Source organism: Streptomyces sp. NPDC001153 (assembly GCF_053598315.1).
Map to the genome: position 1 here is coordinate 115,344 of NZ_JBSFJZ010000012.1, position 56,247 is coordinate 171,590.

A 56,247-nucleotide genomic window follows, 5' to 3' on the forward strand; every position below is an offset into this window, starting at 1 on the left:
TCGTGGTCCAGGCCGGTCACGGCCGTACGGAACTCGCCGAGACCGCGTTCAAGCAGGCGCAGGAGCTGGCCTTCTTCCCGGTGTGGTCCTACGCCCACCCGAAGGCCGTCGAGCTGGCCGAGCGCCTCGCCGACTACGCCCCGGGCGATCTGAACAAGGTCTTCTTCACCACCGGCGGCGGCGAGGCCGTGGAAACCGCCTGGAAGCTCGCCAAGCAGTACTTCAAGCTGACCGGCAAGCCCACCAAGTACAAGGTCATCTCGCGTGCGGTCGCCTATCACGGCACCCCGCAGGGCGCCCTGTCCATCACGGGTCTGCCCGGTCTGAAGGCGCCGTTCGAGCCGCTCGTCCCGGGCGCGCACAAGGTGCCGAACACCAACATCTACCGCGCCCCGATCTTCGGCGACGACCCGGAGGCCTTCGGCCGCTGGGCCGCCGACCAGATCGAGCAGCAGATCCTCTTCGAGGGCCCGGACACCGTCGCCGCGGTCTTCCTGGAGCCGGTGCAGAACGCCGGCGGCTGCTTCCCGCCGCCGCCCGGGTACTTCCAGCGCGTGCGCGAGATCTGCGACAAGTACGACGTGCTGCTCGTGTCGGACGAGGTCATCTGCGCCTTCGGCCGCCTCGGCACGATGTTCGCCTGTGACAAGTTCGGCTACGTCCCGGACATGATCACCTGCGCCAAGGGCATGACCTCGGGATACTCCCCGATCGGCGCCTGCATCATCTCCGACAAGCTCGCCGAGCCGTTCTACAAGGGCGACAACACCTTCCTGCACGGCTACACCTTCGGCGGCCACCCGGTGTCCGCCGCGGTGGGTCTGGCCAACCTCGACCTGTTCGAGCGCGAGGGCCTGAACCAGCACGTGCTGGACAACGAGGGCGCCTTCCTGCAGACCCTGCAGAAGCTGCACGACCTGCCGATCGTCGGCGACGTCCGCGGCAACGGCTTCTTCTACGGCATCGAGCTGGTGAAGGACAAGAACACCAAGGAGTCCTTCAACGAGGAGGAGACCGAGCGCGTCCTGTACGGCTTCCTCTCCAAGGCGCTGTTCGACAACGGCCTGTACTGCCGTGCCGACGACCGCGGCGACCCGGTCGTCCAGCTCGCCCCGCCGCTGATCTCCAACCAGGAGACCTTCGACGAGATCGAGCAGATCCTGCGCGCGACGCTGACGGAGGCATGGACCAGGCTCTGAGCCTGATTCGTCCGATCAGCTGATGTGTACCGGCCCCGGTGCCGCCCGTTCGAGTGAGAACGGCGGCCCGGGGCCGTGTGCTGTCCGGCCTCCCGGTGACCGCTGCCTAGCGTTCCAGTGACCGATCGGCCCAGCCTTCGTTCCCCCGGACGAGGGAACAGGCACGGGAAAACGGATCAGAACGAGGTGTGCACCCATGGAGGCCGAGGCCCCGCCGGACAACGACGTGCTCTGGGCACGCTCCCTGCACTTCAGGCACCCCGACGGCTCCCCCGGGCTCGCCGGGGTCTCGCTCGGCGTGCGCGAGGGCGAGATCCTCGCCGTCACCGGACCGCGCGGCAGCGGCAAGACGACCCTGCTGCGCTGTCTGTCCGGCCTGGTACCGGTGCGCAGCGGCGAGGTGTGGTTCAACAGCGCGCCCCTGCACACCCTGGGCCCGATGCGCCGGGAGCGGGTGCGCCGGGACCGCTTCGGCTGGATCGACACGGCCCCGGTCCTGGTTCCCGAGCTGAACGCCTGGGAGAACGCCGCGCTGCCCCTGATGCTGCGCGGCGCCAGCCGCCGCAGGGCCAAGGTCGCGGCGCTGGAGTGGCTGGAACGGCTCGACGTCGGCGACCGGGCCCGCACCCGCCCGCACGAACTCCAGCAGGCCGAGCGCCAGCGCGTGGCCATCGCCCGGGCGCTGGCCCCGGCCCCCACGGTCCTCTTCGCCGACGAGCCCACGGCTCCGCTGCACCGCGCCGACCGCACCCACGTGCTGCGCACCCTGACCACGGCCGCCCGCTCGCACGGCATCACCGTGGTCCTCGCCACGCACGACGCCGACACCGCCGCCCTCGCCGACCGCACCGTCGCCCTGCTGGACGGCCGGCGCGTCAGCACCGTGCACCTGCCCGACGCCCCCGAGACGGAAGGCCGCGCCGCGTGGTCGCTCTCCGTCTGACCCGGGCGGCCCGGCCCGCCGTCCAGCTGCGCCGCCTGCTGGTGGCCGCGGCCTCGGCGGGCACCGGCTTCCTCCTGCTGTCCTGCTTCGGTTACGCCCTGAACCACCCCGAGGCCGCGGACGCCGCCGTGCTGCGGCTGGCCTGGTGCGCGGTGCCGCTCGCGGCGACGGTGTACTTCGCGAGCGCCGTCGCCCGCACCGACCCCGGCGCCCGGCCGCGCACGGGCCTGTCCGCCGTGGGCCTCGGTCCGGCGCGTCTGATGGCGATCTCCGCGCTGACCACGGCCCTGTCCTGCACGCTGGGCTCGCTGCTGGCCCTGCTGGTCTTCCTCCACCTGCGCGGCGACCTCACGGGCGTGCCCTTCCACGGCGCGGCGGCGGACTTCCTGGCGGCGGGTCAGCACCTGCCCGTCCCGGCGACCCTCACCCTGCTGGGCGTGGTCCCGGCCCTCGCCTCGGCCACGGTGGCCCTGGCCCTGCGCCCGACGGACCCCCGCCCCGCCACCCCGCTCCTGCGCAGGTACGGCCGCTTCGGGGCGTACGGCTCCTCGGCGGCGCGGGAGACGTTCGGGGCGTACGGGAGGTTCGGGGCGCGGTTGCGGCCGGGGGCCGGCGATCCTCGCGGCAGGCACGCACGGGACAGTCACGCAGGGGATGAGCACGGGCAGGACGAGCAGGGTCGGGTCGAGCACGTACAGGACGAGTACGGGCAGGACAAGCACGACCAAGGCGAGAACGGACAGGGGGACGACGGCGCGCAGCCCGGTCGCCGGCCCGCGGGGGCACGCGACGACGGCGCGCAGCCCCATCCGCGTCCCGCGGGCGGTCGTACCGACGGGGCGGCTCCCGCCCCCGGTCAAGGCGGCACCCTCACGAAACCGGACGGCGAGACCGATCCCGAGCCCCCGATGCCGGAGGGCGACCTGGCCGACGTCGTCCCCGGCCCCCGGAACGCCGCCCCCATCGGCCTGCCCTGGGGCATCGCCCTCCTGGCCACCGGCCTGGCGGTCCAGTCCTACGCCGACCGCGCGAACGCCGCCGTACTCCTCGGCTGGCTGCTCACCGCGACCGGCCTGGTGCTGGCCGCCCCCGGCCTCACCCACCTGTGCGGCCGTCTTCTGCAGTCCACCCGCCCGGGCGCCCTGCGTCTCCTGGCCGGCCGGGTCCTCATGGCGGAGGCCATCCGCATCGGCCGCCCCCTGGGCGTCGTCTGCGCGGTCGCGTCCGCCGGCTACGCCATGACCACGCTGTACGCCGGCTCGGCACCGGCGTTCGGGCCCCTGACCACCCTCGGCGCGCTGCTCGTCACCGGCTGCACGGTTGCCACCCTCCTCACCGCGGCCGTGGAGACCCGCCAGTGCCGGGCCGACACGACCGCCGCGCTGCTGCGCCTCGGCGCCCCGGCCTCGATGCTGCGCACGGCCGCCGTCCTGCGCGCGGCGGTCCTGATGGCGCTGTTCGGCCCGCTGACCCTGCTCGTCGCCACCCTGGCGGCCCTCCCCGTGAACCGCTGAAAGCGCACCGCCGAAAAAAGATCTCCGGCGACCGATGAGTTCTCCCGGGGCCCCCGGTCTGTCCCACCGAACACGCCGACCCCAGTACGGACCACCAGGGAGAACCTCATGTACCAGCAGATGATCTTCGTGAACCTGCCCGTGAACGACCTCGACGCCTCGAAGAAGTTCTTCACGGAGCTCGGCTACACGATCAACCCGCAGTTCAGCGACGAGAAGGCCGCGTCCGTGGTGATCAGCGACACCATCGTCGCGATGCTGCTCACCAAGCCGTTCTACGCCACGTTCACCGAGAAGGAGATCGCCGACGCCACGAAGACCAGCGAGGTGCTGGTCGCGCTGAGCGCCGAGAGCCGCGAGAAGGTGGACGAACTCGTGGACAGGGCCCTCGCGTCGGGCGCCACCCCGAGCGGCCGGACCCAGGACCTCGGCTTCATGTACGGCCGCGCCTTCGACGACCTCGACGGCCACACCTGGGAGGTCATCTGGATGGACCCGGCGGCGGTTCAGGGCTGACACTCCGACCAAACATCGCGGCAGTTAATAAGCAGGTAAAGCCAACGCCCCCTGGCGGCATATGCATTGACACTGCTTACGGAGCGCTTATAGACCTGTGAGCCTCTTGGGGGTGTTGGGGCGTCAGTTCGTCCGTCACCCCAACACCCCCTCAGCCCCCCGCAGTTGTGCACTCTGTAAAGGACAAACGTGTCCATAACTCGCCGCAGCGCACGCCGTTCCGTGCGCATCCTGGGTGTTTCCGCCGCCTCTGCCGCCGTGGTGCTGGGCCTGTCCAGCTCCGCGTCCGCATGCGTCATCGGTGACTTCAAGGCCGAAGCCAAGTGCGACGGCGACAAGGGGGTCATCGTCGTCACCGACAACGACTCCTTCGGCACCCCGGCCCACGTCAGCGTGTTCCTCAAGGACAGCAGTGGCGTCGAGACGAAGGTGGGCGACAAGGAGGTCAAGGGCTCGGCCGCCGGCACCGCGGTCACCTTCGCGGAGGACTGGAAGCCGAGCGCGACCTACCGCGTCCACATCAAGGCGGCCAACATCCTCGACGAGGACATCACGCCCGACCTCAGCACCCCGTCCACCGCCTGCAAGACCGGCAGCCCGACGCCGACGGGCTCCCCGACGCCGAAGCCGTCGCCGTCGCCGTCCACCCCGGCCGGGTCGGCGACCCCGACCCCGTCGGCCTCCTCGTCCGGCTCCGCCCCGGCGGGCACGGCGAGCAACGCGCCGTCCCCGGCGGCCGGCAGCTCGAACCTCGCCGAGACCGGTGCGAACTCCAACACCCCGCTGATCGCCGGTATCGCCGGCGCGCTGGTCGTCGTCGGCGGTGGCGCGGTCTGGCTCGGCATGCGCCGTCGCGGGGCGCGCGGCGACAGCTGACGCCTCCCCCGTCGGTACCGATACACCACCTCCGCGGCCCGTCCCCCTATCCCCAGGGGACGGGCCGCGGTCGTACGCAGGCGCCCGCGCTCAGCCGAAGGTGGCCCGCGCCAGCCAGAAGTCGAGCGTGCCCCGATCGCCCAGGACCTCAAGGCCGGGGCTGTCCAGCGGCAGTCGGCGGTAGAAGGCGAGCAGCACCGAGGTGAGCGGGCCGCGCAGCGCGACCGTGGCCTTCTCGTGGCCGCGCCGCCAGCTGACGCCGTCCGGGCCGAACTCCAGCAGCCACTCGGCGTTCAGTGCCGGGTCGGCGTCGGTGGCGTGCAGATGGACGGAGCGGGCCGGGCCGTCCAGGCGCAGAGCCTCCTCATGGCCGCGGACCTGCTGGAGGAAGACGGCGAAGTCCAGCCACTCGTCCATCGTGTCGACGGCGATCTCCGGCGCGAGTTCGTAGTCGAGCCCGGCGGCGAGGGTCGCGTCGGCGCGGTGGACAGTGATCTCGTGGGTCATCCGGCGCGCCCAGAACCCGGAGACGGCCCTCCCCGGGATGAAGCTCCACACCGCGGTGTCCGGGCCGGCCTCGCGCAACGCCGCGACGACCAGCTCACCGGCCTCCGCCAGCCACTTGTCGAGCGCCGCCGCGTCGCCCCGCTCCTCGGGCCCGGAACCGAGCGGCACCTGGTCGCGGGGGACACGTTCCTGCGCCCTGGTGCGCACGATCGTCTCGACCCACCGCAGGGCGCCGCCCATATGGCGTACGAGGTCCTCCAAGGACCAGTCGGGGCAGGTCGGCACGGTCGCGGACAGATCGGCGCCGGAGGCCACCACGGCCCTCAACTGCTCGACCTGCCGGGCGATTTCATCACAGTAGCGGTCATGCGCGAGCAAGGTCATGCCGCTCAGCCTAGAGGCACGGCGATCAATCGAGCACGACGATTTCGGCCGCGTCGAACTCCACGCCCACCGCGTCCCCGGCCTCGGGTGCCTCCCGCAGCGCGCACGCCGCCTCAAGGAGCGGCCCGTCCGCGGGCTGGAGGCGGACGGCCACATGGGTGCCCTTGAAGGTGCGCGCCGTCACCGTGCAGGGCAGACCGGCGTCGGCCGGCACGAGCCGTACCCCGGCCGGCCGGACCAGCAGCGTGCGGCTGCCCTGCGGGGAGCCGTCGGGGACCGGCAGCTTGCCCCAGGGGCTGTCGGCGGCCGTACCGGCGACGGTCGCCGGTACCACGTTGTCGAAGCCGAGGAAGCGGGCCACGAAGGCGTCGGCGGGCCGCTGCCACACCTGGAGCGGCGTGCCGGACTGCGCGATCCGCCCGTCCCGCATCACCACCACCCGGTCGGCCAGCGCGAACGCCTCGCCCTGGTCGTGGGTCACGGCGAGCACGGTGGTGCCCAACCGGCCGAACAGCTCCCGGAGTTCGGCCACCAGGCGTTCGCGCAGCGAGCGGTCGAGCTGACCGAGCGGCTCGTCCAGCATGAGCAGCCGGGGCCGGGGCGCGAGCGCCCTGGCGAGGGCCACGCGCTGCTGCTCGCCGCCGGACAGGGAGGCCACGGCCCGCCGGGCGGCCCCGGGCAGCCCGACCAGGTCCAGCAACCGCCCGACCTCGGTGTCCCGTCGGCCCTTGGCGACGCCGTGCATGCGCAGCCCGAACGCCACGTTCGCGCCGACGTCCCGCTGCGGGAAGAGCTGGTGGTCCTGGAACATCAGGCCGACGCCCCGCTTGTGAGCGGGCACGCCCGACTGGTCCCGGCCGTCGAGCAGGACCCGGCCGTCGGACAGGGGCTGGAGTCCGGCGACCGCCCGCAGCAGGGTCGACTTCCCGCTGCCGCTGGGGCCCAGCACACACACCACCTCGTGCTCGGCGACGTCGAGACCGACCGCGTCGAGCACGGCCCGCCCGCCGAAGCGCACGGTCGCGGCATCGAGGCTCAGCAGCATCGAGAACTCCCCGGTCCGGTCAGCAGCATCAGAACTCCCCCGTCCGGTCGGTGCGCAGCCGCTCCAGGATGAGCAGCGCGGCGGCGCACACCACCATCAGAATGGTCGAAAGGGCCATCGCCTGGCCGTAGTTGAGGTCTCCGGGGCGGCTGAGCAGCCGGGCCACGGCGACCGGAAGCGTCGGGTTGTCGGGACGGGCGATGAACACGGTCGCCCCGAACTCGCCGAGCGAGACGGCGAACGCGAACCCAGCCGCGACCAGCAGCGCCCGCCGCACCATCGGCAGATCGACCTCCCGCCACACCCGCCAGGGCGAGGCCCCGAGCACGGCGGCGGCCTCCCGGAGGCGTGCGTCCACCGCGCGCAGCACGGGCAGCATGGTCCGTACGACGAAGGGTGCGCCGACCAGCGCCTGGGCGAGCGGGACGAGGATCCAGGACTGTCTGAGGTCCAGCGGCGGCTTGTCGAGGGCGATCAGGAACCCGAAGCCGACGGTCACGGCGGAGACGCCCAGCGGCAGCATCAGCAGCGCGTCGAAACCCCGGACCAGCCGTCCGGCGTCCCGGCGGGCCAGCGCGGCGGCGGCGAGACCTCCGATCACGACGGCGATGGCGGTGGCGGCGACGGCGTACTGCAGCGAGGTCCACACCGCGTGCACGGGCGCCACCAGGAACGTACCGCCGTCGGCGTTGGTCAGGGCCCGGTAGTAGCCGAAGCCCGGGGCGTCCAGGGAGCGGCGGACGAGGACGGCGAGGGGCAGGACGAGCAGCAGGGCGACGGTGACGAGGACGCCGGCGAGCAGGGCCCACTGCCCGGTGCCGCGCGGGCGGCGGGCGGTCGCCCCGGGGTCGACCAGCCGCAGCGCGGTCTCCCGGCGCCGTACCGTCCAGGCGTGCACGGCGAGGATCGCGCCGACGGCGGCGAACTGGACGAGGGTGAGGACGGCGGCCGTGGAGAGGTCGAAGACCTCGGAGGTCTGCCGGTAGATCTCCACTTCGAGGGTGGAGAAGGTGGGGCCGCCGAGGATCTGGACGACACCGAACGAGGTGAAGGTGAACAGGAACACCATCAGCACGGCGGCGGCCACGGCGGGCGCGAGGGCCGGGAGGGTGACCTTCCGCCAGGCACCGAACGGAGACGCGCCCAGCATGCGGGCGGCCTCCTCCTGCCGGGGGTCGAGCTGGGACCACAGCCCGCCCACCGTCCGTACGACGACCGCGTAGTTGAAGAAGACGTGGGCCAGCAGGATCGCCCACACCGTGGTGTCCAGCCGTACGCCCCACAGCTCGTCCAGCAGCCCGCCATGCCCGACCAGGGCGAGGAACGCGCTGCCGGCGACGACGGTCGGCAGCACGAACGGGACGGTGACGACGGCCCGCAGGACCTGCTTGCCGGGGAAGTCGAGACGGGCGAAGACGTACGCGGCGGGCAGCGCGAGCAGCAGGGTGAGCGCGGTGGAGGCGAGTGCCTGCCAGGTGGTGAACCACAGCACGTGCCGGATGTCCGGCTGCGTGACCACGTCCGCGATCCGCCCCAGCTGCCAGGCGCCGTCGACCTTCAGCCCGCGCGCGACGATCGCGGCCACGGGCCAGGCGAAGAACAGCGCGAAGAACGCGACGGGCAGGGCCATCAGCCCGAGCCGCGCCGCGCTCCCCGTACGGGCCTTCCGGTCCGCTACTTCAGTACGAGCGAGGTCCACGACTTGACCCACTGGTCACGGTTGGCGGCGATCTTGCCGGGGGCCATGGTCTCGGGGTGCTCGGCGGCCTTGCCGTACTCGGTGAACTCGGCGGGCACCTTCGCCCCGTCGACCACCGGGTAGACGTACATGTTCAGCGGCATGTCCTCCTGGAACTCCTTGGAGACCAGGAAGTCGATGAAGGCCTTGGCACCCTTGGGGTTCCGGGCGTTGCCGAGCAGCCCGGCGAACTCGATCTGCCGGAAGCAGGTGCCGTACGACACTCCGGTCGGGGCGGTGCTGGGCCGCTTCTTGGCGTAGATGACCTCGGCGGGCGGGGAGGAGGCGTACGACACGACGAGCGGCCGGTCCCCGCCGGCCTTCCTGCCCTCCGACGAACCGGAGAACTCCTGGTAGTAGGCCTGCTCCCAGCCGTCGACGACCTTGACGCCGTTGGCCTTGAGCTTCTTCCAGTAGTCCTGCCAGCCGTTGTCCCCGAACTGGGCGGCGCTGCCCAGCAGGAAGCCGAGGCCGGGCGAGGAGGTGGCGGCGTTCTCGGTGACGAGGAGGTTCCTGTACGCGGGCTTGGCGAGGTCGGCGAAGGTCTGCGGCGGAGTCAGACGGTGGTCGGCGAAGTACTCCTTGTCGTAGTTGACGCAGATGTCGCCGTAGTCGACCGGTGTGACCCGGTGCTTTTCCTTGTCGAGCTGGTAGGCGGCACCGGTCTTGTCGAGGCCCTTGGCGGTGTACGGCTGGAAGAGGCCGTTGTCGAGGGCGCGGGACAGCAGGGTGTTGTCGACGCCGAAGAAGACGTCGCCCTGCGGGTTGTCCTTGGTGAGGATCGCCTTGTTGACGGCCTGCCCGGCGTCGCCGTCCTTGAGGACGTGGACCTTGTACCCGGTCTTCTTCTCGAAGTCCTGGAGCACGTTCTTGGACACGGCCCACGAGTCGTGGCTGACGAGCGTCACGTTCCTGGAGTCCGCCGACGACTTGGCGTCGCCGCCGGAACCGCACGCGGACAGCGCGATCAGGCCGAGCCCGACCGCCACGGCCACGAAGGTCTTGTTCTGCACTGGATGTCCTCCTGGGGTTGGCCAGGAAGAGACGCGGCCCCGCCCGGGCCTTTCGGGGAAAGGACCCGGGCAGGGCGCAACAGCTTGAGTGATGACCGAACTCCCTACCCAGAATGACCTGGGCGAGGTTCAGAGGGTCTGCGGCCCTGTCCGCCGCACTCTCAGCGCTGTGGCGCTCCCCTGTCGGAATATGAAGGTGTCTGGATAGGAAGATATGTGGACCGGCCCAGATTACCGCTCGGTGGCCGCGAGCTGACCACAGGCTCCGTCGATCTCCTGGCCACGGGTGTCCCGGATGGTGACGGGCACACCGTGCGCGGCGATGGCCTCGACGAAGGCCTTCTCGTCCTCGGGCCGCGAGGCGGTCCACTTGGAGCCCGGCGTCGGGTTGAGCGGGATGAGATTGACGTGCACGGGCTTGCCCTTGAGCAGCCGGCCGAGCCGGTCCCCCCGCCACGCCTGGTCATTGATGTCGCGGATGAGCGCGTACTCGATGGACAGCCGGCGCCCGCTCTTCTCGACGTACTCGAACCCGGCGTCGAGCACCTCGCGCACCTTCCAGCGGGTGTTGACGGGGACGAGGGTGTCACGCAGCTCGTCGTCGGGGGCGTGCAGGGAGATCGCGAGCCGGCACTTGAAGCCCTCGTCGGCGAACCGGTGGATGGCCGGCACGAGCCCGACGGTGGACACGGTGATGCCCCGCTGGGACAGCCCCAGCCCGTCCGGAGCCGGATCGGTCAGCGCCCGAATGGCACCCACGACCCGTTTGTAGTTGGCGAGCGGCTCGCCCATGCCCATGAAGACGATGTTGGAGAGCCGGGCAGGCCCGCCGGGCACCTCACCGTCCCGCAGCGCCCGCATCCCGTCCACGATCTGGTGGACGATCTCGGCAGTGGACAGATTCCGGTCGAGCCCCGCCTGCCCGGTCGCACAGAACGGGCAGTTCATCCCGCACCCCGCCTGCGAGCTGATGCACATGGTGACCCGGTCCGGGTACCGCATCAGCACCGACTCCACGAGCGTCCCGTCGAACAGCCGCCACAGCGTCTTACGGGTGGTTCCCTGGTCGGTCGACAGATGCCGCACGACGGTCATCAGCTCGGGGAACAGTGCGTCCTGGAGCTTGGCCCGCGATCCGGCGGGGATGTCGGTCCACTCCTCCGGGTCGTGCGCGTACCGCGCGAAGTAGTGCTGCGAGAGCTGCTTGGCACGGAACGGCTTCTCACCGATCTCGGCCACCGCGTCCTTGCGCTCGGCGGGTGTGAGGTCGGCAAGATGCCGCGGCGGCTTCTGAGCACCGCGCGGGGCGACGAAAGTGAGTTCTCCGGGCTTAGGCATGGCTGTACCAGTGTCGCAGATCCACATGGGTGACCTGGGGGCCGTGGGCCGCTACGAGTGTCGGTAGTAGTCGTAGCTGGTTGTAGCTGGTCGTGACTGATCGGCATCGGACGCCCCTGACGAAGGCCCCGAGGGCCGGGAGCTCATCCCGTGCGGCATGGCCGTGATCTCGGCCGGCGCTACGGCGTTCGGCACGCCGTCGGACCACTGGCTGAGCGAGCATTGTGGTCATGCGTCTTGACGAACTGAACCCTGGCGAGCGCCAGTTGTGGAACCGCTTCGCGCAGGGGGGCGCCGTCGACGTCCGCCGCGGGGCGTCATCGGAGGAGCCGACCGTAAGGGCCGAGGTCATCGCAGCGCTCCTGCTCGGCGCCGGCGACGAGTCTGCTCCAGGGGACCGCCCGGCGCTGCGTCTGACCGGGGCCCGCATCACAGGCCTCTTGGATGTGCGCTTTGCGGAGGTCCTGATGCCGGTCGTCCTGGCAGACTGCAGCTTCGACGCGGTGCCACTGTTGCACGGAGCCAGGATCCACGAGGTGGTCCTCACCGGATGTGCGCTGCCGGGGCTCGATGCCGGTATGGCCCAGATCGACGGCAGGCTGGTGCTGTCACGGTGCCGCCTGAACGGCCCGCTGCTGCTCACCCGGGCCCAGATCCACGGTGATGTCGACCTGAGACAGACAGTGATCAAGGCGCCGGACACCGAGGCGATATCCGCCGTCCATCTGCGCGCCGGTGGCGACATGCTGTGCAGGAACCTGGACGTCGAGGGCGGGTTCCGCATGTCCGGCGCCTCCGTCTCCGGTGAGTTCGACCTCGAGGGCGCCACCCTCAGCAACCCGGGGGGTCACGCCCTGGATGCCTACCACGTCCAGGTCACCGAGGACTTCACCTTCCATCCAGGCTTCACCGCCGAGGGACGGATCATCCTCTCCGGCGCCACAGTCGGCGCGGCGATCGGCTTTTGCGGGGCCCGGCTGTGCAACTCGGGCGATATCGCCCTGGAGGCCGTCGACGTCAGCGTGAACCGCAACTTCGACCTCGGTGAGGGGCTCAGCGTGGAAGGCGGCATCAAACTCGACGGCAGCCGCATCGGTACCCGGCTCAGCTTCCGCGACGCCATCGTTGCAAATCCGGGGGGGGCACCGCCGTGTCCCTGCGCCTGGCCCAGGCCCGGGAATCCGACCTGCGCACTCGGCAGCCGATCGACGGCACTGTTGACGCGAGCAGCGCCCACCTGGGCACCTTGTACGACGCCCCGGACTCCTGGCCTGCTGATCTCCGACTCGCCGAGACCGTCTACGACAGCCTCGCCACCCCGCTCACAGCCCCCGAGCGCCTTGACTGGCTCCGACGCGGCACTGACGGGTATGTCCCGCAGCCGTATGAGCAACTCGCAACTTCATACCGCCGCCTGGGCCACGAGGACGAAGCACGCACGGTCCTCCTTGCCAAACAACGCCACCGCCGCGCCGCCCTTCCGCTCCACCGCCGCCTGTGGGGCCACATCCAGGACGCGACTGTCGGCTACGGCTACCGGCCCCTCCGCGCGGCCCTGTGGCTCCTGGCGCTGCTTGCCATCGGCACCCTCTTCTTCACGCAGCGCCCGCCGGTACCGCTCGAAGCGGGCAAGACCCCACCGTTCAACGCCCTCTTCTACACGGTGGACGTGCTGCTCCCGATCGCCAGCTTCGGTCAGGAAGCCGCCTTCGCGGCCCGCGGCACCGGTCAATGGCTGGCCTACGGTCTGACCGCCGCCGGCTGGATCCTCGCCACCACCGTCGCTGCCGGAATCTCTCGGGCGATCAGCCGCCAGTGACCCTCCAGATGACGACTCGCACGCGCACCGGGCTACCCAGGTCCAGGAAGGCCGTGGATCGCGTGCTTCCGCCAAGGCCATGTGAGCCTGACGGCCCAGAGACGGCCCGGTGATCCACACCAGGCCCCCTGTCCGCGCCGAAAGCGCCGAGGACGGCTCAGCCGGGCGTGGCTGAGCCGCTCCTCGTCCGATGTGCCGATCAGATGCAGGGGACGTTGGCGAAACCCGGGTAATAGAAGCGCCCGGCCGGACCAGCGCTGTGGATGCAGAGGTCGAAGCCGGGACTCTGGGGCTTCGGGTTCTCGGTGGCGGCGGTCGCGGTCGGAGCGACGAAGAGGGCCGCTCCAAGGATCATTACCGCCACCGCCGATTTCTTGCCCGGCATGCGCCTCCGGGATGTCTTCATTGCCGCCCTCCTTCGGGCCGAGACGGGAGCGCCGCGCGGTTCACAGGGCGACAGTTCGGCGCTCACTGTTCCGGCTATCGTCATATGCCGCAGACATATCGTCAACACCCTGAATCGGGGCATTTCGGTGAGGGGGGTCGTCACTCCTGTGAGAGCTCCGGCGGGCTGTGAAGTTCTGCTGACGAACGGTCGGGTTTCCTGGTCGGACCTTGTCGCGCCCCTCGGCCTGGCGTTACCCACATGAACCATGAACCTTTTCGGCCGCAACTCCTCCCACCGGCGCGCGCAGCCCTCCGCCGCCGCTCCCGTGGCGACCGCCGCGCCGGTGGCCCGTGCCACCGCCGTTCTGCCCGCCCCCGAGCTCGCGGGCCTCACCGGCGAGTGGCTGATCGATCCCGCGCACAGCAGGATCGGGTTCTCCGTGCGGCATGCGATGGTGACGACGGTGCGGGGCGCCTTCACCGAGTACGAGAGCCGCCTCCACTTCGACGGCCGCGACCCGGCCCGCTCCCGGGCCGACATCGTGCTGTACACGGCCAGCGTCGACACGGGTGTCGAGCAGCGCGACGCGCACCTGATCGGCCGGCAGTTCCTGGACGCCGGGGCGCATCCGCGGATGACCTTCACCAGCACGGCCGTGCGGCTCGTGGGCGAGGACGTCTACCGGATGACCGGCGATCTCACGATCAAGGACACCACCCGCCCCGTCGACCTGGAACTCACCTACATCGGTCATGTCGTCGACGCGTTCGGTGACGAGCGGGTCGGCTTCGACGGCACCACCACCATCAACCGCTCCGACTGGGGGCTGGCCTACGACGCCCGGCTGGCCCAGGGCGGGGCCATGGTGAGCGAGAAGGTCCGCCTCCAGTTCGACATCGCCGCCATCCGGGCCACCTGAGGACCGTCCGGTTAGGCGGCGGTGTGCTCCAGCCGCTCCTTGAGCAGCCGCTCGTTCTCCGGCAGCTCCCTGCGGACCTGGGGGCGTACGACGAGGGGGATCAGCACCCTGCCGAGGCCATGGCCCTCGAAGTCCAGGTCCATGGTCACACGGGTACGGCCGTCGGGGAGCGGGGTGACCTCGCCGTGGACCCTTCCCCGGACCGGACCGTCGGTGCCCTGCATGCTCCATGAGCGCGGCGGCTCGAACTCGGTGACCCGCATGGTCAGCGGGACGTCGCGGCGGCCGACGTGGCGGGTGATCCGGATCCGGGACCCGAGTCCGAAGGGGCTGTCGTCGAGCTGCTCGACCGACACCGCGCTCTTCTGCCACTCCGGCAGGTGGGACGGGTCGCTGAGATACGCCCAGACCTCGCCGGAAGACCGGTCGACGTCGATCTCTTCATGGAAGGCGGACATGAAGCCCTCCTTTTCCGGATAGGGGGCTTATATCCAGCATCGTCCCACCCCGAGGGCCGTACGACCAATGCCGAAGGCCCCCGTCCTCGGACAGGACGGGGGCCCGGAAGCCGTACACGCACACCACCGGCGCCGCGGGAAGCAAGCCCTGCGACACAGACCTCACGCGGAGCCGACGAACACCACCAGCAGCAACCACACCACCGGCGCCGTAGGGAGCAAGGAGTCGAGGCGGTCCATGATGCCCCCGTGGCCGGGGAGCAAGGTGCCCATGTCCTTGATGCCCAGGTCGCGCTTGATCATGGATTCGCCGAGGTCGCCCAGCGTGGCGCTGGCCGCCACCGCGAGGCCCAGCAGCAGGCCCTGCCACCAGGTGCCGTCGTCGATCAGGAACTGCATGCACAGCGCGCCGGCGACCATCGCGAACAGCACCGCGCCCGCCAGGCCCTCGCGGGTCTTGCCGGGGCTGATGCGCGGGGCCAGCTTGTGCCTGCCGAACCGCCAGCCGACCGCGTAGGCGCCGGTGTCGCTGACGACCGTCAGGAGCAGGAAGGTGAGGACCCGCCACGGGCCGTCGGACGCGGTGAGCATCATCGCTACGAACGTGGCCAGGAACGGCACGTAGAACGCCGCGAAGACGCCCGCCGTGACGTCCTTGAGATAGCCCTCCGGCGACTCCGTCATGCGCCAGACCAGCACCGCCAGCGCGGTCAACGCCATCGCGACCCACGCGCCCTCGGCGCCGCGCACGTACCCCGCGACCACCATCGCCGCACCGCCGACCGCCAGCGGCACCAGCGGCGCCTTGATCTCCTTGCGCTCCCGCAGCCTGCTGGTCAGCTCCCACAGGCCGACGACGACGGCGACCGCGATCACGCCGACGAAGACGGCCTTCTTGATGAACAGGGAGGCGACGATCACCACACCGAGCCCGACCCCGACGCCTATGGCCGCGCTCAGGTCACGGCCCGCGCTCTTCTTCTGCGGCGCTGGCGCCGGCTGGTGGGCGTCGGGCATGGGCTCCGGATTCTGGTTCTCGGCCGGCAGGGTGCGGACCTGCGGGTGCTCGGGGCGGAACTCGTCCTGGAATTCCTGGAACAAGGGGCCGCCCCGCCGGCCGGTCCCCCGGACACCGTCCCGGCCCGAGCCGTACGCGGGTTCGTCGGGCACGATGGGCATGGGGCGAGTCTGGTGCGCCTCAGGCGCATCGTACGCGGGACCCGCCGGTACGGCCCCCGGGACGGGCTGGGCAGGCCCGCCCTCGGCGGGCCCCCAGTACCCGGCCTGGCCCACCGATGGCGGCGCCCCCCAGGAAGAGTCGCTCATCAGACTTCGAGCAGCTCCGCTTCCTTGTGCTTCAGGAGCTCGTCCACCTGGGCAACGTACTTCGCCGTGGTGTCGTCGAGGTCCTTCTCCGCACGGCGGCCCTCGTCCTCGCCGATCTCGCCGTCCTTGATCAGCTTGTCGATGGCGTCCTTGGCCTTGCGGCGCACGGAGCGGATCGAGATCTTCGCGTCCTCGCCCTTGCCCTTGGCGACCTTGATGTACTCGCGGCGGCGCTCCTCGGTCAGCTCGGGGAACACCACCCGGATGATGTTGCCGTCGTTGCTGGGGTTGACGCCCAGGTCGGAGTCGCGGATCGCCTGCTCGATGTTGCGCAGCGCGCTCTTGTCGAACGGGGTCACGACCGCCATGCGCGGCTCCGGCACGGAGAACGAGGCCAGCTGGTTGATCGGCGTCGGGGCGCCGTAGTAGTCGGCCACGATCTTGTTGAACATCGCCGGGTGCGCACGGCCGGTGCGGATCGCGGCGAAGTCCTCCTTGGCGACCACGACGGCCTTCTCCATCTTCTCCTCGGCCTCGAGGAGGGTCTCTTCGATCACCACTTGCTCCTGCGTGTCTTGAGTAAGGCCCGGCTGCGGTTCCTCTGGCGGGCGGCGGCCGGCTGCGTCGCGTCTTCTTCCTGCACGGTTCCCGACCGGCAGGACATTGTCCATCCCCCGGCCAGGGTCAGGCCCCCTTACGGACCGCGCGCCACCGGCCGGGTTGATGCCGGGTCAGTCCCGGCTGCCCTGGTCACCCACCAGCGTGCCGATCTTCTCACCCTTGACGGCACGGGCGATATTGCCTTCCGCGAGGAGTTCGAAGACGAGGATCGGGAGCTTGTTGTCGCGGCACAGCGTGATGGCGGTGGCGTCGGCGACCTTGAGGTCGCGGGTGATGACCTCGCCGTAGCCGAGGGCGTCGAACTTGACGGCGTCCGGGTTGGTCTTGGGGTCGGAGTCGTAGACCCCGTCCACACCGTTCTTGCCCATGAGCAGCGCCTCGGCGTCGATCTCCAGGGCGCGCTGGGCGGCGGTGGTGTCGGTGGAGAAGTACGGCATGCCCATACCGGCGCCGAAGATGACCACGCGGCCCTTCTCCAGGTGGCGCACGGCGCGCAGCGGGATGTACGGCTCGGCGACCTGGCCCATGGTGATGGCGGTCTGCACCCGGCTGTCGATGCCCTCCTTCTCCAGGAAGTCCTGGAGGGCGAGGCAGTTCATCACGGTGCCGAGCATGCCCATGTAGTCGGAGCGGGCGCGGTCCATGCCGCGCTGCTGGAGTTCGGCGCCGCGGAAAAAGTTGCCGCCGCCGATGACGACCGCGATCTGCGCGCCGTCACGGACGACGGCCGCGATCTCCCGGGCGATCTTGTGCACCACGTCCGGGTCCACGCCCAGGCCCCCGCCACCGGAGAACGCCTCTCCGGACAGCTTCAGCAGAAACCGGCCGCGTACTTTGCCGTCGTCGCTCTTCTGGGCCTTGGTGGTCATCGGGATCCCGCCTCTTTCACGTGTTGCACATACGAAGAAGGCCATTGCCGGTGGGGTCGCTTTTCGCTCCCATGCGCGGCAATGGCCTCCTCGTCAGATCTGCTGCCGTCCGCCCCACGCCGGGGTGTGGCGGTGTGCGCGGACGACTGCTGTCGACCCTATCGAGAATTTCCCGCGGGTCGCGCGTCGATCGCGGAACGGGCTCAGATGCCGACCTTGATGCGCGAGAAGCGCTTCAGGGTGACACCGGCCTCGTCCAGCACCTTCTGGACCGACTTCTTGTTGTCGAGGGCGTACGGCTGGCCGAGCAGCGTGGCGTCCTTGAAGAAGCCGTTGAGGCGACCCTCGACGATCTTGGCGATCGCGGCCTCGGGCTTGCCCTCGGCGCGGGTGGTCTCCTCGGCGATGCGGCGCTCGGACTCGACGACGTCGGCCGGCACCTCCTCCTTGGAGAGGTACTTCGGCGCGAAGGCGGCGATGTGCTGGGCGACGCCCTTGGCGACCTCGGCGTTCGGCTTGTCGAGCTCGACCAGGACACCGATCTGCGGGGGCAGGTCGGGCATGGTGCGGTGCATGTAGGCGAGCACGAAGCCGTCGGAGAACTGCGCGAAGCGGTCCAGGACGATCTTCTCGCCGAGGTTGGCGTTGGCCTCGTCCACGAACGCCTGGACGGTCTTGCCGGGCTCGATCTCGGAGGCGAGCAGCGCCTCGAGGTCGGCCGGGGAGGTCGCGGCGACGTGCTCGGCGATCTTCTTGGCGACGGCCTGGAACTTCTCGCCCTTGGCGACGAAGTCGGTCTCGCACTTCAGCTCGACCAGGACGCCGGAGGAGTTGTCGTCGGCGATGATGGAGACCACGGCGCCGTTCTCGGCGGAGCGGCCCTCGCGCTTGGCGACGCCCTTCTGGCCCTTGATGCGCAGCGCCTCGACGGCCTTGTCGACGTTGCCCTCGGCCTCGTCCAGCGCCTTCTTGCAGTCCATCATGCCGGCGCCGGTGAGCTCACGGAGCTTCTTGACGTCGGCGGCGGTGTAGTTCGCCATGAGTCTGTGAGTCTTTCTCGAAGTCTGGAGATCTTGAGATCCGCACGGTTGCTCTCCACATGTAGCCGTGGAGCGCGTACGTCGTGCCGACCTACGGGTGAACAGCGGGGGTGGACTTCACCGCGCCGAAGGCGCTGTCCGGTGCAGTACCGCCCCCGCTGTCGAACGCTGACGGACCGGCGTCAGGCCTGCTCGCCCTCGGCGGCCTTCTCCTCGGCCGGAGCGGCCTCGGCGGGCGCGGCCTCGGCGGGCGCGGCCTCGGCAGCCGGAGCCTCGGCGGCCGGAGCCTCGTCCTTCTTCTCACCCTCGAGCAGGTCGCGCTCCCACTCGGCGAGCGGCTCGCCGGCGGCCTTCTCGCCCTTCTCGCCGGTGGCGACGCCGGAGCGGGCGATGAGGCCCTCGGCGACGGCGTCGGCGATCACACGGGTGAGCAGGGTGACGGAGCGGATCGCGTCGTCGTTGCCCGGGATCTTGTAGTCGACCTCGTCGGGGTCGCAGTTGGTGTCGAGGATCGCGACGACCGGGATGTTCAGCTTCCGGGCCTCACCGACGGCGATGTGCTCCTTCTTGGTGTCCACGATCCAGACGGCGCTGGGCACCTTCTGCATCTCGCGGATACCACCGAGGGTCTTCTCCAGCTTGGCCTTCTCGCGCGAGAGCACGAGAAGCTCCTTCTTGGTCAGACCGGACGCGGCGACGTCCTCGAAGTCGATCTGCTCGAGCTCCTTCAGGCGCTGCAGACGCTTGTAGACGGTCGAGAAGTTGGTGAGCATGCCGCCCAGCCAGCGCTGGTTGACGTAGGGCATGCCGACGCGGGTGGCCTGCTCGGCGATGGCCTCCTGCGCCTGCTTCTTGGTGCCGACGAACATGACCGTGCCGCCGTGGGCGACGGTCTCCTTGACGAACTCGTAGGCGCGGTCGATGTACGACAGCGACTGGAGCAGGTCGATGATGTAGATGCCGTTGCGCTCGGTGAAGATGAAGCGCTTCATCTTCGGGTTCCAGCGACGGGTCTGGTGACCGAAGTGGACGCCGCTCTCCAGCAGCTCCCGCATCGTGACGACGGCCATGGCCGTATCTCCTTGAGTTTCTCGGTTGTGCCGCGGGGGCCGGACGGCTCCCGCGCCTGACGCCCGCGACGCGCCTTGCCGCGAAGGACCGAGAGGCGCTGACACCGACCGCTTGACGGCCTGGTGTCGGGGCGTGCGAAGTCGACCCGGTGACCCGGATCGCCAGAAGAAGTGTACGGGACCGCCGGGGCACCGGGTGACGCCGCTGTCCACAACCGGTGAGTTGTCCACAGTGTCCGGCCGTGATCGGCGGGGTGCGGGACGGTTGCCGCATGCGAGAAGCGATGCGACATGTCCTGCTGGCGGTGGGTCTGCTCCTCGGCCTGGCGCCGGCCGCCCTGGCGCCCTGCCGTTCCTGGGCGGACACTCCACCCTCGGCCCCCGCACCACCTCCTCCGGCCCCGGTCCCGGCCGTCGCGCGCACCTGGCCGGTGGGCGTCCGGCCCCCGGTGTTACGGGGCTGGGAGCCACCGGCGACGGTGTACGGCCCCGGTCACCGCGGCGTCGACCTGGGGGCGCCGGCGGGCTCCCCGGTACGGGCGGTCGCACCCGGCCGGGTGTCCTTCGCGGGCCGGGTGGCCGGGCGCGGGGTCGTCTCCGTCGACCTGACGGGCACAGATCTTCGTACGACGTATGAGCCGGTGACCGCGTTGGTGCGAAAGGGGGACGAGGTGAGGGCGGGAGAGGCGGTGGGCACGGTGGAGGCGACGGGCTCCCACTGCGCCGCCACATGCGTCCACTGGGGCCTGCTCCGCGGAAAGACCTACCTGGACCCGCTGTCGTTGCTGCCGCCGTGGCTTCTGCACAGGGGGCCGCCGAGACTGCTGCCGGTGCTGGGGGTACCGCTGCCGTCGTAGCTGCCTGGCGGCACCCGCCCGGCGGCAGACGGCGTCAGCCCCTCACACCCCGGAGCGCCATGGCGACCGCGGCGTCCGTCACCACCGCGGGATCCTCCGCGGCACCGAGCTCGATCCGCCGCACCGCCGCGTCCACCACCCCCTGCAGCAGCATCGCCGCCAGCCGGGGCTGCTCGTGCCCCATCTCCTCGAGCGCCTCTGCGATCATCGCGACGAGCCCGCCGTGCGCCGCCCGGATCTTCTCCCGCGCCCCGGCGTCCAGCTCACTCGCGGAGATGGCGACGACCGCCCGGTGCCGCCGGTCCCCGACCAGTGCCAGCTGCTGCCGCACATACGCCTCGACCTTGCCCTCGGCGGACGCGGCCCGCTCCATCGCGGCCGCCACCTCCGCCGCCCACAGCGGAAAGTCGACCTCGCACAGCTCCTCGACCACCGCGGCCCGCGACCGGAAGTACTCGTACACGGACGACCGCGCCAGCCCGGTCCGCTCGGCCAGCGCGGGGAACGTCAGCGCTTCCGTCCCGCCCTCGGACAGCAACGACCGGGCCGCGTCCAGCAGGGCGGCTCGCTGCATCGACCGGTGCTCGGCCACGGAGGCCGCTCGAATCCTTGGCACGTCAACCACTTTACGGACGCCCCCACCCGAACGGGAGCCGCTCGCCCTCATGGCGCCGGCCGCACCACCCGAACCACCGATACGGTCACCCGGCCCCGCGCGCTCAGCGCCCGAAGCTCGCCAGCTTGGCCCGCAGCTGCAGCACCGACTTGGTGTGGATCTGGCTGACCCTGCTCTCGGTGACCCCGAGGACGTTGCCGATCTCGGCGAGGGTGAGCCCTTCGTAGTAGTACAGCGTGACCACGGTCTTCTCCCGCTCGGGCAGCGTGTTGATCGCCCGTGCCAGGAAGCGGCGCAGCTCCCGGTCCTCGGCGACCTCCACGGGGTTGTCCGCGGCGGTGTCCTCCAGCGTGTCCATGAGGCTGAGCCGGTCCCCGCCCTCGCTGCCGACGTGCAGCAGCTCCTCCAGCGCGACCACGTTGGCCAGCGACAACTGGCTGAACACGGCGTGGAGTTCGTCGACCTCCATGCCCAGCTCGGTGGCGACCTCGCCCTCGGACGGGGTGCGCCGCAGCCGCGCCTCCAGGGTGGCGTAGGCCCGCTCCACGTTCCGTGCCTTCTGCCGCACCGACCTCGGGATCCAGTCCAGCGCCCGCAGCTCGTCGATCATCGCGCCCCGGATCCGGGTGATCGCGTACGTCTCGAACTTGATCTCCCGGTCGATGTCGAACTTCTCGATGGCGTCGATCAGCCCGAAGACGCCGGAGGAGACGAAGTCGGCCTGCTCGACGTTGGGCGGCAGGCCGACGCTCACCCGGCCCGCGACGTATTTCACGAGCGGCGAGTAGTGCAGGATCAGCTGTTCCCGCAGCCGGTCGTCCCCCGTCGCCTTGTACGACCGCCACAGCTCGTCGAGCGTCGAGGGAGCGGGCGGCCGCACGCTGCCACCGTCGCGGGCGGCTGGGGGGATCGCCGCCCGGTCTGACCCGGAGGTGTGCTGGGGCATTCGTCGCCTTGTGCCGTTCTGCCGTGAAGTGCTGTGAAGTGCTCTGAGTGGGACGGGGTGGGGATCGGTGGGGGGAAGTGGGCTACCTGGGTGAGCTGTCGGTCTGGTGTCGAGTTGGCGCGATCTGTGTCGGCGCCTTCGTGAGCGTAGCGTGACTGAGGTGTCGCGGTGTGCGAACAGTGCGGCTCCACCCGTGCGCGGGGCGCTCCCGCCGGTCTCGCGCGCGGGTTTCCCGGCTCGCTCTGCGTGACCGGCGGGGGCGTCAACTCCTGGAAACCTCAAGGGCGTCGGAGGTTCCCCCGGACGGCCGAACACGTTCGGTCAACACGGACCGTGACCGGTGCGGACCGACATCACCGCCTGGCGTGTCAACTTCCAGCCAACGCCATGTCGTTCGACGTATCCAAGTGCTCGGAGTTCGTACAGTTTCGCGATCGCCTCGTCCCCGGTGGTCGGCACACCGAGCGCGATCTCCTCGACGGTGGCCGCGCGGTTGCCGGGCAGGGCGGCGAGAACGGCCCGGGAGGCGGGTTCCAGCAGGTCACGCGGGAGCACGGGACCCCTGCGGGGTGGGGCGAGCTCACCCATGTCACCCACGAGTTCGATGACTTCCGCGGCGTCGGTGACCAGGGCGGCCTCTCCGCGCAGCAGTTCGTGGACGCCGGCGGAGAGTGCGCTGGTGACGGGGCCGGGGACCCCCATGGTGAACCGCCCGAGGCGCCCCGCCGCCCGCGCCGTGGCCAGCGAGCCGCTGCGGCAGGCGGCCTCCACGACGACGGTGCCCCTGGTCAGCGCGGCGATGACGCGGTTGCGGAGGATGAACCGGCTGGGCGTCGGATGGTCGCCCGGGGGCAACTCGCCCACGACCAGTCCCTGTTCCGCGATCCGGCTGATCAGGGCGGCGTGGCCGCGGGGGTACGGCCGGTCGACGCCGCAGGCCAGGACGGCGACGGTGGCTCCGCGAGCGGCGAGGGCGCCTCGGTGGGCGGCGCCGTCGATGCCGTACGCGCCGCCCGAGACCACCACCCAGCCCCGCTCGGCGAGGCCTCCGGCGAGCGTGGCGGCGACATGGGTGCCGTACTCGGTGCAGGCCCGCGCGCCCACCACGGCGACGGACCTGAGCGTCCAGAGCCGCAGGCTGGGCCGCCCGCGCACCCACAGCCCGATCGGCCGGGCATCCTCCAGGTCATCGAGCTGCCCGGGCCACTCGGCGTCCCCGGGCACCACGAACCGCGCCCCCGCCTCCCCGGCCACGGCGAGATCCCGCTCGGGCCGGGCCCGCCGGGCCCGAGCCACCAGCCCGGCCCACCGCAGCTCACTCACCCCCGGCAGAGCCGGCATCCCCTCCTTCAGCCGCCGCACCACCTCCCCCGCCCCGAACTTCCGGACCCACCGCCCGCCGACCTCGTCCCCCGGTTCGATCACCCGACAGAGAAAGACCCGCCCGAGCAGTTCGTCTGCGGGGTCCTCGGCGGTGTTCATGTCAGCGCCCCGATGGCCATCGGCACCCCTCGCGGCACTCCGGTGCGCAGTTGCAGGGCCAGGGCCACGTCGGTGGCGTCCGGGCGGTCGTGGCCGACCAGGTCGGCGACCGTCCAGGCGACGCGCAGGACCCGGTCGATGCCCCGGGCCGTGAGCACACCTCGCTCGAGGTTGCGCTCGGCCTCGTCCATCGCGCCGGCGACGGGGTGGTAGCGACTGCGCAGTTCACGGCCGGGGACCTCGCTGTTGGTGCGCCAGGGGGTTCCGGCCAGGCGGGCCGCCGCGCGCTCACGGGCCTGGCGTACCCGCCCGGCCACGGCCGCCGTGGACTCGCCCCGGGCGCCGGGTTCGGTGAGCTGGGCCCGGGTGACCGGATCGACCTCGACACGCAGGTCCACCCGGTCCAGCAGCGGACCGGAGAGCCGGGACTGGTAACGGCGGATCGCCGACGGCGGGCACTCGCACAGGGAGTCGCGTTGCGAGAAGCGTCCGCAGGGGCAGGGGTTGGCCGCCAGCACCATGAGGAAGCGGGCCGGGAAGCGGACGACGCCCGCGCTGCGTGCGATCACGACGTGGCCCGACTCCAGCGGCTGTCGCAGGGCGTCCAGGGTCTGGCCGTGGAACTCGGGCGCCTCGTCCAGGAACAGCACACCGCGATGGGCGAGGGAGACCGCTCCCGGGCGTGCGATGCCGAGGCCTCCGCCGACCAGCGACTGCATCGTGGCCGAGTGGTGCGGGGCGCAGTAGGGCGCCACGTCGATGAGCGGCTTGCCCGGTGGCAGCAGCCCGGCCACCGAGTGCACCGCCGTGACCTCCAGTGATTCCTCCCTGGTCAGCCGGGGAAGGACGGCGGGCAGCCGCTCGGCGAGCATGGTCTTGCCCGCCCCGGGCGGCCCCTCGAGGAAGAGGTGGTGTCCACCGGCGGCGGCCACCTCCGCGGCCGTACGGGCCGAGGTCTGGCCCACGACGTCCGCCAGGTCGTGATCGTGTTCGTGCTGTGCGGCGCCGGCACTGTGCATGCCGGTGGCCGCACCCGCGCCCGGCACGCGCAGACCGGCCAGGAGGGGGTCGGGGCGGCCTTGCTCGTCGGGTTCCTCCTCGGGGACGGGCTCCTCGGTGAGGACCGCGACGAGCTGGCGCAGGCTGCGGACGCCGAGCACGGAGACGCCGGGGACCAGCGAGGCCTCGGCGGCGGCGCACTCGGGTACGACCACCTGCTCGTAGCCTGCGTCGGCGGCGGCGAGGACGGCCGGGAGAATGCCGCGGACCGGCCGGACCCGGCCGTCCAGGCCCAGCTCCCCGATCATGACGATGTCCGCGAGGACACGCGGATCGATCCGCTCGGCGGCGCCGAGCACCGCGCAGGCTACGGCCAGGTCGAAGCCCGAGCCGGCTTTGGGCACCGATGCCGGGCTGAGTCCGACGGTGAGCTTCTTCTGCGGCCACTCGCCGCCCGAGTTCACCACCGCCGCCCTGACCCGGTCCCTGCTCTCCGTCAGGCTCTTGTCCGGGAGGCCGACCAGGGTGAAGGCGGCGACGCCGGGTTCCAGATCGGCCTGGACCTCGACGACCACGCCCTCGACGCCGACCAGGGCCACGGAGCAGGTGCGGGCGAACCCCATTCAGGCCACCCCCCGCGCGTGCTCGACGGAGGGGGCGCCGCGGTGGGGCAGCAGGACGCCGATCAGGTCGATGCGGACGCCGCCCGGCGGTGCCCCTCCGTGGGCCTGGATCCAGTGCTCGGCCAGCGCGCGCAGCCTGGCCGCCTTCTCGGGAGTCACCGCGGCCATGGGGTGTTCGTAGCCGCTGCCCCTGCGGGTCTTCACCTCGCAGACGACGAGCGCGTCACCGTCGCGCGCGACGATGTCGATCTCGCCCGAACGGCCGCAGCGCCAGTTGCGCCCCAGGATCGTCATTCCGGCCTCGGCGAGCCGCCGGGCGGCCAGGTCCTCGCCGTACTTGCCCAGTGCCTCTCGTGCGTTCATGTCGGCACCACCTCCGGCGCCAACGGTCACGCATCCGGCCGACACGTGTTGATCTTGGTGAATTACTCAGCGGTTGTGGAAAAGCTCGTCACCCACACGAGCGACAGCAGCCCGTCACCCGCCCGGGAGCTCCAGGTCGCTCTTGTTGAGCTCCTCGATGTTCACGTCCTTGAACGTGAGGACTCTGACCTGCTTCACGAAGCGTGCCGGCCGATACATGTCCCAGACCCAGGCATCAGCCATCGACACCTCGAAGAACACCTCCCCCTGGACCGAGTGCACCTGCATCTCGTAGTCGTTGGTGAGGTAGAAACGCCGCTCGGTCTCGATCACGTATTTGAACAGACCGACGACGTCGCGGTACTCCCGGTAGAGCTTCAGCTCCATCTCGGTCTCGTACTTCTCGAGGTCCTCGGCGCTCATGGCATGTTCCCCTTCAGCCGTGCGATCCCCCCATTGTGCGCCAGTCCGACGGGCACTCAGACGATTTCCGGGTCGCTAGACGATTTCCGCGTCGAGGGTCACAGGACTGGCCGGGGGACCTTCGTCGAGCAGCGTGCGCAGCAGCTCGGCGAGTCTGGTCGGATACACCGTCTCATGTGCCCGGGTCAGTTCCTGACACGTCCACCAGCGCGCTCCGGCGACGCTGCGCCGCTCCAGCTCCGTCAGCCCCTGGGCCGCGGTGGCCGTCTGCGTCGTACGGGCCAGGTAGTACCACTCGTCCTGGTCCCAGCGGCGGCCCGCGAACGGGAAGGAGCACATGCGGCGCCACAGCACCGGGCCGAGTTCCACGTCGGTGATGCCGGTCTCCTCGGCGAGTTCCCTGAGCGCGGCCTCCTCGCGCGTCTCGGCACCCTCCAGGCCCCCGCCCGGGGTGAACCACCAGTCGTCGGCCGGATCGTCCGGCTCATGGCCGTGCAGGAGCAGGACGCGGTCCTGTGGGTCGAGGAGGACCACCCGGGCCACCCTGCGCAGCCCGCCCTCGTAGGAGTCCTCGCCGGTCCGCGTGGTCTCAGCGGACACCGGCCGCCTCCGGGCGGGCGGCACGCGCGCGGGAGCGGCCCATGCGCCCCGCGATCGGGCCGTAGGCGCCGCCGGCCAGCACCAGGACGGCGCCGGCGACGATCAGCAGCTCGATGGTGGACAGGGGACCGGGCTGGGAGAGCGCGCCGAGGGCCTCGAAGCCGGTGGGGCGCATCAGCGAGCCCTTCCAGGGCCAGATGACCGCGTCCACGCGGGCGTTCACGGCGTCACGGGAGACCGTGCCCTTGGCCGCGTCGGTGAGGTGGGCCGTGGAGTCCAGGGAACCCTGGCGCTCGTCGCCGAGGAGGAACAGACGGCCCTGGGGAACGGTCACCGTCGGGAAGTTCTTGATCTCCGCCAGGCTGCCCTTGGGCAGATAGGGCTCGTCGATCTGCTTGCCGTTGACGGTCAGCTTGCCGTTCGTGCAGCAGGAGACGGTGTCGCCGCCGACCGCGACGACGCGCTTGACCACCTTGGCGTTGGTGACCCAGCTCTTGTCCGTGAAGACGACGACGTCACCGCGCTTCACCTGACCGCCGTCGACCTTCTGCGCGAGCACCCGGTCACCGGCGTCGATCGTGGGCGTCATCGAGCTGGTCGGCACGGTGTACGGCCGGTAGGTCACCGCCGCCCAGGCGAATCCGCCGAGGAACAGCACCAGACCCAGTGCCACGGCCACTGAGGAAAGCCGCTGCCCGAGCCGGCTGCCGCCGGGCTGTGCCGTGCCTGTCCCGCCGCTGTGCGGGGCCGTACGCGTCGTGCTCTCGCCACCCATGGACCCGCACCCTACCCGGCAGTACCGGGCGGGGGCAGCCCCTGTTTCCCGACCGGCGCCGGAGCGGGGGCAAAGACCCGGCGGGCCCCGGACTCACAGGTTCCGGATCGCCTCGGCCAGGTCGGACCCGTACGAGGCCCAACAGCCCACCGAGCCGTCGTCGTGGAGGGTCCCCATGTACCACTCACCGTCGTGGTCGACGAGGCAGAGTTCACCGAAGGCCAGCACGTACGAGGGGCGCAGCGGCTGGTGGGGGCCGCCGCTGCCGTCCTCGGCGTGGACGTGCCGGTCCGGGGAGAGCGGGACGGCGCGCGCGTCGCCTGAGTGGGCGCGCAGGCGGTCCACCGTCCACCCGTCGGGGAGCGCCGGAACCTCCGCGGTCACCGGCTGCCCGCGGTCGTCTTCCGCTCCGCCTTGGTCTCCAGCCGGTCCGCGCGCCGACGCCGCCACACCGCCACCGGCAGTACCGCGGCGATGGCCACACCCTGCGGGGCCACCGTCAGGGCGGCGGACTCCGTGGACTGCTGGTTGATGCCGGGCTGGTCGAAGGTGTCCGGGACGGGCAGGGTGCCCCAGCGGTTGATCGGCCAGGCCTTGACGATGGCGCGGCCCACGACGTCGCTGACCGGGACCATGCCGTGGTGCTTGTCGGACTGGTTGTAGCGCGAGTCGCGGGAGTTCTGGCGGTGGTCGCCCATCACCCAGATGTAGCCCTGGGGGACCGTCACCTTGAACTGGCCGCCCACCTCGTCGTCCGTGCACGGCGTGTTGCCGGGGTAGACGTACGGCTCGTTCAGGGGCTTGCCGTTGACCAGCAGCGGGCCGGTGTTCTTGCACTGGACTGTGTCGCCGCCGACGCCGATCACGCGCTTGATGAGGTCCTTCTCGTTGGCGGACGGCATCAGGCCGATCCAGCTGAGGACCTGCTGCACGGCGTTCGGGCTCGCCGCCGGTTCACCCGCCAGCCAGTTGTCCGGATCGTGGAAGACCACGACCTCGCCGCGCTCGGGCTTGGAGCCGAACCACGGGGTGAGTTTGTCGACCAGGACGCGGTCACCCACCTGGAGGGTGTTCTGCATCGAGGCGGACGGGATCGAGAACGCCTGCACCAGGAACGTCTTGATCAGCAGCGCCAGCACCAGCGCGATGACGACGAGGATCGGCAGCTCCTTCCAGAAGGAGCGCGGCTTCCTCGGCCGGTCCGCGGCCTCGCCCGCACCGGCGCCCTCGGTCCTCGGCCGCTGTCCGTCGTCCGGCGTGCCCTCGTCGCCCGCCGCGTCATTCCCGGAGGTCATGGCGCCGTCCGGCACGGGGGCGTTCGCTTCCACGGGGTGTCCGCGGTGCTCCTCGCCGTCGTGCCCCGACCGTGCGCCAACCGCCACATCCCCCACGCCAACTCCTTACTCTGTGCCGCTGCCTGCTCCACATTCGACGCAGGCCCACCACTCCCATAACGAGCGGGAGTTCCGCAGGGGTCGGGAGCTGGGTCGTTCCGTTCGGATTCTCGGGGGCAACCCTATGCGACAGCGAGGGACCGGCGGTCGCACGCGACGCGGAGTCGGCGACGCTTGCGAAGGTTTTAGGTTCTTCAAGGCGTGTCCAGTGGCCGATCGGCCAGCCGATGGCGACGGCGCGGCCGACCACGGATTTCTCGGACACCGTTCCGCCGTACGGGGTGTTCTGGTGGAAACGGGAGTCCGCGGAGTTGCCCCGGTGGTCGCCCATGACCCACAGCCGGCCCTGGGGAACGGTGATGTCGAAGGGCTGGGCGGACGGGGCGTCACCCGGATAGATGTAATCCCCTTCGGTGAGCGGCACGCCGTTGACGGTGACCCGGCCCTGGCTGTCACAGCACTTGACGTGGTCGCCGCCGACCCCGACGACCCGCTTGATCAGGTCCTTCTCGTTGTCGGAGGGGAGCAGCCCGATGAAGGTGAGGCCTTCCTTGAGCTGCTTGACGACGACCGGATCGTGCTTCTTGGCCGTCTGCTCGTCGGCCAGCCAGCCGCCCGGGTCGTGGAAGACGACGACGTCCCCGCGCTGCGGCTCGGCGCCGAACCACGGGGTGAGCTTGTCGACCAGGACGCGGTCGCCGATCCGGATCGTCTGCTCCATCGAGCCCGACGGGATCACGAACGCCTGGACGAGGAAGGTCTTCAGGACCAGCGCTATGAGGACGGCCACGCCGACCAGAAGGGGGATCTCCCGGACGGCTGAACGCCGCCGCTTGCGTTTGACCTTGCGCTGGAGTTTCCGCCGCTCCGCGCGCGTACGGCCGCCGCCGGGCGCGGAGGTGCGGCGCGATCCGGTGGGCAGCAGATTGTCGGCGGGGCTGCTGGGCACCCCGCGCGGTTTGCCGCGGTTACCCATGCGCGCCCTCCGGGGCGGGCACGCGCGCGTAGGCGGAGGGCGCCGTCAGGTGCGTCCAGTGGTCGTACGGCCACACGATCCAGTCGGCGCGGCCGATGACGTCGCCGACCGGGATCATGCCGCCGCCGGGCGAGCCGAGATGGGCGCGGGAGTCGCTGGAGTCGCTGCGGTGGTCGCCGAGGACGAACAGGCGGCCGGCGGGTACGACGATGTCGAAGGGCACGCTGGAGGCGCTGTCCCCGGGATAGAGGAACGCCGACTCGTCGACGGCGCGGCCGTTCACCTCGATCCTCCCCTGCCTGTCGCAGCAGACCACATGGTCTCCCCCCACACCGACAACGCGCTTGATGTAGTCGGCGTCCCCGAAATACCCCGTACCGTCGAACACGATCACATCGCCGCGGCGCGGCCGGGCACCGAAACGGTACGCCAACTTATTTACGAGAACGCGGTCCCCGATCCTCAAGCCCTGTTCCATGGATCCGCTCGGAATCTGGAACGGTTGCACCACGAAAGCGTTGAGGACGAGCAAAAACGCCAGGCAGAGCAAGAGTGTGAGGGTGATCCGGCCGCCCGGCAGCCAGTTGGCGATCCGCCCGGCCAACGCGAAACGCGACCGTCCCTCCGGCACCGGGGAATCCGGGTGGGAGGGGCGGTCGCGTTCCGTCGGCTGTGCTTCGGTGTCCATCGGGGCGAGATGCTATCCCGCCCCGCCATGGGCTCCGGAGAGCGCTCAGCTCTCGCGCTTCTCCTTGATCTTCGCGGCCTTGCCGCGCAGGTCACGGAGGTAGTACAGCTTGGCGCGGCGCACGTCACCACGGGTGACCAGCTCGATCTTCTCGACGATCGGGGTGTGCACCGGGAAGGTGCGCTCGACGCCGACGGAGAACGAGACCTTGCGGACCGTGAAGGTCTCGCGGACACCGGAGCCCTGGCGACGGATCACAACGCCCTTGAACTGCTGCACACGGGAGCGGTTGCCCTCGATGACGCGGACGTGGACGTTGACGGTGTCACCCGGGCGGAAGGCCGGGATGTCGCTGCGCAGCGACGCGGCGTCGACGGAGTCGAGCAGGTGAGACATTTCGTCTGCTTTCTTCGCTGATGCCACAGGTCATCAACGGAAACTAGGTGTTTGCACGAAGCCGTGTGCGGGTCGGGGCGGGCGTCGTGTCCCCCCGTGGCAGGGGCGCACGCCGGACGGGCGCACAACAGCGGTCTATTGTTCCATGCCCTCGGCCCGCCGCCAAAATCGGCCGTACGGGTGGCCTTCCGGGTCCGGTTCCCAGCCCAGGATGGAGAGCATCTCGCGGTCCTTCTTGTCGAAGGCCTTGGGGTCGCAGCGCTCGATCAGGTCGGGCCGGTTGGCCGTCGTACGCCTGAGGGCCTCGTCGCGGCGCCAGCGGGCGATCTTCCCGTGGTGGCCGCTGAGCAGCACGTCCGGGATGTCCCGGCCGCGCCAGAGGGGCGGCTTGGTGTAGACGGGGCCTTCCAGGAGGCTCGCCATGGCGCCGGGCGCGAAGGAGTCGTCCCGGTGGGACTCGGCGTTGCCGAGGACGCCGGGCAGCAGCCGGGCGACGGCCTCCGTGATGACCAGGACGGCCGCCTCGCCGCCGGCCAGCACATAGTCACCGATGGAGACCTCGTAGACGGGCACGCGCGTGGCGTACTCGTCCATGACGCGCCGGTCGATGCCCTCGTAGCGGGCCGGTGTGAAGATCAGCCAGGGTCGCTCGGAGAGCTCCACGGCGAGTTCCTGGGTGAAGGGCCGGCCGCTGGGCGTGGGCACGATCAGCGCGGGCGCCCGGCCGCCGGTCTCGTAGCCGTCGGCGAGGATCGTGTCCAGCGCGTCGCCCCAGGGCTCGGTCTTCATGACCATGCCGGGGCCGCCGCCGTACGGGGTGTCGTCGACGGTGTTGTGGCGGTCGTACGTCCATGCGCGCAGGTCGTGCACCTGGACATCGAGCTGCCCACGCGCGCGTGCCTTGCCGACGAGGGAGACGTTCAGCGGGTCCAGGTACTCGGGGAAGATCGTGACGACGTCGAGGCGCATTACGACTCTTCCCCTGTGTCGCCGGGGGAGGCGACCTCGGCGCGGTCGTCGATCAGGCCCGGCGGAGGGGTGATGACCGCCTTCTGCTCCGCGAGGTCGATGTCGGCCACGATCTCCTCGACGAAGGGGATCATCACCTCGGTCCCGTCCGGGCGCTCCACGATGAACAGGTCCTGGGAGGGCAGGTGCGAGATCTCGGTGATCCGGCCGACCTCCACGCCGTCCTCGGTGACCACGTCGAGGTCGATGAGCTGATGGTCGTAGTACTCGTCCTCGCCCTCGGGCAGTTCCTCCGGGTCGACCTCGGCGATCAGGAGGGTGTTCCGGAGGGCTTCGGCGGCGTTGCGGTCGGTGACGCCCTCGAAGCGCAGGAGGAGCCGGCCGCTGTGGACCCGGCCGGTGGCGATGGTGAGCGGCCCGGTGGAGGCCGGGTCGGTGGCCAGGACGGCGCCCGGGGCGAGCCGCAGCTCCGGCTCGTCGGTGCGTACCTCCACGGTGACCTCGCCCTTGATGCCATGGGCGCGGCCGATCCGCGCGACTACCAGCTGCACTGTGCTTGATCTCCTGTCATACGACTGCGGGCCGGGGACGGCCCAGTGGCCCTCCCCGGCCCGAGCCGGTTGCGATGAAGCGTCAGCGGACGTGGTCCACGTCGACGAGGTCGACGCGGACACCGCGACCGCCGATGGCGCCCACGACGGTGCGCAGAGCGCGCGCGGTGCGGCCGTTGCGGCCGATCACCTTGCCGAGGTCGTCGGGGTGGACCCGGACCTCGAGCACGCGCCCGCGGCGCAGGTTGCGCGAGGCGACCTGCACATCGTCAGGGTTGTCGACGATGCCCTTCACGAGGTGCTCAAGCGCCTCTTCGAGCATGCTGCTCAGGCCTCGGTCGACTCAGCCGCAGAGGACTCAGCAGCCGCCTCGTCCTTCTTCTCAGCCTTCTTCTTCTGGGTGATCGCCTCACCCTTGCCCTCGTCGTCACCGCCGAGAGCCTCGAACGACGGACGCGCGGCCTTCGGCTCGGCGACGAGCAGCGGCGCGGGGGCCGGCTCGCCCTTGAACTTCTGCCAGTCGCCGGTCTTCTTGAGGATGGCGAGAACCGGCTCGGTCGGCTGCGCGCCGACACCCAGCCAGTACGCCACACGCTCGGCGTCCACCTCGATGACCGACGGGTTGTAGGTCGGGTGGTACTTGCCGATCTCCTCGATGGCCCGGCCGTCACGGCGGGTACGGGAGTCGGCGACGACGATGCGGTAGTGAGGCGAACGGATCTTGCCCAGACGCTTCAGCTTGATCTTGACTGCCACGGGAGTGGGTTCTCCTGGATTTGACGTGGTTGGGCACGGCGAGTTGCCGCGTGGGGTTGCGGTACCCGAGTGCCCGATGGACGCGTCAGCCGGAGGAGAGAGGGGTCCTGTGCGGCTGTCGAGTACAGCTAGCCATTGTGCCATACCCCGCGGGCCGCTTCTGGCCGAGGGTGGGTGAGCCGGGGCCGGGCATGGCTCAGCGGCACCCGGCGTGGAGGTGACCGTACGTCGGGTGCGCTGTTCGGCGTCACGAGGCCACTACCGGCACCCACGAGATGCCGGTGCTTCGCGGCTCGTGATCACGCCGCTCCCGCGACCTCCGGGATTCTGAACGGCTTGCCGCAGCCGCCGCAGACGATGGGGGCCTGGGCGAGGACCGAGGGGACCACGCGGACGTTGCGACCGCAGTCGCAGACCGCCTTGACCCGGACACCGCCGCCGGAGGAGCCGTGCCGGGCGGCCGGGCCGCGGAAGCTGCGGGTGGTGTCCGAGGAGGTCGCCGCCGTGTGCGCCTTCAGCGCGCGCTGCAGCCGCTCGATGGTGGGGCGGTAGCGCCGCTTGGCCTCGGGGTTGAGCGTGACCAGTGAGAAACCGCTGCTCGGGTGCGGCTCCTCGGGGTGGTCGAGGCCCAGCTCCTCGGCGATCGCGAGGAAACGGCGGTTGTGGTAGCGGCCGGCGCGGGAGGTGTCGCGGATCCCACGGGCGGCTGCGATGCCGTGGACTGCCTCATGGAGCAGTCGTTCGAAGGAGAGCTCGTGCCCGCACGCGGACGACGACTCCCCGATCAGGGACTCTGGCGCGGCAAGGTCCGGCAGCTCGGGGTGGTACCGCTGAATGTCGGCCCACGCCTGCGCCAGCTCTGCGGCGAGTACAGGTGGTGTCTGTGTCGTGCTCACGTAATGACAACGAGCGGGAGCTCGAATGTGTTCCTATTCCGGGGCATCCCAAATAATTTGCACGTACCCGTCAGTTGGCACTGATGCGTCCGGACGAGGGCGGGTGCGCTGATCTGCGGAGAAGCCGCACAGCTCGTAACAAGCTGGTGCGTAGTCCGCCCTACGACCCGGCCTGTAGCGACCGGTGCGCTTGTGGCCGGCGGGTGCGCAAGAGGCGTTTCGGCCGCTCTCGTCGCGCAGCCTCACTCCGGTCAGCGTCCGTGGCGCGCATGGCGTTACCCCCGCGTCGTCCGCCCCCCGGCACCGGCCCGTTCCCCCGAAGCGGACACCGTACGGCCATCCAGATTGCCGGGATGTGAAATCTCGCCACACCGGCGCCCGGACCCCAAGCGGGGCCCCACGACCCCTGGACGGGGCAGCGGGCCGGGAGTTACCTGACATACGTGGGAAGTGCGCGCGTACGGCACGGGGCCCACACAACCGGGCACAGCGCTGAACTGTCGGCGGATTGGGGCGCTTACCTATGACACCTACGCTCGCGCGGCAGCACATGCCTCACGCGGATTCCGCACCCCGCGTGGATCTGTACGCACGCGCGCGTGACTGGTCCGAGATCCAGGAGCGGATGCTGGTGCCGCTCTACGAAGCCGTCTACGAACGGCTCGAAGTGGGCCCCGCCACCCGGCTGCTGGGCCTGCGCTGCGGTGCCGGGCTCGCGCTGCTGCTGGCGGCCGGCAGAGGTGCCACCGTCACCGGTGTCGACGCCGCCTCCCCCGAGCGGCTCGCCCTCGCCCGCCGGCGCCTGCTGCCGGACACCTCGCGCGCCGCCGACGGGGACGCCTTCGGCGCGCCCGGTGTGCGCGGCGGCACCGGGCGCACTCGGTACGGCGACGGCACGGGGCACGGCGTGAGCGGCCGTACACGCGCGCGTGCCGTGACCCTCGTGGCGGGCCCGCCCCGTGACCTGGCCGGAACGGACTCCGCGGCCTACACCCTGGTGACCGTCTTCGAGCCGATCGGCTGCCTCGCGGGCGATTCCGAGGGGCTCGGTGAGCTGCTGGCGGACGCCCTGCCGCTGGCCGTGCGCGGGGCCGCCGTGGTGCTGGCCGGCTGGGGTCCGCCGGAGCGCTGCGCCACCTCCTCGGTGCTGCGGGTGGCGACGAAACTGGCCGATCCCCTGCGCAGCGCGCGCAGCTGGCGGCCCGCCCGGCGGGACGACCTGGAGGAGGTCGCCCAGCGGGCGGGGCTGAAACCGGACGGCTCGGGGCGGGTGGCCTGTCCGTTCGGGTACGCCGACCTCGACAGCGCCGTACGGGGGCTGCTGTCGACCGGTCTGTTCGACGCGGCGACCGCGGCGACCGACGCCAAGCAGGTCGACAAGGAGCTGACGGAGGCCCTGCACCCTTACCGGCGCCCGGACGGGACCGTGTGGATGCCGAACGTCTTCCGCTACCTCGTCGCGCGCGTGCCCTAGGAGTCGTCGCTCTCCTTGGTCAGGCGGGCGATCCCGGCGATCCGGTAGGCGTCCGCCTCCTCCAGCGTCTCGTGTTCCAGCAGCGCGTGGGCGAGGGCGTCCAACTGGCCGCGGTGGTCGCGGAGTTTGGCGCACGCCTCGTCGTAGCACTCGTCGACGATCCGCCGCATCTCGCCGTCGATGACGTCGAGGGTCTGCGGGGCGGCGGAGAGGCCGTAGGCCTGCTGGGCGTCGCTCGGGAGGGCGGACAGGCGGCCGACCCGTTCGCTCATGCCCCAGCGGGCCACCATCCCGCGCGCGATGTTGGTGACCTGTTCGAGGTCGTTCTCCGCGCCCGTGGTGACGACTCCGTAGACGACGTCCTCCGCCGCCATCCCGCCCAGGGCGCCGATGATGCGACCGCGCAGGTACTCCTCGGAGTGGGCGTACCGCTCCACCTCGGGCGTGGACATGGTCACCCCGAGTGCCCGGCCGCGCGGCACGATGGTGATCTTGCGGACGGGGTCGGCGCCGGGCTGCAGCATGCCGAGGAGGGCGTGGCCGCTCTCGTGGTAGGCGGTGCGCCGGCGGTCCTCCTCGGGCATCACGAGGGTGCGCTCGGCCCCCAGCTGGACCTTCTCCAGCGCCTCGGACATGTCCGAGGCGGTCACCTGCTCCTGCTTGCGCTTCACGGCCAGGAGCGCGGCCTCGTTGGCGAGATTGGCCAGATCCGCACCCGTCATACCGGGGGTCACGCGAGCCATCTGGGCCAGGTCCACGTCACCCGAGAGCGGGATGTCCCGGGTGTGGATGCGCAGGATGGACTCGCGTCCGGTGCGGTCCGGCGGGGCCACGTTGACCACCCGGTCGAAGCGGCCGGGACGGGTCAGGGCCGGGTCCAGGATGTCCGCGCGGTTGGTCGCGGCGATGACGATCACGCCCTCCGCGCCCGAGAAGCCGTCCATCTCCGTCAGGATCTGGTTCAACGTCTGCTCGCGCTCGTCGTGCCCGCTCATGGAAGCGCCGCCGGCACGCGCCCGGCCGATGGTGTCGATCTCGTCGATGAAGATGATCGACGGCGCCACCTTGCGGGCCTCGGCGAACAGTTCGCGGACGCGGGACGCGCCGACACCGACGATCATCTCGATGAACTCGGACGCCGAGGCGGAGAAGAACGGCACGCCGGCCTCGCCCGCGACCGCGCGTGCGAGCAGGGTCTTGCCGGTGCCCGGCGGGCCGGCGAGCAGCACACCGCGGGGCAGCTTCGCACCCATCCGGCGGTAGACGTCGGGGTGCTCCAGGAAGTCGACGACGTCGTCCAGTTCGCCCTTGACCTCGTCGATGCCGGCCACGTCCGCGAAGGTCGTGCGCTCGGTGCCCGGCCGCGGCCCGACGGGTTTGGGCGGCGCCCGGCGGCCGAAGAGGCCGCCCATGCCGGGCAGGGCCCCGCCGAGCCGCCGCGCGAAGAAGATCCACACCGCGACCAGGACCACGATCGGGATCAGGGACATCAGCACGTTGGACCACAGGCTGCGCTCCTGCACCACCGGCCGTGCCGTCACGGTGACGCCGTGGCTGCTCAGGTTCTGCCACAGCTTGTCGTCCGCGAAGGCCGGGCGCTGTGTCTTGAACTGGGTGTACTTCCCGCCGCCTTCGGGATTGGCCCGTGCGCTCCTGAGCCGGCCCTGGATCGCGTCGCCCTTGGAGTAGATCGTCGCGACGTTGCCGGCGGCTACCTGCCGGCTGAACTCCGTGTACGAGATCGTCGGCTGGTTGCCCTGGCCGAGATAGTTCAGTCCGACATAGGCCAGCAGGAAGACGATCACCGCGGTGACGAGCAGCCCCCACCACTTTCCGCCGCGGATCCCTCCGCCGCCGGGCCGCTGGGACGGTTCGTCGGGGGTGCCCTCGGTGCGCCACGGCTGGTCTGGGGCTTTGCGTGGTGGCGCCGCATCGCTCATATCTGGACGTTAAGGCATACGGCGGACGTCGGCATGCGCTGAGGGCGCCCCCCTCGGCCGGGGCGCGCCCTCAAGGACGTACGAGCGGAGCTCAGCGCATGAACTCCTGGAACGGACTCAGCCCATGAACTTCTTGAACTCGTCCGGCAGCTCGAAGTTCTGGTCGCTCTGCTGCGGCAGCCCGAAGGCGTTTCCGCCTTGCGCGGCGGCCTCGCGGCGCTGGGCCTCCTCCAGCTCCTGCTGCCTGCGCTTCATCGGGTTGCCGGAGCGCTGCTTGCCCTTGGCCTTCTTCTGCTGCTTCTTCTGCCGGCCGGGGCCGCCGCCCATGCCCGGGATCCCCGGCATGCCGGGCATTCCGCCGCCCTGGGCCATGCGGGACATCATCTTGCGGGCGTCGAAGAACCGCTCGACCAGGTTCTTCACCGCGCTGACCTCGACACCGGAACCCTTGGCGATACGGGCGCGGCGGGAGCCGTTGATGATCGTCGGGTCCTGGCGCTCGCCCGGGGTCATCGACTTGATGATCGCGGCGGTGCGGTCGACGTCCCGCTCGTCGATGTTCTGGATCTGGTCCTTGATCTGGCCCATGCCCGGGAGCATGCCGAGCAGCTTGCTGATGCTGCCCATCTTCCGGACCTGTTCCATCTGGGCCAGGAAGTCGTCCAGGGTGAAGTCCTGGCCCTTCTTGGACGCCAGCTTCGAGGCCATCTTGGCGGCCTCTTCCTGGCTGAAGGTCTTCTCCGCCTGCTCGATCAGGGTGAGCAGGTCACCCAGGTCGAGGATGCGGGAGGCCATCCGGTCCGGGTGGAAGGCGTCGAAGTCGTCCAGCTTCTCGCCGTTGGACGCGAACATGATCGGCTTGCCGGTGATCTGCCGGATCGACAGGGCGGCACCACCGCGGGCGTCACCGTCGAGCTTGGAGAGCACCACGCCGTCGAAGCCGACGCCGTCGCGGAAGGCCTCGGCGGTGTTGACGGCGTCCTGACCGATCATCGCGTCGACGACGAACAGGATCTCGTCCGGGGAGACCGCGTCCCGGATGTCCGCGGCCTGCTGCATCATCTCGGCGTCGATACCGAGGCGGCCGGCGGTGTCCACGATCACGATGTCGTGGACCTTGGACTTCGCGAAGTCGATGGAGTCCTTGGCGACCTTGACCGGGTCGCCGACGCCGTTGCCCGGCTCGGGCGCGAAGACGGCGACACCCGCGCGCTCGGCGACGACGCTCAGCTGGTTGACGGCGTTCGGGCGCTGGAGGTCGGCGGCGACCAGCAGCGGCGAGTGGCCCTGCTCCTTGAGCCACTTGGCGAGCTTGCCCGCGAGGGTGGTCTTACCGGCACCCTGCAGACCCGCCAGCATGATCACGGTGGGCGGCTGCTTGGCGAAGCGCAGGCGCCGGGTCTCGCCGCCGAGGATGGTGACGAGCTCGTCGTTGACGATCTTCAGGACCTGCTGGGCCGGGTTCAGCGCGCGCGAGACCTCGGCGCCCAGTGCCCTTTCCTTGACGTTCTTGATGAAGGTCCGGACGACAGGAAGGGCGACGTCCGCTTCGAGGAGCGCGATACGGATCTCGCGCGCCGTGGCGTCGATGTCCGCCTCGCTGAGGCGCCCCTTCCCGCGGAGATTCTTGAAAGTCGCGCTGAGGCGGTCGGAGAGGGTGTCGAACACGGTGGCGTCGGTCCTCGAGGTCGGAGTCGGTTCGGGCTGCCCTCCAGGGTATCCGGCCCCGCAAGCTATTCGTCCTCGCCCGCTCTCCCGAGTGAGCGGACGGGGGCGAAACCTGCGCGGCAGCGGGCATCACAGGGGCGCGAGGTCACGTCCGCAGCGTCTCCTCCAGCACCCGCGCGAGCGACCCCGCGTCCTCGGCCGGCAGTGGCGCCCCCGCGCCGGTGGTGACGTAGAAGGCGTCCACCGCGTTCGAGCCCAGCGTGCTCACATGCATGCTCCGCACCCGCACGCCCGCCTTCTCCAGGGCCATGCCGATCCGGTGCAGCAGGCCCGGGGCGTCCTGGGCGCGGACCTCGATCACCGTGGCGTGGTGGGAGGCCGCCGGCGCGACGGTCACCCGCGGCGGCGGGGCGAGCCAGCCGCGGCGCCTCGGATAGGCCGCGTCCCGTTCGGCGAGGCGGCCGGCGATGTCCAGGGTGCCGTCGAGGGCGCGGACGAGGTCGGCGCGCAGCCGGGCCGCCTGCGGCAGCGAGCCGTACTCCGCGGCCACCCGCCAGTTGAGCAGCAGCACCGAGCCGTCGTCGACGTCGTCGGGCAGGTGCAGGGCGCTGAGTTCCGCCGTACGGACCGTGAGGCGGTGCACGGCGAGGACACCGGCGACGGCGGGCAGGACGGCGGGCTGGTCGGGTACGGCGATGAGCAGCTCCACCCCGAGAGGTTCGCCGGACGGCTCCTCCTCGGTGACCGGTTCGGTCTGGGCGCGCAACGCGAGGACCGGGCCGCCCGTGCGGAACGCCTCGATCGCCAGCCGCTCCTGCTCGACCGTGGGCGCGACGGGCTGCGGCTCCTCGGTGGCGTCGCCCGCCAGCACGGCGGCGACCCGCCGGACCAGGTCGGCGACGAGGGAGCTGCGCCAGGAGGACCAGGCCGCGGGTCCGGTGGCGAGGGCGTCGGCCTCGGTCAGGGCGTGCAGCAGCTCCAGGGTGCTCTGGGTGCCGACCGCCTCGGCGACCGAGCGGACCGTGGCCGGGTCGTCGAGGTCGCGGCGGGTGGCCGTCTCGATCAGCAGCAGGTGGTGGCGGACCAGGGCGGACAGCACGGCCACGTCCGCGCGGTCGAAGCCGATCCGCGCCGCCACGTCCCTGGCGATGATCTCGCCGGCCACCGAGTGGTCGCCGGGCCAGCCCTTGCCGATGTCGTGCAGCAGGGCGGCGACCAGGAGCAGGTCGGGGCGGCTGACCCGGCGGGTCAGTTCGGAGGCGCGGACGGCCGTCTCGATCAGGTGCCGATCGACCGTCCAGATGTGGACGGCATTGCGCTGCGGTCGGCAGCGGACCCGTTCCCAGTCCGGCAGGAGGCGGCTGATCAGGCCCTCCGCCTCCAGTGCCTCCCAGACGTCGATGGTCGGGCGGCCGGAGCCGAGCAGGGTGACCAGCTGCTCACGGGCTTCGGCGGGCCAGGGCGTGGGCAGGGGGCGTGCGGTGGCGGCCATGCGCCGTACGGCGTGCAGGGAGAGCGGGAGGCCGGCCTGCGCGGCGGCGGCCGCGGCGCGCAGGGGCAGCACGGGGTCGCGCTCGGGTCGCGCGGCACGGGCGAGCACCACCTCGCCGTCCTGCTCCACCACGCCCTCGGCGAGCGGCGAGCGCTCGGTGACGGGCTTGCCGCCGCCCAGCATGGCGCGCAGCCGGGGACGGACGGCGCGCGAACGCAGCACGCGCCCCACCTCGCGCCAGGTGACATCACTGGCGTACGAAATGACCCGCGCCGCCTCGTAGACCTGCCGCAGCAGGGTGTCCGCGTCCAGCAGCCCCAGCGCGGCCGCCACCTGGTCCTGCTCCTGGAGCGCGAGCCGGTCGGTGGCGCGACCGGTCGCCAGGTGCAGCGCGTCCCGTACGTCGAGCAGGCGCCGGCGTGCGTCGGCGAGGCCCTCGCGCGGGGCGTCGGCGAGCCAGGAGGCGGCTACGGCGCGCAAGGCGGTGGCGTCGCGCAACCCTCCGCGCGCCTCCTTGAGGTCGGGTTCGAGCAGGTACTGCAGCTCGCCCTGGCGTTCGGCGCGCTCGGCGCAGAGTTCCTGCAGTTCGGGGAGGCGTGTGGGGGCCTGGTTGCGCCAGTCGGCGAGGACGGCCGTACGCAGGCCGGCGGTGAGGCCGCGGTCGCCGGCGAGGTGGCGGGCGTCCAGGAGGCCGAGCTGGACCTTGACGTCGTCCCCGGCGGTCTTGCGGGCCTCAGCCGGGGTGCGCACGGAGTGGTCGAGGGCGAGCCCCAGGTCCCAGACGGGATACCAGAGGCGGTCGGCCAGGGCGGCCACGGCCTTCGGGTCGGAGCCGTCGTGCAGCAGCAGGAGGTCGAGGTCGCTGCGCGGGGAGAGCTCGCCGCGGCCGTAGCCGCCGACGGCGACCAGGGAGGCTCCCGGGAGCTCTCCGGCGGCCGCCGTGAACAGCCCGGCGAGCCAGTCGTCGGTCAGTTCCGCGAGGGCGGCACGGCGCGGCGGCCCGGACCGCGCCCCCTCGGTGAGGAGGCGCAGCCGGGCCGCCGCGTAGCCGCTGGGTCCCGAGTCCTCTGCTTCCGTGCGCACGTCCGTTCCCGTCACCCAGCGACTCCCGTCTTGTGCCGTTGCCTCAGAGCGCGTCCGGGCCGCGCTCGCCGGTGCGGACCCGTACGGCCGTCTCGACCGGCAGGGACCAGACCTTGCCGTCACCGATCTTGCCGGTGCGGGCCGCCTTGACGACGACCTCGATCAGCTGCTCGGCGTCGTCGTCCTCGGCCAGCACCTCGATGCGGATCTTCGGGACCAGGTCGACGGTGTACTCGGCGCCACGGTAGACCTCGGTGTGGCCCCGCTGACGACCGTAACCGCTGGCCTCGGTGACCGTCAGGCCGTGAACGCCGAAGGCCTGGAGGGCCTCCTTGATCTCATCCAGCCGGTGGGGCTTGACGACGGCGGTGATGAGCTTCATGCGTCCACCTTCTTGGTCTGCGTGGCGGCCAGGGCCGGGGCGTGGGCGGCGGAGCCGATGACACCACCGCCGGCGCCGCTGAAGTCGTAGGCGGTCTCGGCGTGCTCGGCCTGGTCGATGCCGGAGATCTCCTCGTCCTCGGTGACCCGCATGCCGATCGTCTTGTCGAGCAGGAAGGCGAGGACGGCGGAGACGATCAGCGAGTAGGCGAGGACCGCGCCGACACCGGCGCACTGCTTCCACAGCTGGGTGAAGGAGTGGTCGCCGTAGAAGACGCCGGTCGCGGTGGACTGGCCCTTGCCGGTGGCGAAGAAGCCGATCAGCAGGGAGCCGATGATGCCGCCGACCATGTGGACGCCGACGACGTCGAGGGAGTCGTCGTAGCCGAACTTGAACTTCAGGCCCACGGCCGCGGCGCAGGCGACACCGGCGATGGCGCCGACGGCGATCGCGCCGATCGGGGAGACCGCGCCGCCGGACGGGGTGATCGCGACCAGACCGGCGACCGCGCCGGAGGCGGCGCCCAGCGTGGTGAACGCGCCGTGGCGGATCTTCTCGTAGGCGAGCCAGGCCAGCATGGCGGCGGCCGTCGCGACCTGCGTGTTGACGAACATCAGCGCGCCGACGCCGTCGTCGTTGCCGAGCCAGGAGCCCGCGTTGAAACCGAACCAGCCGAACCACAGGAGCCCTGCGCCGAGCATGACCAGCGGGAGGCTGTGCGGGCGCATCGGGTCCTTCTTGAAGCCGACGCGCTTGCCGATGACGAGGATGACACCGAGCGCCCCCGCACCCGCGTTGATGTGGACCGCCGTACCACCCGCGAAGTCGATCACACCGAGCTTGAAGGCCCAGCCGTCGGCACCCCAGACCCAGTGGGCGACCGGAACGTAGACGAGCGTGAGCCACAGGGCGATGAAGAGCGACCAGGCCGAGAACTTCACGCGGTCCGCGAGGGCGCCGCTTATCAGGGCCGGGGTGATGATCGCGAACATCATCTGGAAGACCATGAACACGAAGATCGGGATGGTGTAGCCGGGCCAGAGCTCCGTCAGACCGATCTTGCGGAGGCCGAACCAGTCGGGGTCCCACCCGATGAGGCCGTTGTTCGTGCCGAAGGCGAGGGAGAAGCCGTAGAGCACCCACAGAATGGTGACGATGCCCATGCTGATGAAGCTCATCATCAGCATGTTCAGGGTGCTCTTGACGCGGACCATGCCCCCGTAGAAGAAGGCGAGACCCGGCGTCATGATCAGCACCAGGGCAGAAGCAATGAGCATGAAGCCTGTGTTCGCGGAGGACAGCTTGGGTGCCTCCGCGGCAAGCGTGATGGCTGGTGCCATCGGCGTCTCCTCGTCGGTTGGTACGGCCCCGTGCGGGCGGTGCCTGAGCGGTCCGGCGGGTGTGGGGTGTGGGCCGGTTATGCGCCACGAGATTGACGCAGCGCGGTTTCGGTGGAAGCCCCTCGTTGTTTCGCCGGGGTGACGAAGGCGCCCTGCTTGTTACGCCTGGATGAACCGCCGGATGCGCGACCCGCCGATCGTTATCGTGGCGCAACCATCGCCGGAGGATCCCCCGCGTGACACAGGCCGGCCGCGGCGGGCCTCTCCGATGACCTGGCGCGGGGGAGCCGAGTCGGGCAGTTCGGGAGGACCGGCCGCGGCCGGGGCGGGGGGTGCCGGGTGCGTCAGACCGCTTCGGCGGTCTCCGGCAGGTCGACGGCGAGCTGATCGGTGAGGTCGACCACGGCGGTGAGGTCGCCGTAGTCCCGTACGGCCGTGTCGACCGTCTTTCGGATACGAGTGTTCACACGCTCGGAGCGGACTTTCCTGGCGATGCCCATGGCCTGGGAGGCGTAGACCGTGCTCTGCTCGGGCTCGCGCTGGAGCAGGTGCACGGTGGCCATGCCGATCAGGTTCAGCGCGTACGACCGCTGGTGCTCGCCGTCCTCGGCGAACTTCTCCACCGCCTTGCGCATCAGCGGCTCGGCGAGGGAGGCGTAGGCGGGGCTGCGTCCGGCGACGTAGGCGAGGTCGCGGAAGGAGTGGGAGTTCTCGCCGTACAGCTCGGCCTCGGAGAAGAAGCGGATCCAGTCGGGGTCCGGCTCGTCCCACTCGTCGGCCTCGGCGAAGGTGTCCTCGGCCATGCGGACCGCGCGCTTGGTCTTGCCGGGCTGGCCCATGTTGGCGTAGGCGCGGGCCTCCATCGCATACAGCATCGACTGGGTGCGCGGGCTCGCGCAGTCGCGGCTGCCGTACTGGGCGAGGTGGATCAGCTCCAGGGCGTCGTCGGGCCGGCCGAGGTGGATCATCTGGCGGCTCATGCTGGAGAGGATGTACGAGCCGAGGGGCTTGTCTCCGGCCTCCTTGGCCGCGTGCAGGGCGAGGACGAAGTACTTCTGCGCGGTGGGCTGCAGGCCTACGTCGTACGACATCCAGCCCGCCAGTTCGGCCAGCTCGGCGGCGACCTTGAAGAGCTTGCGGTTGGTCGCCTCGGGCTGGGGTTCCTGGAGCAGGTCGGTGACCTCGTGCAGCTGGCCGACGACCGCCTTGCGGCGCAGGCCGCCGCCGCACTGGGCGTCCCACTGGCGGAACATGCGCGTGGTGGACTCCAGGAGGTCCAGCTCGGGCTTGGAGAGGCGGCCCGGCCTGCGGGAGTCGAGGAGAGGCTCCGGCTCCGGCGGGACCGGGGAGGTGGGGCTAGGGACGAGCCAGCGCTGCATGGGCTCGATGAGGGAGGGCCCTGCGGACAGCGCGAGGGAGGTGCCGAGGAAGCCGCGCCGGGCCAGCATCAGGTCGCTGCGCGAGAACTCGCTGAGCAGGGCGACCGTCTGCGGGGCCGTCCAGGGCAGGTCGACACCGGACGCGGAGGGTGACTGGCGGGCGGCGCGCAGGCCGAGGTCCTCGATGGAGACCACACAGCCGAAGCGCTCGGAGAACAGCTCCGAGAGGATGCGCGGGATCGGCTCGCGCGGGTTCTCCCCGTCCAGCCAGCGGCGCACGCGCGAGGTGTCGGTGGAGATGTGGTTGGCGCCCAACTGGCGCGCCCGGCGGTTCACCTGACGGGCCAGCTCACCCTTGGACCAGCCGCTGCGCACGAACCACGAGCCGAGCAGCTCATTGGGGCGCCTGTCAGCGTTCGCTCCGCTACCGCCGTTGCCGCTCACTGGAACGCCCCCATCCCTGAGACCACTTGTCGTCGAGTGCGCCAAGCCTTATCAGAATGCCGGTAAATACGGCTTCTTGTCCGCTGGTCCTCACCCTTCGAACGAGCTGACGACTCGCCTCCGGCATACCCAACCGTGCATATGCCGCCCGGACTCGCACACTCACAGTAATCCTACGATCACCCGCTCAGCCACGGGGATCCCGGAAACGCCACCATTCGCCACCCCTTCGAATGAACTCACGGTCGGCCGTACGCGATTCACTTGACATAGGACGGCCGGAAGTGGGCGGAGTGATGCGCACGGGGGCGCGAACACCCCGATGCGCCACCCGTTGCACCTCAAGGCGCCGCCTTGACCTCGCGTCGAACAGGGAAGGCGGAGCCGTAGCGTTACGTTCCGCTTCCGTCTCGTTCCGTGTCGTAACCACCGGCGCGCTGGACCCGTTGGAGGGGGCATGGGCTTCACGATCGGCGGCATTCGCGAGATCCGCTCCGGCGCGCGCCGGCGCGGCCGTTCGTCGGAGTGCACCGCCGTCGCCGAGTTCACCGGGCTGTGGGGCTGGGACGTGGTGCCGGGAGCCCGGGCCGCGGCGGGCGTCTGCTCGTGCGGACGCGCCGACTGCCCGGCGCCCGGCGCGCATCCGCTGGACTTCGCGCCCCCCGTGCCGGCCGGGGCCACGCTGGACGAGGTGAGCAAGGCCTGGTCGGAGTTCCCGGGCGCCGCGGTGATGCTGCCGGTGGGCCAGGCGTTCGACGTGATCGAGGTCTCCGAGGCCGCCGGCCGCCGCGCCCTGGCCCGCCTGGAACGGATGGGACTCCCCCTCGGCCCGGTGACCGCGACCCCGGACGGCCGCGCCCACTTCTTCGTCGCGCCCGGCGCCGCCGCGGAGCTCCCCCGGCTGCTCTACCGCATGGGCTGGGACGACCCCTCGGCCCTGGACCTGCGCGGCCTGGGCCCCGGTACGCACCTCACCGCCCCGCCCTCCGACCGCGGCGGCCTGGGCCCGGCACGCTGGCTGCGCCCACCCGCGCTGGACTCGGCGACCCGGCCTCCGGCGGCGCGGCTGCTGCTGGGCACGCTCGCGTACGTCGCACACCGGTCGCGGGCGTGATCAGCCCTACGCACGCCGGGCAGGACGAAGCGCCCGACACCGACTGCACCTCAGGGCCGGGCGCTTCCAGCCGACCGCCGAATACAGCAACCACCGGCCAACGCCGCCCCCAACACCTCCGCCACGACCGCACCCCGACCCACGAGCCGCACCCACCCTCACTCGACTCGGCGACCCGGCCTCCGGCGGCGCGGCTGCTGCTGGGCACGCTCGCGTACGTCGCACACCGGTCGCGGGCGTGATCAGCCCTACACACGCCGGGCAGGACGAAGCGCCCGACACCGACTGCACCTCAGGGCCGGGCGCTTCCAGCCGACCGCCGTACACAGCAACCACCGGCCAACGCCGCCCCCAACACCTCCGCCACGACCGCACCCCGACCCACGAGCCGCACCCACCCTCACTCGACTCGGCGACCCGGCCTCCGGCGGCGCGGCTGCTGCTGGGCACGCTCGCGTACGTCGCACATCGACCGCAGGCCCGGGTATGTCCCCGCGCCCGGCAGGGCGGAGCGCCCGACACCAGTCGCAGTTCGGGACGGGCACTTCTCGCGGCCACCTACCAATTTCGGTATGTGGTCAAGTTCCGGGTCGTACGCACCCCGGGCAAGGCGAAGCGCCCGTCCCCAACTGCACCTTGGGGCGGGCGCTTCCGATGAGCACTCGGTAAATGTGCCGGGCCTTCAGTCACCGATCAGCGCGTCCACGAACGCCTCCGGCTCGAACGGTGCCAGGTCGTCCGCGCCCTCGCCGAGGCCGACCAGCTTGACCGGTACGCCCAGCTCGCGCTGGACCGCGACCACGATGCCGCCCTTGGCCGTGCCGTCCAGCTTGGTCAGCACGATGCCGGTGATGTCCACGACCTCGGCGAAGACGCGCGCCTGGACCAGGCCGTTCTGGCCGGTGGTGGCGTCGAGGACGAGCAGCACCTCGTCGAGCGGCGCGTGCTTCTCCACGACCCGCTTGACCTTGCCGAGCTCGTCCATGAGGCCGGTCTTGGTGTGCAGGCGGCCGGCGGTGTCGATGAGGACGACGTCGACCCCCATCTCCTTGCCTTCCTTGACCGCGTCGAAGGCGACGGAGGCGGGGTCGCCGGCCTCCGGTCCGCGCACGGTGTAGGCGCCGACCCGCTCGCCCCAGGTCTGCAGCTGGTCGGCGGCGGCGGCGCGGAAGGTGTCGGCGGCGCCCAGGACGACGGTGCGGCCGTCGGCCACGAGCACGCGCGCGAGCTTGCCGGTGGTGGTGGTCTTGCCGGTGCCGTTGACGCCGACGACCATCACGATGCCGGGCTTGCGGTCCTCGGGCTCGGTCTTGACCGTGCGGTCGAAGTCGGTGCCGACGACCTTGAGCAGCTCCTCGCGCAGCAGGCCGCGCAGTTCCTCGGGGGTGCGGGTGCCGAGCACCTTCACGCGCTCGCGCAGGCTCTCGACCAGCTCCTGGGTGGGCTGCACGCCGACATCGGCGGTGAGCAGCGTGTCCTCGATCTCCTCCCAGGTCTCGTCGTCCAGGTGCTCACGCGAGAGCAGCGTGAGCAGGCCCTTGCCGAGGGCGGTCTGGGAGCGGGACAGGCGGGCGCGCAGCCGGACCAGCCGGCCCGCGGTGGGCTCCGGGATCTCGAGCTCGGGCGCCTTTTCCAGGGGTGGGACGGCGGGAGGCTCCTCCACGACGACCGGTGCGGGGCCGCCGGGGAGATCCACCTCCTCGATGGTCCGGCGCGGTTCTTCGCGCGGCGTCTCGGCCTCTTCGCCGACGTGCGGCTCGGCCGGGGGCGCGGTGATGTCGGGCGCCTTCGGGGGCGGCGGAGGCAGCGGCTTCTTGCGCCGGGTGCCCACCACCAGCCCGCCCAGCGCCGCGAGCACGACCACGGCGATGACTACAGCAAGGATGACGGTTTCCATAACGGCTCCAGTATCAGCCATGGGTTACCGCGGAAGGCTGTTTGTGCCTTCCTCCGAGAGACAAACGCCACTTAATACAAGGACTCGGAGCAAAGTACGATGGTGGCGGCTCGGTTGACGCGCGTAGAGTCCCGACCGTCCCCTGTCCCCCCACGTCTGGTGCCCCCTTTTCATGAGCAAAACCGTCGAGACCGAAGGCGCTCTCGAGACCCGAGGCATCGAGCAGGTCCCGGATCACGAGCGCACCGCGAAGACCCGCGAGCTGTTCCCCACCTGGGTCGGCGCCAACATCAGCGTGCTGCTGCTGACCATGGGCGCGAGCCTCGTCGTGGCGTACCACCTGAACATCTGGCAGGCGCTCGTCGTCGCGGTCGCGGCGCCGGTCGTGTCGTACGGCCTGGTCGGTCTGATCGGTATCGCGGGCAAGCGCGGTGGCGCGCCCGGCATGGCGCTCTCGCGCGCGGTCTTCGGCCAGCGCGGCAACCTGCTGCCCGGTTCGCTGATCTGGGTCGCGCGCTGGGGCTGGGAGACGATCAACGCGGTCACCGGCGCCTACGCGATGCTCACCATCCTGGACATCGTGTTCGGGCTGAAGGCCGACAGCGTGCTCGACATGGTGATGCTGCTGGTGTTCGTCGTCGCGACCTTCGCGATCTCGGGCCTCGGCATCAACGCCGTGCAGAAGTGCAACAAGTACGCGACGTACCTCTTCGGCGTCTTCTCGGTGCTGGTCCTGGCCTATCTGGCGGCGAACACCGACTGGTCGAAGGTGATGCACCACAGCGCCGGCTCGACGGCCGCGGTGATCACCGGTGTCGGCATGATCGCGGCCGGCGGGGTCAGCTGGATCCCGACGGCGCCGGACTTCACCCGCTACCTGCCGCGCACGGCGTCCTCGAAGGCGATCGTGGGTACGGCGGTCGGCGGTGCCGGCATCGTCGTACTGCCCATGGTCCTGATGGGCGCGGTGATGGCGGTGTCCACCCCGGACCTGGCCTCGGCCACCGACCCGGTGTCCTTCCTCGGCCAGATCCTGCCGACGTGGATCGCTGTGCCGTACCTGTTCATCGCGCTGATCGGCATGCTGCTGATCAACTCCATGTCGATGTACTCGGCGGGCTTCACCGCGCAGACCCTCGGCTTCAAGGTGCCGCGGCACTGGGCGGTCTCGGTGAACGCCGTGATCTCGCTGGTGTTCGGCGGGGTGCTGATGCTGGTGGCGACGAGCTTCATGGGCTCGTTCATCGCCTTCCTGTCGCTGCTGGCGGTCGCCTTCTCCGCCTGGGTCGGCGTCTTCGGCGCGGACATGCTGCGCCGCACCGAGTACGACGGCCGCGCCATGACGGACACCACGCGCACCAGCGCCTACTGGTACAAGGGTGGCTTCTCCCCCGCGGCCGTGGCCGCCTGGGCGATCGGCCTGGTGTCGGGCCTGATGTTCACGACCTCGGACTGGTTCACCGGCCCGCTCGCGAAGAACAACGTCATCGGCGAGTACGGCCTCGGCTGGGTCGCCACGATCGTGATCTCGGGCCTGCTGTACCTGGCGCTGCCGAAGCCGACGGTGACGAAGCCGGCGGAGGTCACCGAGCCGGCCGAGGAGCGCGCGACCGCGGCCGTGTGACGGGCCTCAGCCGGGCAGGCCGCTCTTGTGCAGGGCGGCACCGGCCCGGAACCGGAGGCGGCCGCAGCGGTCCCGGGTGTCCTGGTCGGCGTCGTCGGGGCAGCAGCGGTGGCCGGCCACCGCAGGTCGTCCGGGTCCAGCCACAGCGCGACCCGGCCGCGCTCTGCCTCGGTCCGCGGATCCGTGGGTACGGCTTCGCTCATCCGGCGACCCCATCCTCCTCTCCCCCATGGCCATCTGACGCTCTGTCAGCTAACGTCCCCCTCCACCGCATCGCACCGGAGGGGGACTTCCCATGCCCGTCACGGTCGTCCGTTTCAACCTCGTCGCTCCCGGCGCCGGCCCCGCCGCGCTCTCCGCCCGCTACCGGGCCGCCCTGGAGATGGCCGCGTACGCGGACGAGCACGGGATCAGCACCGTGCAGACCGAGGAGCACCACGGCGCGGAGAACAACTGGCTGCCGTCGCCGTTCACCTTCGCGGGCGCGGTGTTCGGGGCGACCCGCCGGATCGCGGTGACCGTGTCGGCGGTGATCGGCCCGCTGCACGACCCGCTGCGGCTGGCCGAGGACATCGCGGTACTGGACCTGCTGAGCGGCGGACGGCTGGTGACGGTGGCCGGGATCGGCTACCGGCCCGAGGAGTACACCCTGTTCGACGTCGACTTCGGACGCCGGGGCCGGCTCCAGGACGAGTTGCTCCAGACCCTGCTGAGGGCGTGGTCCGGCGAGGAGTTCACCTACCGGGGCCGCACGGTACGGCTCACCCCGCGCCCGTACACCGACCCGCACCCGCTCCTGCTGGTCGGCGGCTCCTCCAAGGCCGCCGCCCGCCGGGCCGCGCGCCTCGGCCTGCCGTTCTTCCCCAGCGCCCATCTGCCGGAGCTGGAGTCGTACTACAAGGAGAAGCTCGCCGAATACGGCACCGAGGGCTGGGTCATGATGCCCGCGGCCGAGACTCCCCTCCTGCACATCGCCGAGGACCCGGACCGGGCGTGGGCGGAGTACGGCGAGCACTTCCTGCACGAGGCGCGGACCTACGCCTCCTGGCAGTCGGGCCGGATCCGTTCGGCGGTGAGGTCGGCGGCCACGACGGCGGAGGAGCTGCGCGAGGAGGGTGTCTACCGCGTCCTCACCCCGGAGGAGTGCGTGACGCTGGACGCCGACAGCCTCGTACTGCATCCGCTGGTGGGCGGGATGCCGCTGGAGGAGGGGTGGCGGAGCCTGCGGCTGTTCGCGGAGCGGGTGATTCCGGCACTGGGCGACTGACCTGCGGCGATATGCGGTGGCCCGGGCGGGTCCGGCGTTGCTCCACTGGGACGGCGAGTCCGAGTGCGGATGTGGTCGTCCGCGGGCCGAACGGCGAGTTCGAGGTCCTCGACGTGCCCGAGAGGTGCAATGCGCACGGACCTGGACATGATCTGCGCGGCGCTCGGCGAGCAGCCGTACGGGATCGGGAGCCGCCTGGACGGCATCGAGGCGGCGACGCCACGGGCCCGGCGGCTCGGCGCCCGCGTTCTCATCCGGTGACCGGCGCGTACGACACCGCCGCCCCCGGACCGGGCAGTGGCCGGGCCGGGGGCGGCGGAAGGTACGAGGAGAGGGGCAGCGGGGACTTGGCCCTTCTCCCCGAGTTCACGGGGCTGGTCAGCCCATCTCCTCCAGCGTCTTGCCCTTCGTCTCCTTGACGAACTTCAGGACGAACGGGATCGAGAGCGCGGCGAAGACCGTGTAGATGACGTAGGTGCCGGAGAGGTTCCAGTCGGCCAGCGACGGGAAGCTCGCGGTGATGGCCCAGTTGGCGATCCACTGCGCCGAGGCGGCCACGCCCAGGGCGGCGGCGCGGATCTTGTTCGGGAACATCTCGCCGAGGAAGACCCAGACCACCACACCCCAGGACAGGGCGAAGAAGAGGACGAACACGTGGGCGGCGATCAGGGCGACCCAGCCCTGGGTGCTCGGAAGCCTGCCGTCGACGAGGTGGTACGAGAACGCCCAGGCCTCCAGCGCGAGACCGACGGCCATGCCGACCGAGCCGATGAGCGCGAGCGGCTTGCGGCCGACGCGGTCCACGAAGATCATCGCGATCACGGTGCCGATGATGTTGATGATCGACGTCGTGAAGGAGTAGAAGAACGAGTCCGTCGGGTTGACGCCCACCGACTGCCAGAGGGTGGAGGAGTAGTAGAACGCGACGTTGATGCCGACGAACTGCTGGAAGACCGACAGGCCGATACCGATCCAGACGATCGGCTTGAAGAAGAAGCCGCCGCCGAGCAGGTCCTTGAAGGCGGACTTGTGCTCGCTCTTCATCGCGTGCTCGATCTCGGCGACGCGGACGTCCAGGTCGGCGTCCTTGCCCTCGACCTCGGCGAGGATCTCCTTGGCACGCTCGCGCTTGCCGACCGAGAGCAGGAAGCGCGGGGACTCGGGGATCGCGAAGGACAGCATGCCGTAGAGGACGGCCGGGACGACCATGACGCCGAGCATGACCTGCCAGGCCTCCAGGCCCATCAGGTGACCGCGCTGGTTGCCGCCGGCGGCGTTCAGCAGACCCCAGTTGACCAGCTGGGAGACGGCGATGCCGACCACGATCGCGGCCTGCTGGAAGGAGCCGAGCCGGCCGCGGTAGGCGGGCGGGGCGACCTCGGCGATGTAGGCGGGGCCGATGACGGAGGCCATGCCGATGGCGAAGCCGCCGACGACGCGCCACAGGGCGAAGTCCCACAGGGAGAAGGGCAGCGCGGAGCCGACGGCGCTGACGACGAAGAGGAGCGCGGCGATCTGCATGACCCGGATGCGGCCGATCCGGTCGGCTATGCGGCCGGCGGTCGCGGCACCGACGGCACAGCCGATCAGCGCGACCGCGATGACCTGGGCGAGGGCCGCGGAGCCGATGTCGTACTTGGTGCGGATGGCCTCGACCGCGCCGTTGATCACAGAGCTGTCGTAACCGAAGAGGAAACCGCCCATGGCGGCAGCCGCCGCGATGAAGATGACGTGCCCGAGATGCTCGGGTTGAGCCGTCCTGGCTCCTGACTGAGGTGCCTGCGTGGTGCTGGTCACGGGTATCTCCTCGGGCCACGGCAGCGCTGCCGCGGGTGGGGGCGAGCCCTTACAGGTGAGACCTGAAGGTAAAAGCAACGTTGCAGAGACTATGCCTTCAAGTTTCGAAGTCAATACTTCAACGGCTGTGAGTTTTTCGATACACCGAAGGGCTCTATGTTCACTTCTTGAACACAAAGTGAGTTGATCTTGATGGGCTGCGCTCAGCGAAGGCGCTGGGAGATGACCTTCGAGACGCCGTCGCCCTGCATCGACACGCCGTAGAGCGCGTCGGCGACCTCCATCGTGCGCTTCTGGTGCGTGATCACGATCAGCTGCGAGGCCTCCTGCAGCTCCTGCATGATCCGGATCAGCCGCTGGAGGTTGGTGTCGTCCAGCGCCGCCTCGACCTCGTCCATGACGTAGAAGGGGCTCGGGCGTGCCTTGAAGATCGACACCAGCAGGGCCACGGCCGTCAGCGAGCGCTCGCCGCCCGACAGCAGGGAGAGCCGCTTGACCTTCTTGCCCGGCGGGCGCGCCTCGACGTCCACGCCCGTGGTGAGCATGTTGTCCGGATCGGTCAGCACCAGACGGCCCTCACCGCCGGGGAACAGCCGGCTGAACACGCCCTCGAACTCGCGCGCGGTGTCCCGGTAGGCCTCGGTGAAGACCTGCTCGACGCGCTCGTCGACCTCCTTCACCACCTGCAGCAGGTCGGCGCGGGTCTTCTTCAGGTCCTCCAGCTGCTCGCTGAGGAACTTGTGCCGCTCCTCCAGCGCCGCGAACTCCTCCAGCGCCAGCGGGTTGACCTTGCCCAGCTGCTGGTAGGCGCGCTCGGCGGCCTTGAGCCGCCGCTCCTGTTCGGCGCGGTGGAAGGGCCTGGGCTGGTTGCGCGGATGCCCGGGGTCCTCGGGCAGCACCTCACCCTCGGCGGGGAGCGAGGGCGGCACGGGCTGGTGCGGGCCGTACTCGGCCACCAGCCCCTCCGGCTCGACACCCAGCTCCTCCAGCGCCTTGGTCTCCAGCTGCTCTATCCGCAGCCGCTTCTCGGCGCCGAGTACCTCGCCGCGGTGCACCGAATCCGTCAACTTGTCCAGTTCGGCCTTCAGTTCACGCCCCGCGGTGCGCGCGGCGGTCAGCTCCTGCTCGCGCTGTGCCTTGGCGGCCTCGGCGGCGGTGCGTTCCTGTTCCGCGCGGGCGAGGGACACCTCGATGTGCGCGAGCAGCTGCCGGGCGCCGGAGGCGACGGCCTCCGCCACGGCCGCCTCGTGCCGCAGCCGGGCGCGGCGCTGCTCGGCACGCGCGCGTGCCTCGCGTTCCGCGCGGGCGGCCCGGTCGAGCGAGTCGGCCCGCCCGGCCAGCCCCTTGACCCGCTCCTCGTGGGTACGGACCTGGAGCCGGGCCTCCATCTCGGTCTGCCGGGCGTTGGCGCCGTCGGCGGCGAGCCGGTCGCGTACGGAGGTGTCCGGCTCCTCCTCGACCGGCATCTCCTCGGCGACCGCCAGCCTCTCGGCCAGTTCCTCGGCATCCTGTACGGCCTTCTCCAGCGCCTCCTGCGCGCGTGCGGCGGCCGCGGCCGACCGTTCGGCCTCGCCCGCCGCCCCCCGCGCCTGCCCGGCGAGCCGGCCGAGCTGCTGGGCGACGGCCGACTTCTCCCGGTCTGCCGCCCGGCGCCGCTCCGCGAGTTCTTCCACGAGGGTGGCGGCCTCGGCACGCCGTTCGGCTGCCGCCCGCTGCTCCTCGGCCAGCGCCTCGCAGCGCACGGCCAGGTCGGCGAGTTCGGCGGCGGCCTCGTCCACGGAGGCCTGTACCTCCAACAGGCTGGGGGCGCCGGCCGAGCCGCCGTGGGCGAAGTGGGCGCCGAGGAGGTCGCCCTCGGCGGTGACGGCGGTGAGTTCCGGGTGCGCGTAGACCAGGTCCTCGGCGTCCTCCAGGGTGCCGACGACGACGATTCCCCGCAGGAGGCGGTGCACGGCGGGCATGAGGTCGGCCGGGCCGCGGACGAGGCCGGCTGCGGGGAGGGGGGCGCCGGGCCGTGGGGTGTCCGCGGGTTCGTCGTGGCCGGGCGCGCCCGCGCTGCGGAGCCGCGCGCCGTCTCGCCCCTCGCTTCCTGGGGGCGCGTCCCCTGCCAGCAACAGCGCCGCTCGGCCACCGTCCTGTTTGCGCAGCAGGCGGATCGCCTCGGCTGCCGCTGCCGGAGTCGACACGGCGATCGCGTCCGCCGCCGCGCCGAAGGCCGCGGCGAGCGGCACCTCGTAGCCGGGGGTGACCGTCAGCAGTTCCGCGGCCGGGCCCAGGACTCCGGTGAGGCGGTCGCGGGCGCCGAGGAGTATGCCGGTGCCGTCCTTGCGGCGCAGGCCCAGCGCCAGTGCCTCATGGCGGGCCTGGGTCGCGGCGCGGGTGCGCTCGGCGGTGGTGAGGGCCTCGCGGGCCGCGCTCAGAGTGGCTTCGGCCTCGGTGAGCCGGCGCTTGGCGGCCTCGTGCTGTTCGGCCAGGTCCGCGTCGTCCGCGTCGAGGCCGTCCACCTCGGCCTTCAGGGCCTCGTACTCCTCCTGGGCGCGCACCGCGCGGTCCTGTGCCTCGTCGCGGGCCGTGGCCAGGCGGTCGATCTCGGCCTGGGCCGAGGCCGCTCGGGAGCGGGCCGCGTTGACCTGGCCGGACAGCCGGGCCAAGCCCTCGCGGCGGTCGGCGATGGCGCGGGCGACGTCCTTCAGCCGGCGTTCCTCCACGGCCAGTTCCCGCTCCAGTTCGGCGCGGTGGGCGACCGTGTCGTCGAGGGCGCGCTGGGCCGCCTCCAGGGCCGCTTCCAGCTCGGCCTCCTGCTCACGGATCCGGGCGGCCTCTCGCTCCATGTCCTCGGGGTCGCGGCCGCGCCGCTCCTCGGGGGGCGCGGAGGTGGCGCTCTTGACCCGGGCGTCGGCGAGCGAGACGGTGCCCCGGACGCGTTCGGCCAGCTGGGAGAGCTCGTACCAGGTCTGCTGGGCGCGCTGGAGGCGCGGCGTGAGCTGCCGTACCTCGTCCTCCAGGAGCCCCTCGCGGTGCAGGGCCTTCCTCAGTTCCTGTTCGGCCGCCTCCTTGCGCTCCTTCAGGGCCGCCTCGTCCGCGATCTCGGCCTTGAGCGCCTCGCGCAGGCGTACGAGGTCGTCGGCCATGAGTCGCAGGCGTGCGTCGCGCAGGTCGGCCTGGATCACGGCGGCCCGTCTCGCCACCGCCGCCTGGCGGCCCAGTGGCTTCAGCTGGCGGCGCAGTTCGTCCGTCAGGTCCTGCACGCGCGCGAGGTTGGCCTGCATCGCGTCCAGTTTGCGCAGGGCCTTCTCCTTGCGCTTGCGGTGCTTGAGGACGCCGGCTGCCTCTTCGATGAAGGCGCGGCGGCCCATCGGATCGGCGTGCAGGACGGAGTCGAGCTGGCCCTGGCCGACGATGACGTGCATCTCCCGGCCGATGCCGGAGTCGGAGAGGAGTTCCTGGATGTCC

Annotated in this window: 53 protein-coding genes (2 of these 53 running past the window's edge); 13 read left to right on the forward strand and 40 right to left on the reverse strand. The window is 71.0% G+C overall.

What is annotated here, in order from left to right:
- From ACWDEN_RS15960 to ACWDEN_RS15980, 5 genes are all read left to right on the forward strand, one after another.
- Positions 1-1,199: the 3' portion of an aspartate aminotransferase family protein gene (locus ACWDEN_RS15960; protein WP_351604675.1), read on the forward strand. It extends 166 nt beyond the left edge of the window; 1,199 of the gene's 1,365 nt are visible here — the last part of the coding sequence; its start codon lies off the left edge, out of view; the stop codon is at positions 1,197-1,199.
- 196 nt (positions 1,200-1,395) lie between these two features.
- Complete coding sequence (locus ACWDEN_RS15965; protein WP_351604673.1) at positions 1,396-2,142, forward strand: ABC transporter ATP-binding protein; 747 nt, start codon at positions 1,396-1,398, stop codon at positions 2,140-2,142.
- Positions 2,124-3,656, forward strand: coding sequence for a hypothetical protein (locus ACWDEN_RS15970; protein WP_450859461.1), 1,533 nt, complete (start codon positions 2,124-2,126; stop codon positions 3,654-3,656). Before ACWDEN_RS15965 ends, ACWDEN_RS15970 begins: the two co-directional genes overlap by 19 nt.
- A gap of 108 nt (positions 3,657-3,764) precedes the next feature.
- Positions 3,765-4,172 (forward strand): VOC family protein, encoded by a 408-nt coding sequence (locus ACWDEN_RS15975; protein ID WP_351604670.1) that lies wholly within the window; start codon positions 3,765-3,767, stop codon positions 4,170-4,172.
- Between the two features lie 189 nt (positions 4,173-4,361).
- Positions 4,362-5,048, forward strand: coding sequence for an LAETG motif-containing sortase-dependent surface protein (locus ACWDEN_RS15980; RefSeq protein ID WP_351604668.1), 687 nt, complete (start codon positions 4,362-4,364; stop codon positions 5,046-5,048).
- A gap of 90 nt (positions 5,049-5,138) precedes the next feature.
- Here ACWDEN_RS15980 and ACWDEN_RS15985 read toward each other — a convergent pair whose 3' ends face one another.
- The 6 genes from ACWDEN_RS15985 to ACWDEN_RS16010 form a co-directional block, all read right to left on the reverse strand.
- Positions 5,139-5,939, reverse strand: a complete 801-nt coding sequence (locus ACWDEN_RS15985) for a maleylpyruvate isomerase family mycothiol-dependent enzyme (protein ID WP_450859462.1) — start codon at positions 5,937-5,939, stop codon at positions 5,139-5,141.
- A 25-nt stretch (positions 5,940-5,964) separates the two neighbouring features.
- Positions 5,965-6,984, reverse strand: a complete 1,020-nt coding sequence (locus ACWDEN_RS15990; protein WP_351604666.1) for an ABC transporter ATP-binding protein — start codon at positions 6,982-6,984, stop codon at positions 5,965-5,967.
- 28 nt (positions 6,985-7,012) lie between these two features.
- Positions 7,013-8,614: an ABC transporter permease gene (locus ACWDEN_RS15995; RefSeq protein ID WP_450859497.1), complete on the reverse strand. Its 1,602-nt coding sequence runs from the start codon at positions 8,612-8,614 to the stop codon at positions 7,013-7,015.
- Positions 8,615-8,658: 44 nt separating this feature from the next.
- Positions 8,659-9,735 (reverse strand): thiamine ABC transporter substrate-binding protein, encoded by a 1,077-nt coding sequence (locus ACWDEN_RS16000; RefSeq protein WP_450859463.1) that lies wholly within the window; start codon positions 9,733-9,735, stop codon positions 8,659-8,661.
- Positions 9,736-9,966: 231 nt separating this feature from the next.
- Positions 9,967-11,073 (reverse strand): 23S rRNA (adenine(2503)-C(2))-methyltransferase RlmN, encoded by a 1,107-nt coding sequence (gene rlmN / locus ACWDEN_RS16005; protein ID WP_351604663.1) that lies wholly within the window; start codon positions 11,071-11,073, stop codon positions 9,967-9,969.
- Between the two features lie 608 nt (positions 11,074-11,681).
- Entirely contained in the window at positions 11,682-11,972 is a 291-nt protein-coding gene (locus ACWDEN_RS16010) for a hypothetical protein (RefSeq protein WP_351604661.1), read from the reverse strand.
- Positions 11,973-12,223: 251 nt separating this feature from the next.
- On the opposite strand from ACWDEN_RS16010, the gene ACWDEN_RS16015 reads away from it, so the two are divergent.
- A complete protein-coding gene (locus ACWDEN_RS16015) occupies positions 12,224-12,892 on the forward strand; it encodes a hypothetical protein (RefSeq protein ID WP_450859464.1) in 669 nt (222 codons plus the stop codon).
- A 199-nt stretch (positions 12,893-13,091) separates the two neighbouring features.
- Here ACWDEN_RS16015 and ACWDEN_RS16020 read toward each other — a convergent pair whose 3' ends face one another.
- A complete protein-coding gene (locus ACWDEN_RS16020) occupies positions 13,092-13,298 on the reverse strand; it encodes a hypothetical protein (RefSeq protein WP_351604657.1) in 207 nt (68 codons plus the stop codon).
- Positions 13,299-13,545: 247 nt separating this feature from the next.
- Here ACWDEN_RS16020 and ACWDEN_RS16025 point away from each other — a divergent pair, with 247 nt between their 5' ends.
- Entirely contained in the window at positions 13,546-14,199 is a 654-nt protein-coding gene (locus ACWDEN_RS16025; protein WP_351604656.1) for a YceI family protein, read from the forward strand.
- Between the two features lie 11 nt (positions 14,200-14,210).
- Here the strand turns inward: ACWDEN_RS16025 and ACWDEN_RS16030 are convergent, their stop codons facing one another.
- The 6 genes from ACWDEN_RS16030 to rpsB form a co-directional block, all read right to left on the reverse strand.
- The gene (locus ACWDEN_RS16030; protein WP_351604654.1) at positions 14,211-14,657 is read right to left on the reverse strand and encodes an SRPBCC family protein; all 447 of its coding nucleotides are present in this window, start codon (positions 14,655-14,657) and stop codon (positions 14,211-14,213) included.
- 162 nt (positions 14,658-14,819) lie between these two features.
- A complete protein-coding gene (locus tag ACWDEN_RS16035; RefSeq protein WP_351604652.1) occupies positions 14,820-15,983 on the reverse strand; it encodes a phosphatidate cytidylyltransferase in 1,164 nt (387 codons plus the stop codon).
- Positions 15,983-16,540, reverse strand: a complete 558-nt coding sequence (frr, locus tag ACWDEN_RS16040; RefSeq protein WP_351604650.1) for a ribosome recycling factor — start codon at positions 16,538-16,540, stop codon at positions 15,983-15,985. The genes ACWDEN_RS16035 and frr overlap by 1 nt, the downstream gene beginning before the upstream one ends.
- A gap of 174 nt (positions 16,541-16,714) precedes the next feature.
- Positions 16,715-17,473, reverse strand: a complete 759-nt coding sequence (gene pyrH, locus ACWDEN_RS16045; RefSeq protein WP_351024516.1) for a UMP kinase — start codon at positions 17,471-17,473, stop codon at positions 16,715-16,717.
- Positions 17,474-17,676: 203 nt separating this feature from the next.
- On the reverse strand, positions 17,677-18,513 hold the full coding sequence (gene tsf, locus ACWDEN_RS16050) for a translation elongation factor Ts (protein WP_351604648.1): 837 nt from the start codon (positions 18,511-18,513) through the stop codon (positions 17,677-17,679).
- 182 nt (positions 18,514-18,695) lie between these two features.
- The gene (gene rpsB / locus ACWDEN_RS16055; protein WP_450859465.1) at positions 18,696-19,583 is read right to left on the reverse strand and encodes a 30S ribosomal protein S2; all 888 of its coding nucleotides are present in this window, start codon (positions 19,581-19,583) and stop codon (positions 18,696-18,698) included.
- 272 nt (positions 19,584-19,855) lie between these two features.
- Between rpsB and ACWDEN_RS16060 the strand changes: the two genes are divergently transcribed.
- Complete coding sequence (locus ACWDEN_RS16060) at positions 19,856-20,440, forward strand: murein hydrolase activator EnvC family protein (protein ID WP_450859466.1); 585 nt, start codon at positions 19,856-19,858, stop codon at positions 20,438-20,440.
- Positions 20,441-20,474: 34 nt separating this feature from the next.
- Here ACWDEN_RS16060 and ACWDEN_RS16065 read toward each other — a convergent pair whose 3' ends face one another.
- The 18 genes from ACWDEN_RS16065 to ACWDEN_RS16150 all read right to left on the reverse strand — a co-directional run bounded on the left by ACWDEN_RS16065 (position 20,475) and on the right by ACWDEN_RS16150 (position 33,893).
- Positions 20,475-21,032: a TetR/AcrR family transcriptional regulator gene (locus tag ACWDEN_RS16065; RefSeq protein ID WP_351604736.1), complete on the reverse strand. Its 558-nt coding sequence runs from the start codon at positions 21,030-21,032 to the stop codon at positions 20,475-20,477.
- A 127-nt stretch (positions 21,033-21,159) separates the two neighbouring features.
- Positions 21,160-22,002, reverse strand: coding sequence for an RNA polymerase sigma factor WhiG (whiG, locus tag ACWDEN_RS16070; protein ID WP_351604642.1), 843 nt, complete (start codon positions 22,000-22,002; stop codon positions 21,160-21,162).
- Between the two features lie 321 nt (positions 22,003-22,323).
- Positions 22,324-23,484, reverse strand: a complete 1,161-nt coding sequence (gene dprA, locus ACWDEN_RS16075; RefSeq protein ID WP_450859467.1) for a DNA-processing protein DprA — start codon at positions 23,482-23,484, stop codon at positions 22,324-22,326.
- Positions 23,481-25,106 (reverse strand): YifB family Mg chelatase-like AAA ATPase, encoded by a 1,626-nt coding sequence (locus ACWDEN_RS16080; protein ID WP_450859468.1) that lies wholly within the window; start codon positions 25,104-25,106, stop codon positions 23,481-23,483. The genes dprA and ACWDEN_RS16080 overlap by 4 nt, the downstream gene beginning before the upstream one ends.
- A complete protein-coding gene (locus ACWDEN_RS16085) occupies positions 25,107-25,469 on the reverse strand; it encodes a YraN family protein (RefSeq protein WP_351604636.1) in 363 nt (120 codons plus the stop codon).
- A gap of 114 nt (positions 25,470-25,583) precedes the next feature.
- On the reverse strand, positions 25,584-25,892 hold the full coding sequence (locus tag ACWDEN_RS16090; RefSeq protein WP_003965949.1) for a DUF2469 domain-containing protein: 309 nt from the start codon (positions 25,890-25,892) through the stop codon (positions 25,584-25,586).
- A gap of 75 nt (positions 25,893-25,967) precedes the next feature.
- Positions 25,968-26,492: an NUDIX hydrolase gene (locus tag ACWDEN_RS16095; RefSeq protein ID WP_351604634.1), complete on the reverse strand. Its 525-nt coding sequence runs from the start codon at positions 26,490-26,492 to the stop codon at positions 25,968-25,970.
- A complete protein-coding gene (gene lepB, locus ACWDEN_RS16100) occupies positions 26,482-27,267 on the reverse strand; it encodes a signal peptidase I (RefSeq protein WP_450859469.1) in 786 nt (261 codons plus the stop codon). Before lepB (ACWDEN_RS16100) ends, ACWDEN_RS16095 begins: the two co-directional genes overlap by 11 nt.
- 93 nt (positions 27,268-27,360) lie before the next feature.
- Positions 27,361-27,651 carry a hypothetical protein gene (locus tag ACWDEN_RS16105; RefSeq protein WP_450859470.1) on the reverse strand — a complete coding sequence of 97 codons (291 nt, stop codon included), beginning with the start codon at positions 27,649-27,651 and terminating at the stop codon, positions 27,361-27,363.
- Entirely contained in the window at positions 27,648-28,658 is a 1,011-nt protein-coding gene (lepB, locus tag ACWDEN_RS16110; protein WP_450859471.1) for a signal peptidase I, read from the reverse strand. Before lepB (ACWDEN_RS16110) ends, ACWDEN_RS16105 begins: the two co-directional genes overlap by 4 nt.
- Positions 28,546-29,637, reverse strand: coding sequence for a signal peptidase I (gene lepB / locus ACWDEN_RS16115; RefSeq protein WP_351604628.1), 1,092 nt, complete (start codon positions 29,635-29,637; stop codon positions 28,546-28,548). The genes lepB (ACWDEN_RS16110) and lepB (ACWDEN_RS16115) overlap by 113 nt, the downstream gene beginning before the upstream one ends.
- Complete coding sequence (lepB, locus tag ACWDEN_RS16120) at positions 29,630-30,325, reverse strand: signal peptidase I (protein ID WP_351604627.1); 696 nt, start codon at positions 30,323-30,325, stop codon at positions 29,630-29,632. Before lepB (ACWDEN_RS16120) ends, lepB (ACWDEN_RS16115) begins: the two co-directional genes overlap by 8 nt.
- Before the next feature lie 45 nt (positions 30,326-30,370).
- Positions 30,371-30,721 carry a 50S ribosomal protein L19 gene (rplS, locus tag ACWDEN_RS16125; RefSeq protein WP_055704359.1) on the reverse strand — a complete coding sequence of 117 codons (351 nt, stop codon included), beginning with the start codon at positions 30,719-30,721 and terminating at the stop codon, positions 30,371-30,373.
- A gap of 135 nt (positions 30,722-30,856) precedes the next feature.
- Positions 30,857-31,690: a tRNA (guanosine(37)-N1)-methyltransferase TrmD gene (gene trmD / locus ACWDEN_RS16130; RefSeq protein ID WP_450859472.1), complete on the reverse strand. Its 834-nt coding sequence runs from the start codon at positions 31,688-31,690 to the stop codon at positions 30,857-30,859.
- Positions 31,690-32,241 carry a ribosome maturation factor RimM gene (gene rimM, locus ACWDEN_RS16135; protein ID WP_351604623.1) on the reverse strand — a complete coding sequence of 184 codons (552 nt, stop codon included), beginning with the start codon at positions 32,239-32,241 and terminating at the stop codon, positions 31,690-31,692. Before rimM ends, trmD begins: the two co-directional genes overlap by 1 nt.
- Before the next feature lie 82 nt (positions 32,242-32,323).
- The gene (locus tag ACWDEN_RS16140) at positions 32,324-32,563 is read right to left on the reverse strand and encodes an RNA-binding protein (protein WP_003973401.1); all 240 of its coding nucleotides are present in this window, start codon (positions 32,561-32,563) and stop codon (positions 32,324-32,326) included.
- A gap of 5 nt (positions 32,564-32,568) precedes the next feature.
- Complete coding sequence (gene rpsP / locus ACWDEN_RS16145; protein ID WP_351604621.1) at positions 32,569-32,997, reverse strand: 30S ribosomal protein S16; 429 nt, start codon at positions 32,995-32,997, stop codon at positions 32,569-32,571.
- A gap of 299 nt (positions 32,998-33,296) precedes the next feature.
- On the reverse strand, positions 33,297-33,893 hold the full coding sequence (locus tag ACWDEN_RS16150) for a hypothetical protein (protein WP_055704355.1): 597 nt from the start codon (positions 33,891-33,893) through the stop codon (positions 33,297-33,299).
- A gap of 523 nt (positions 33,894-34,416) precedes the next feature.
- On the opposite strand from ACWDEN_RS16150, the gene ACWDEN_RS16155 reads away from it, so the two are divergent.
- Positions 34,417-35,367, forward strand: a complete 951-nt coding sequence (locus ACWDEN_RS16155; protein WP_351604619.1) for an SAM-dependent methyltransferase — start codon at positions 34,417-34,419, stop codon at positions 35,365-35,367.
- Here ACWDEN_RS16155 and ftsH read toward each other — a convergent pair.
- The 6 genes from ftsH to nsdA all read right to left on the reverse strand — a co-directional run bounded on the left by ftsH (position 35,364) and on the right by nsdA (position 45,095).
- Positions 35,364-37,307 (reverse strand): ATP-dependent zinc metalloprotease FtsH, encoded by a 1,944-nt coding sequence (gene ftsH, locus ACWDEN_RS16160; RefSeq protein WP_450859473.1) that lies wholly within the window; start codon positions 37,305-37,307, stop codon positions 35,364-35,366. The genes ACWDEN_RS16155 and ftsH overlap by 4 nt on opposite strands.
- 117 nt (positions 37,308-37,424) lie before the next feature.
- Positions 37,425-38,975, reverse strand: coding sequence for a signal recognition particle protein (gene ffh, locus ACWDEN_RS16165; RefSeq protein ID WP_351604615.1), 1,551 nt, complete (start codon positions 38,973-38,975; stop codon positions 37,425-37,427).
- Between the two features lie 145 nt (positions 38,976-39,120).
- The gene (locus ACWDEN_RS16170; protein WP_450859474.1) at positions 39,121-41,565 is read right to left on the reverse strand and encodes a [protein-PII] uridylyltransferase; all 2,445 of its coding nucleotides are present in this window, start codon (positions 41,563-41,565) and stop codon (positions 39,121-39,123) included.
- 28 nt (positions 41,566-41,593) lie between these two features.
- On the reverse strand, positions 41,594-41,932 hold the full coding sequence (locus tag ACWDEN_RS16175) for a P-II family nitrogen regulator (RefSeq protein ID WP_039656487.1): 339 nt from the start codon (positions 41,930-41,932) through the stop codon (positions 41,594-41,596).
- Positions 41,929-43,272 (reverse strand): ammonium transporter, encoded by a 1,344-nt coding sequence (locus tag ACWDEN_RS16180; protein WP_351604611.1) that lies wholly within the window; start codon positions 43,270-43,272, stop codon positions 41,929-41,931. Before ACWDEN_RS16180 ends, ACWDEN_RS16175 begins: the two co-directional genes overlap by 4 nt.
- Before the next feature lie 344 nt (positions 43,273-43,616).
- Complete coding sequence (gene nsdA / locus ACWDEN_RS16185) at positions 43,617-45,095, reverse strand: transcriptional repressor NsdA (RefSeq protein ID WP_351604609.1); 1,479 nt, start codon at positions 45,093-45,095, stop codon at positions 43,617-43,619.
- 457 nt (positions 45,096-45,552) lie between these two features.
- On the opposite strand from nsdA, the gene ACWDEN_RS16190 reads away from it, so the two are divergent.
- Positions 45,553-46,209 carry a bifunctional DNA primase/polymerase gene (locus ACWDEN_RS16190; RefSeq protein WP_351604607.1) on the forward strand — a complete coding sequence of 219 codons (657 nt, stop codon included), beginning with the start codon at positions 45,553-45,555 and terminating at the stop codon, positions 46,207-46,209.
- Between the two features lie 682 nt (positions 46,210-46,891).
- Here the strand turns inward: ACWDEN_RS16190 and ftsY are convergent.
- Entirely contained in the window at positions 46,892-48,106 is a 1,215-nt protein-coding gene (ftsY, locus tag ACWDEN_RS16195; RefSeq protein WP_351604605.1) for a signal recognition particle-docking protein FtsY, read from the reverse strand.
- A 172-nt stretch (positions 48,107-48,278) separates the two neighbouring features.
- On the opposite strand from ftsY, the gene ACWDEN_RS16200 reads away from it, so the two are divergent.
- The 3 genes from ACWDEN_RS16200 to ACWDEN_RS16210 all read left to right on the forward strand — a co-directional run bounded on the left by ACWDEN_RS16200 (position 48,279) and on the right by ACWDEN_RS16210 (position 51,258).
- Positions 48,279-49,730, forward strand: coding sequence for a cytosine permease (locus tag ACWDEN_RS16200; RefSeq protein WP_450859475.1), 1,452 nt, complete (start codon positions 48,279-48,281; stop codon positions 49,728-49,730).
- A gap of 295 nt (positions 49,731-50,025) precedes the next feature.
- Positions 50,026-50,997 (forward strand): LLM class flavin-dependent oxidoreductase, encoded by a 972-nt coding sequence (locus ACWDEN_RS16205; RefSeq protein ID WP_450859476.1) that lies wholly within the window; start codon positions 50,026-50,028, stop codon positions 50,995-50,997.
- A 129-nt stretch (positions 50,998-51,126) separates the two neighbouring features.
- A complete protein-coding gene (locus ACWDEN_RS16210) occupies positions 51,127-51,258 on the forward strand; it encodes a hypothetical protein (protein ID WP_351604600.1) in 132 nt (43 codons plus the stop codon).
- A gap of 117 nt (positions 51,259-51,375) precedes the next feature.
- Here ACWDEN_RS16210 and ACWDEN_RS16215 read toward each other — a convergent pair whose 3' ends face one another.
- On the reverse strand, positions 51,376-52,794 hold the full coding sequence (locus tag ACWDEN_RS16215) for a sugar porter family MFS transporter (RefSeq protein WP_351604598.1): 1,419 nt from the start codon (positions 52,792-52,794) through the stop codon (positions 51,376-51,378).
- A 203-nt stretch (positions 52,795-52,997) separates the two neighbouring features.
- On the reverse strand, positions 52,998-56,247 hold the 3' portion of the coding sequence (gene smc / locus ACWDEN_RS16220) for a chromosome segregation protein SMC (protein WP_450859477.1). 365 nt of this gene lie beyond the right edge of the window; 3,250 of the gene's 3,615 nt are visible here — the last part of the coding sequence; the start codon falls outside the window, past its right edge — the gene reads right to left on this strand; the stop codon is at positions 52,998-53,000.

Bases quoted from the DNA above. Each gene is read 5' to 3' on its own strand.
- lepB (WP_351604628.1), bottom strand. From the start codon at position 29,637: ATGGGTAACCGCGGCAAACCGCGCGGGGTGCCCAGCAGCCCCGCCGAC.
- ftsY (WP_351604605.1), bottom strand. From the start codon at position 48,106: ATGGAAACCGTCATCCTTGCTGTAGTCATCGCCGTGGTCGTGCTCGCG.
- ACWDEN_RS16205 (WP_450859476.1), top strand. From the start codon at position 50,026: ATGCCCGTCACGGTCGTCCGTTTCAACCTCGTCGCTCCCGGCGCCGGC.
- ACWDEN_RS16080 (WP_450859468.1), bottom strand. From the start codon at position 25,106: ATGGGGTTCGCCCGCACCTGCTCCGTGGCCCTGGTCGGCGTCGAGGGC.
- ACWDEN_RS16175 (WP_039656487.1), bottom strand. From the start codon at position 41,932: ATGAAGCTCATCACCGCCGTCGTCAAGCCCCACCGGCTGGATGAGATC.
- ftsH (WP_450859473.1), bottom strand. From the start codon at position 37,307: ATGAGCGATGCGGCGCCACCACGCAAAGCCCCAGACCAGCCGTGGCGC.
- ACWDEN_RS16035 (WP_351604652.1), bottom strand. From the start codon at position 15,983: ATGAGCGACTCTTCCTGGGGGGCGCCGCCATCGGTGGGCCAGGCCGGG.
- ACWDEN_RS15965 (WP_351604673.1), top strand. From the start codon at position 1,396: ATGGAGGCCGAGGCCCCGCCGGACAACGACGTGCTCTGGGCACGCTCC.
- lepB (WP_450859469.1), bottom strand. From the start codon at position 27,267: ATGGGTGGCGAGAGCACGACGCGTACGGCCCCGCACAGCGGCGGGACA.
- rplS (WP_055704359.1), bottom strand. From the start codon at position 30,721: ATGTCTCACCTGCTCGACTCCGTCGACGCCGCGTCGCTGCGCAGCGAC.
- ACWDEN_RS15990 (WP_351604666.1), bottom strand. From the start codon at position 6,984: ATGCTGCTGAGCCTCGATGCCGCGACCGTGCGCTTCGGCGGGCGGGCC.
- ACWDEN_RS16010 (WP_351604661.1), bottom strand. From the start codon at position 11,972: ATGGAAGGTGAAGTCCTCGGTGACCTGGACGTGGTAGGCATCCAGGGC.
- rpsB (WP_450859465.1), bottom strand. From the start codon at position 19,583: ATGGCCGTCGTCACGATGCGGGAGCTGCTGGAGAGCGGCGTCCACTTC.
- ACWDEN_RS16025 (WP_351604656.1), top strand. From the start codon at position 13,546: ATGAACCTTTTCGGCCGCAACTCCTCCCACCGGCGCGCGCAGCCCTCC.
- rlmN (WP_351604663.1), bottom strand. From the start codon at position 11,073: ATGCCTAAGCCCGGAGAACTCACTTTCGTCGCCCCGCGCGGTGCTCAG.
- ACWDEN_RS16085 (WP_351604636.1), bottom strand. From the start codon at position 25,469: ATGAACGCACGAGAGGCACTGGGCAAGTACGGCGAGGACCTGGCCGCC.
- pyrH (WP_351024516.1), bottom strand. From the start codon at position 17,473: ATGACCACCAAGGCCCAGAAGAGCGACGACGGCAAAGTACGCGGCCGG.
- ACWDEN_RS15985 (WP_450859462.1), bottom strand. From the start codon at position 5,939: ATGACCTTGCTCGCGCATGACCGCTACTGTGATGAAATCGCCCGGCAG.
- trmD (WP_450859472.1), bottom strand. From the start codon at position 31,690: ATGCGCCTCGACGTCGTCACGATCTTCCCCGAGTACCTGGACCCGCTG.
- ACWDEN_RS16190 (WP_351604607.1), top strand. From the start codon at position 45,553: ATGGGCTTCACGATCGGCGGCATTCGCGAGATCCGCTCCGGCGCGCGC.
- ACWDEN_RS16155 (WP_351604619.1), top strand. From the start codon at position 34,417: ATGACACCTACGCTCGCGCGGCAGCACATGCCTCACGCGGATTCCGCA.
- ACWDEN_RS16020 (WP_351604657.1), bottom strand. From the start codon at position 13,298: ATGAAGACATCCCGGAGGCGCATGCCGGGCAAGAAATCGGCGGTGGCG.
- ACWDEN_RS16030 (WP_351604654.1), bottom strand. From the start codon at position 14,657: ATGTCCGCCTTCCATGAAGAGATCGACGTCGACCGGTCTTCCGGCGAG.
- tsf (WP_351604648.1), bottom strand. From the start codon at position 18,513: ATGGCGAACTACACCGCCGCCGACGTCAAGAAGCTCCGTGAGCTCACC.
- ACWDEN_RS16200 (WP_450859475.1), top strand. From the start codon at position 48,279: ATGAGCAAAACCGTCGAGACCGAAGGCGCTCTCGAGACCCGAGGCATC.
- whiG (WP_351604642.1), bottom strand. From the start codon at position 22,002: ATGCCCCAGCACACCTCCGGGTCAGACCGGGCGGCGATCCCCCCAGCC.
- ACWDEN_RS16210 (WP_351604600.1), top strand. From the start codon at position 51,127: ATGCGCACGGACCTGGACATGATCTGCGCGGCGCTCGGCGAGCAGCCG.
- ACWDEN_RS16090 (WP_003965949.1), bottom strand. From the start codon at position 25,892: ATGAGCGCCGAGGACCTCGAGAAGTACGAGACCGAGATGGAGCTGAAG.
- dprA (WP_450859467.1), bottom strand. From the start codon at position 23,484: ATGAACACCGCCGAGGACCCCGCAGACGAACTGCTCGGGCGGGTCTTT.
- ACWDEN_RS16060 (WP_450859466.1), top strand. From the start codon at position 19,856: ATGCGAGAAGCGATGCGACATGTCCTGCTGGCGGTGGGTCTGCTCCTC.
- ACWDEN_RS15975 (WP_351604670.1), top strand. From the start codon at position 3,765: ATGTACCAGCAGATGATCTTCGTGAACCTGCCCGTGAACGACCTCGAC.
- ACWDEN_RS15995 (WP_450859497.1), bottom strand. From the start codon at position 8,614: ATGGCCCTGCCCGTCGCGTTCTTCGCGCTGTTCTTCGCCTGGCCCGTG.
- lepB (WP_351604627.1), bottom strand. From the start codon at position 30,325: ATGGACACCGAAGCACAGCCGACGGAACGCGACCGCCCCTCCCACCCG.
- ACWDEN_RS16180 (WP_351604611.1), bottom strand. From the start codon at position 43,272: ATGGCACCAGCCATCACGCTTGCCGCGGAGGCACCCAAGCTGTCCTCC.
- ACWDEN_RS16140 (WP_003973401.1), bottom strand. From the start codon at position 32,563: ATGCTCGAAGAGGCGCTTGAGCACCTCGTGAAGGGCATCGTCGACAAC.